Annotated in this window: 30 protein-coding genes, 1 tRNA gene and 1 pseudogene (2 of these 32 cut by a window edge); 23 read left to right on the forward strand and 9 right to left on the reverse strand. The window is 36.8% G+C overall.

The window, feature by feature from the left end:
* The 4 genes from spoVAD to spoVIF all read left to right on the forward strand — a co-directional run.
* Positions 1-460, forward strand: the 3' portion of a protein-coding gene (gene spoVAD, locus ABC374_RS04960; protein ID WP_413016283.1) for a stage V sporulation protein AD. It extends 566 nt beyond the left edge of the window; 460 of the gene's 1,026 nt are visible here — the last part of the coding sequence; its start codon lies beyond the left edge, outside the window; it ends in the stop codon at positions 458-460.
* Positions 461-476: 16 nt separating this feature from the next.
* On the forward strand, positions 477-833 hold the full coding sequence (gene spoVAE / locus ABC374_RS04965; RefSeq protein ID WP_350301756.1) for a stage V sporulation protein AE: 357 nt from the start codon (positions 477-479) through the stop codon (positions 831-833).
* 102 nt (positions 834-935) lie between these two features.
* Entirely contained in the window at positions 936-1,088 is a 153-nt protein-coding gene (locus ABC374_RS04970) for a YjcZ family sporulation protein (RefSeq protein ID WP_072272578.1), read from the forward strand.
* 112 nt (positions 1,089-1,200) lie between these two features.
* A complete protein-coding gene (gene spoVIF / locus ABC374_RS04975) occupies positions 1,201-1,455 on the forward strand; it encodes a sporulation-specific transcription regulator SpoVIF (protein WP_034314458.1) in 255 nt (84 codons plus the stop codon).
* Between the two features lie 194 nt (positions 1,456-1,649).
* On the opposite strand, the gene ABC374_RS04980 is transcribed toward spoVIF, so the two are convergent.
* Positions 1,650-3,923 (reverse strand): ATP-dependent helicase, encoded by a 2,274-nt coding sequence (locus tag ABC374_RS04980; protein ID WP_413016285.1) that lies wholly within the window; start codon positions 3,921-3,923, stop codon positions 1,650-1,652.
* Between the two features lie 151 nt (positions 3,924-4,074).
* On the opposite strand from ABC374_RS04980, the gene ABC374_RS04985 reads away from it, so the two are divergent.
* The gene (locus ABC374_RS04985; RefSeq protein ID WP_413016287.1) at positions 4,075-4,371 is read left to right on the forward strand and encodes a hypothetical protein; all 297 of its coding nucleotides are present in this window, start codon (positions 4,075-4,077) and stop codon (positions 4,369-4,371) included.
* Between the two features lie 55 nt (positions 4,372-4,426).
* On the opposite strand, the gene ABC374_RS04990 is transcribed toward ABC374_RS04985, so the two are convergent.
* The 5 genes from ABC374_RS04990 to ABC374_RS05010 all read right to left on the reverse strand — a co-directional run bounded on the left by ABC374_RS04990 (position 4,427) and on the right by ABC374_RS05010 (position 7,322).
* On the reverse strand, positions 4,427-4,915 hold the full coding sequence (locus ABC374_RS04990; protein ID WP_350301759.1) for a spore coat protein: 489 nt from the start codon (positions 4,913-4,915) through the stop codon (positions 4,427-4,429).
* A gap of 233 nt (positions 4,916-5,148) precedes the next feature.
* Entirely contained in the window at positions 5,149-5,412 is a 264-nt protein-coding gene (locus ABC374_RS04995) for a hypothetical protein (protein WP_350301760.1), read from the reverse strand.
* Between the two features lie 159 nt (positions 5,413-5,571).
* On the reverse strand, positions 5,572-6,000 hold the full coding sequence (locus tag ABC374_RS05000) for a GNAT family N-acetyltransferase (protein ID WP_350301761.1): 429 nt from the start codon (positions 5,998-6,000) through the stop codon (positions 5,572-5,574).
* Positions 6,001-6,004: 4 nt separating this feature from the next.
* Positions 6,005-6,520 (reverse strand): YjcG family protein, encoded by a 516-nt coding sequence (locus ABC374_RS05005; protein ID WP_350301762.1) that lies wholly within the window; start codon positions 6,518-6,520, stop codon positions 6,005-6,007.
* A 79-nt stretch (positions 6,521-6,599) separates the two neighbouring features.
* On the reverse strand, positions 6,600-7,322 hold the full coding sequence (locus ABC374_RS05010; protein ID WP_101224090.1) for an alpha/beta hydrolase: 723 nt from the start codon (positions 7,320-7,322) through the stop codon (positions 6,600-6,602).
* Between the two features lie 192 nt (positions 7,323-7,514).
* Here ABC374_RS05010 and ABC374_RS05015 point away from each other — a divergent pair, with 192 nt between their 5' ends.
* The gene (locus tag ABC374_RS05015; RefSeq protein ID WP_101224089.1) at positions 7,515-8,072 is read left to right on the forward strand and encodes a phosphatidylglycerophosphatase A family protein; all 558 of its coding nucleotides are present in this window, start codon (positions 7,515-7,517) and stop codon (positions 8,070-8,072) included.
* An 18-nt stretch (positions 8,073-8,090) separates the two neighbouring features.
* Here ABC374_RS05015 and ABC374_RS05020 read toward each other — a convergent pair whose 3' ends face one another.
* A complete protein-coding gene (locus ABC374_RS05020; RefSeq protein WP_101224088.1) occupies positions 8,091-8,312 on the reverse strand; it encodes a hypothetical protein in 222 nt (73 codons plus the stop codon).
* Positions 8,313-8,523: 211 nt separating this feature from the next.
* On the opposite strand from ABC374_RS05020, the gene ABC374_RS05025 reads away from it, so the two are divergent.
* Positions 8,524-8,595: transfer RNA gene (locus tag ABC374_RS05025), tRNA-Val, on the forward strand.
* Between the two features lie 52 nt (positions 8,596-8,647).
* On the opposite strand, the pseudogene ABC374_RS05030 reads toward ABC374_RS05025, so the two are convergent.
* Positions 8,648-8,860 (reverse strand): annotated as a pseudogene (locus tag ABC374_RS05030) (tyrosine-type recombinase/integrase); the annotation flags it as partial.
* A gap of 321 nt (positions 8,861-9,181) precedes the next feature.
* On the opposite strand from ABC374_RS05030, the gene ABC374_RS05035 reads away from it, so the two are divergent.
* The 9 genes from ABC374_RS05035 (at position 9,182) to ABC374_RS05075 (ending at position 17,882) form a co-directional block, all read left to right on the forward strand.
* A complete protein-coding gene (locus ABC374_RS05035; RefSeq protein ID WP_268572502.1) occupies positions 9,182-9,484 on the forward strand; it encodes a WXG100 family type VII secretion target in 303 nt (100 codons plus the stop codon).
* A 35-nt stretch (positions 9,485-9,519) separates the two neighbouring features.
* On the forward strand, positions 9,520-9,687 hold the full coding sequence (locus ABC374_RS05040) for a hypothetical protein (protein ID WP_413016291.1): 168 nt from the start codon (positions 9,520-9,522) through the stop codon (positions 9,685-9,687).
* A gap of 255 nt (positions 9,688-9,942) precedes the next feature.
* Positions 9,943-11,190 (forward strand): glycine zipper domain-containing protein, encoded by a 1,248-nt coding sequence (locus ABC374_RS05045; protein WP_413016293.1) that lies wholly within the window; start codon positions 9,943-9,945, stop codon positions 11,188-11,190.
* A gap of 9 nt (positions 11,191-11,199) precedes the next feature.
* Positions 11,200-11,994: a hypothetical protein gene (locus tag ABC374_RS05050; RefSeq protein ID WP_413016295.1), complete on the forward strand. Its 795-nt coding sequence runs from the start codon at positions 11,200-11,202 to the stop codon at positions 11,992-11,994.
* Between the two features lie 13 nt (positions 11,995-12,007).
* Positions 12,008-12,565: a DUF5381 family protein gene (locus ABC374_RS05055; RefSeq protein WP_413016297.1), complete on the forward strand. Its 558-nt coding sequence runs from the start codon at positions 12,008-12,010 to the stop codon at positions 12,563-12,565.
* Positions 12,566-13,150: 585 nt separating this feature from the next.
* A complete protein-coding gene (locus ABC374_RS05060) occupies positions 13,151-13,567 on the forward strand; it encodes a hypothetical protein (protein WP_350301780.1) in 417 nt (138 codons plus the stop codon).
* Between the two features lie 358 nt (positions 13,568-13,925).
* A complete protein-coding gene (locus ABC374_RS05065; RefSeq protein WP_413016299.1) occupies positions 13,926-15,560 on the forward strand; it encodes an ATP-binding protein in 1,635 nt (544 codons plus the stop codon).
* A 211-nt stretch (positions 15,561-15,771) separates the two neighbouring features.
* Complete coding sequence (locus ABC374_RS05070) at positions 15,772-16,644, forward strand: HNH endonuclease (protein ID WP_350301782.1); 873 nt, start codon at positions 15,772-15,774, stop codon at positions 16,642-16,644.
* 410 nt (positions 16,645-17,054) lie between these two features.
* On the forward strand, positions 17,055-17,882 hold the full coding sequence (locus tag ABC374_RS05075; RefSeq protein WP_413016302.1) for a hypothetical protein: 828 nt from the start codon (positions 17,055-17,057) through the stop codon (positions 17,880-17,882).
* Between the two features lie 426 nt (positions 17,883-18,308).
* Here the strand turns inward: ABC374_RS05075 and ABC374_RS05080 are convergent, their stop codons facing one another.
* The gene (locus ABC374_RS05080) at positions 18,309-19,445 is read right to left on the reverse strand and encodes a site-2 protease family protein (protein WP_413016304.1); all 1,137 of its coding nucleotides are present in this window, start codon (positions 19,443-19,445) and stop codon (positions 18,309-18,311) included.
* A 636-nt stretch (positions 19,446-20,081) separates the two neighbouring features.
* On the opposite strand from ABC374_RS05080, the gene fabD reads away from it, so the two are divergent.
* The 7 genes from fabD to ABC374_RS05115 form a co-directional block, all read left to right on the forward strand.
* The gene (gene fabD, locus ABC374_RS05085) at positions 20,082-22,331 is read left to right on the forward strand and encodes an ACP S-malonyltransferase (protein WP_413016306.1); all 2,250 of its coding nucleotides are present in this window, start codon (positions 20,082-20,084) and stop codon (positions 22,329-22,331) included.
* 5 nt (positions 22,332-22,336) lie between these two features.
* Entirely contained in the window at positions 22,337-23,002 is a 666-nt protein-coding gene (locus tag ABC374_RS05090) for a class I SAM-dependent methyltransferase (RefSeq protein WP_413016308.1), read from the forward strand.
* Positions 23,003-23,028: 26 nt separating this feature from the next.
* Complete coding sequence (locus tag ABC374_RS05095; RefSeq protein ID WP_413016310.1) at positions 23,029-23,451, forward strand: cupin domain-containing protein; 423 nt, start codon at positions 23,029-23,031, stop codon at positions 23,449-23,451.
* 28 nt (positions 23,452-23,479) lie between these two features.
* Positions 23,480-33,631 carry an SDR family NAD(P)-dependent oxidoreductase gene (locus ABC374_RS05100; protein WP_413016312.1) on the forward strand — a complete coding sequence of 3,384 codons (10,152 nt, stop codon included), beginning with the start codon at positions 23,480-23,482 and terminating at the stop codon, positions 33,629-33,631.
* A 22-nt stretch (positions 33,632-33,653) separates the two neighbouring features.
* Positions 33,654-46,865, forward strand: a complete 13,212-nt coding sequence (locus ABC374_RS05105) for an amino acid adenylation domain-containing protein (RefSeq protein ID WP_413016314.1) — start codon at positions 33,654-33,656, stop codon at positions 46,863-46,865.
* 61 nt (positions 46,866-46,926) lie between these two features.
* A complete protein-coding gene (locus tag ABC374_RS05110; RefSeq protein WP_413016316.1) occupies positions 46,927-55,287 on the forward strand; it encodes an amino acid adenylation domain-containing protein in 8,361 nt (2,786 codons plus the stop codon).
* Positions 55,217-57,671 carry the start of an amino acid adenylation domain-containing protein gene (locus tag ABC374_RS05115; RefSeq protein ID WP_413016318.1) on the forward strand. The gene runs 11,390 nt beyond the window's last position, so 2,455 of the gene's 13,845 nt are visible here — the first part of the coding sequence; the start codon lies at positions 55,217-55,219; its stop codon lies beyond the right edge, outside the window. The genes ABC374_RS05110 and ABC374_RS05115 overlap by 71 nt, the downstream gene beginning before the upstream one ends.

The raw sequence follows: 57,671 nt of genomic DNA on the forward strand, positions 1-57,671 counted from the left end.
TATTGGAAAGGTCATTGACATGGGATTGAAAGATCCTTTCAATATGGGGGGAGCGATGGCCCCGGCGGCCGCCGATACGATTCTTTCCCATTTTAAAGATACTGGTTTGACCCCGGATGATTACGATTTCATCATTACCGGTGATTTAGGTCAAATAGGGAGGGAGACAGCTCTTGACTTATTAAAGCAAAAGGGCTGTGATATCAATCAGGAAAAATTCAAGGATTGCGGATTGATGATTTTTAAAAAGGACCAGCCTGTTTTGGCTGGTGGGAGCGGTGCGGGATGTTCGGCAGTCGTTTTATACGGTCATATATTAAATGAAATGATTTCCGGTAAATATAATAAAATCCTGCTTGTCGCAACAGGTGCATTATTGTCGCCACTTTCCGTTCAGCAAAAAGATACGATTCCGTGCATTGCCCATGCGGTGGCCATTGAGTATGGGATGAATTCATGAAAAAGGAGAGATTTCGATGTTAGCAATGTTTTTTTGGGCCTTTGTCATCGGTGGCTTGATTTGTGTTGTCGGCCAGCTTCTTTTCGATGTTGCTAAGCTGACACCAGCACATACGTTAAGCTTGTTCGTTGTAATAGGAGCTGTTCTTGCCGGATTTGATTTATATGAGCCGCTAGTTGACTTTGCCGGTGCTGGAGCAACCATTCCAATCGTTTCGTTTGGGAACTCGCTGGTGAACGGGGCGATGATGGAATCGGAAAAACATGGTCTCGTCGGCGTACTGACAGGCATGTTTGAAATTACGAGTTCCGGTATCTCTGCAGCAATCATCTTTGGATTCATCGGAGCTTTGGTTTTCAGACCAAAAGGATGAAACAAGCGGAAATAGGCAGCCTGGACTAGGACATGGCCTATACATATTTGTCCAGACCTACATATGTTATCAGTAAGCTTTAGCGAGAGCGAGGTGATATGTATGTTTGGTTTTGGTGGCTACGGTTGTTGTGGCGGCAGCGGTTATGGATACGGCGGCGGTTATGGCGGAGGATACGGTGGCGGCGGTTCCACTTTCGCGATAATCGTTGTATTGTTTATCCTATTGATCATTGTAGGGGCTTCTTTCTGCTAAGGAAAATGGAATAGGCAGAAGAAGCCTATTCCATTTTTTTTATTTGCATGGGCCTAGCACCATTTTTCTGATAATGCCATAGGATAGGTACAGAAAAGGGAGGGGCTTAGGTATGGATAATAACTTTTTTAAAAACATAGAAGGTAAAACCGGCGTAAATATGAAAGATGTATTAGAATTGGCAAACTCGCTCCAAGGAGCCAATTTCAAAGATGAAACGACTGTTAGAAATGTCATTAAGCGCGTTTCAAAAATCGCAAATAAACCGGTCAATAAAGAAACGGAAGATAAAATCGTTCATTCCATCGTAGCTGAAGGGAATAAACTCGATTTCGGGACGATATCCAATATGATAAATAAAAAGTGAAAAAAGGCCTGCTATATGCAGGCCTTCAGACTGCAGACAAACTCGAAGGAAGCGGGTTTGCCTGCAGTTTTTTTATTAAAAAAAGTTGGAGCTTCAGTTCATTCCATAAAATTGTAAGTAATTCGGGATGAGACCATTCCGAACACTATTTTGTTTTATTCATATTTCCATATATGGTTAGCATCAGCTTTTGGTCAAAGCTTCAAGAAACGTGATGGATGGGCGGTCCGTCCGCGTCTAGTTTGCAGGATGGAAAGGTAAAGATCCTTTTTGGCCCTGGTTGCCGCTACATAGAGCAATCGTCTTTCCTCTTCAAGAGGGGATAGTTCCCCTTTTCGGTAAGATTCAAGTGCGAAATCATGAGGGATGCTGCCATCGACAGCAGCAAGGACATAAACGGTTTTGTATTCAAGCCCTTTGGAACGGTGTATCGTGGTAAGCTGTATGGCATCCTTAAAATGTTTCGATAGCTGTTTAATCTCTTGGACCATTGCAGTCATATGATCGACATGTTCAAGGAAAGCGGCGACCGTGGGAAAACGATTTGCCGCCACCTTTAAGTCACGGATGTCATCGGACCCTTTTTCCTGGTTCGCATCATTGCCGCGTTTTTTTACATATTCCTGGTATCCTAAATCTTTTTCGATGATTTCTAAAGCTACGAGTGGCGACATAATTTTTAAAGAGCGGATCTGTCCTGGAATCGTTTTTAATTTTCGTTCCTGAAAAGCATGTCCTGTCTTAATAAAAGCAAATGCATCGATAAAATCACAATCCTGCAATATTGTCATTGCTTTTAATTCCTGTAAAATACTTTGCTTTAAGAATAAGGAGGAAAGGACATCAGCTGCTGCCTTGCTGTCATGCGGGAACAAACTCAAACGCATAAAGGCAAGCATGCCGCGAATGACCTTGCGCTGATAAAACGAATCCGCATCCTTTTCAATGACGAATGGCAGGTTGGAAGAGGCCAGTCGTTCGAAAATGGCCCTGGACATCGTGTGTGTCCTGTACAATATCGCAAAATCCCCAGGATTTGCTCCCTTGGATATTTTCTCTTGGATATCAGATACGATCATCGTTGCTTCCAATTCCTCATCATAAGGATAAAATAAAACAGGGGGATTTCCTGAATCATGCTGTGCGCTCATCTTTTTCTCCATCCGGTTCTGGTTGCGCTTGATCAATCGGTTCGCTGTAGCGACAATTTCATGGGAAGAGCGGTAGTTCTCCGTCAGCTTCACAACTTGGGAACGAGGGAAATCATGATTGAAATTCAAAATATACTTCGGATCGCTTCCCCGGAATGAATAGATCGATTGATCATCATCTCCAACTGCACATACATTTTTTGATTCAGCAGAGAGGAGTTTTATCAATTCATATTGAACTTTATTGATATCCTGAAACTCATCTACCAAAAAATAATTAAACCTTTGCTGATATTTCTTTAAAAAATCCGGGTTGTTTTTTAAAAATACATAACAGCCTACAAGCATATCATCAAAATCATACTTCCCTGTTTGCTGTTTATATTCTTCATATTTCTTATATAAAAATAAACACGATTTCTCCCAATCGTCCTTAGGTTGGATATCTTCTGGAAAAGCCAATGAGTTTTTCCAAAGCCCGATTTGTTGAAGGGCTTGATCATATGCAAACTCCTTATCATCAAGTTCCAATTCCCTGCCAGCCTGTTTCAATACCTTTTCTTTTTCCCACTCCCACTTCAATAGGAAATCACGCTGCCATTTGGCTGGTTCATGGAAAATCAGGATTTTGTAAAAGATGCTATGAAAGGTCCCGCTAACGATTTGAGAAACAAGGGAAGGAGTCATATAGGGATAACCGAGCAGACGCTGCTGCATTTCCTTAGCGGATTTCGCCGTAAATGTTACAAGCATGATACTTTTAGGATCAATCTTTTTCACTGTAAGCATGTAGGCTGTGCGTACCGTCAACACGCGGGTTTTCCCGCTGCCTGCTCCTGAAAGTACGAGAATTGGTCCATCGATCGTCGTTACCGCCTTTAGTTGCTCTGCATCGAGAACAACCCCTGATGAGGATAATTCTTGAAAGTATGGTTCCTCTGATTGTGCCAGGCAGGATGGTTTATCTGAATATTTCGGATTGCCGGTTATGGGCCGGCTTTTAAGGAAAGGTTCTGTAATGGTTTTCGTTTCCGTAATGGTCCGTGATGTAGGAATCCTAAATCCATTCTGTTCCATATATTCTAATGGCTTTTCCTCATTTATTGGTTTTGAAATTGGCATGTCACAGGGTAACTGCGATGGATCACTATGATAAAAATAAGGCGTTTCATGGATTCCAATAAATAATTTCACTGGTTTATGACAAATGATACAAGAAAGCTGATCACGTTTTCCTTTTTCAAAAAGTGTCTGCAGCTCACCAGCTGAAACGGTATGTAAATGTACGATTTCATTGCCAGATTTTGCTTGATTCATATAAATGGATACCTCTAATCTATTAAAAATATCGGCAATACTCATCATACCAGAAGATTAGGAAAAAAGAATGCGGAAATCGTGTTTATATATTGTTTCGGACGGGTAATTAAATGACAACACAACTATGTAAATATAAGGAGGGAAAACTATGGGGTACATAGCACCTGTCACACAATTTGATTATATTCAATATGCCAACCGGACGGTCGAAGCTGCAGAGAAAGTAAGAATTGTTAAAGGGACGACACCCATTCAACCTATCCGTTTTGATCAGGTGCTGGAAAGGGAAAGGGGAAGCTTTGAAGGATTACATCAAATGAAAGATAATAATCGGGAAAGTACATATGGGGCAGGCACATATAAATATCAAATGGGCATGAGGGTCAGTGAAGATTTAACGGCTGAAATGACTGGAAAAGGCAGGTTTTTCAACGAAGTTGTCTAGTTCTGCCATCAAAAACAAAAGAGGACACGCGAAGTGTCCTTTTTGTGTTGATTCCTTAGAGAATGTCAATTTCTACGATTAGAGCTAACAATAGTTGAAGTAATAATTGGATGTTTAGAGCGATTTGAGCATCCGTTGTTGTAATTTCGATATCACGGCTGTTTTCAACAATTGTTTTTTGGCGCGTGATTTGTTTAACATTAGAAGATTGGATTAATTCTTGAGTGATCTTCTCAGCATTATCAGAATCTGCGATGGAAATGCTTACGATGACCGCAATTGCAGCTTGTAGAGCAGCTTGAAGAGAAAGGGCCGCTTTAACATCCGTTGAAGTGATATTTACATTACAAGAATCTTTAATGTAAATAAGTTCTTCAGAAAGCTGAAGTTGATTATTATCCTGTATTGCCTCTTGGTTAATGCGTGTGTCATCGTCGTTACAGAATCCTGACAGGGGATGTCTGGAAGCGGAATCTAGAGCCGACCATGATCTTTCAGAGTCTTCATGTGTGTTACAGTTGCTACGATATACATTTTGGTTCATGTTGTTTTTTCCTCCTTAGGTTTTATTCCCTATTAAAATATGCTTTGATGGGTAATCGGGTTGGACGAATAAATCAGTTAATTCGTCTATTTTTTAATACTTAGAGAAAGTATTGGTGTGTGGGGATGAATAATAAAGAAGCTGGAGCTTTAGGAATGAAATGTAAGTGCTGCTATGTCTCGGTTTACTTATTTCTCGCCAGCAAGTAAGGTTTGATTAGGTGATATGGTGTGTCATTTATTTTTGGAATCCGTGAATTTGTTGTGAATGGAATTTGTAACTGGATTAACATCATGTTCAGTGATGTTCTTTTCTTGGTTTATGATTTTTAGTGATTGCTCTTGTAAATGGCGAATGGTTTCTTTAAGGTTGTTTTTCTCTCTTTCAGTCAGATCGACTTTTTCCTTTTTGAAACCATGTTTTCTCATAGTCCTCGAAACCAGCAGTTCCATCAGTCTTTTTTGAGACTCCTCCAGGTTAAAATCATTGTTACCCATAAAATTTTCCCTCCTTCTTGCTTTCTATATATAGACTATGTATTTTTGCGGAGATTGCCATTGAACGGAAATGGTTTTTTTTATAAAACGATAATTTAAGTTCATGAACGAACAAAAAAAGCTGTCCAATCAGAGAACTGAAAGGACAGCTTTTTTATATTATAAAATGGTTTTCTTCATTGTTTTATGAGGAATGCCGGCATCCATGAATTCGTCGGAAACGATCTCATACCCTAATTTCGAATAAAAAGGGATGGCATGGACCTGGGAATCAAGCTTCAATTGAGGTACTTCCTGCTGGATGGCGTATTCCTCAATAGCATTCATGATCATGGCACCGGCACCATTCTTACGGCCCGATGATAGTACACAAATGCGCTGGACTTTACCAATGTTGTCGATGACCCTGAAACGGCCGGCACCGATTGGCTGATGCTGATCATCATATAAAACGAAATGTGTAGACTCTTGTTCATATTCATCGATCTCTTCTTCAAGAGGGACGTTTTGTTCTTGGACGAACACTTTTTTTCTGATCATATAAGCATTTTCAAGCTCTTGGCTGTTCTCTGCGATTTTTACAAACACGAAATCATTCAGCTCCTAATCTAAATGTTTCATAAACGGTCCATGCCCCATCTTCAAGTTGATACAGCAAGTGAACTCGTTTCACCTCTTCTTCATGGCTGATGTCAAGCATGCTTAATTGGCCTAAAACATCAGAATGCTCATTATCGGATAAATCTTGAGCGATGGTAATATGCGGGACAAATGCATGTTCACTTTCACTTTTTATGAAATCCTCATTGTTAAGTGCATCATGCAGTTCTTGAAGCCCTTCGGATAATTCCACTTTGAAATAAATAGTATTGCTTACAGGTTGGAAAGACTTCGTTTTCGTAACGCTAATCGTAAAAGGCCTGCACTTACGAGCAATGTCTTTTAATTGATCCGCGATTGTTGAAATTTCCATATCCGTCGCTTCGAACGTTGGTTTAAGCGTCAGATGCGGTGGAATGAAAGCATATTTCGTATCATACCGTTTGCGATAGGAGTTAGCTAAATCTTGAAGTTTTTTTGAAGGGAAAATTGCAACACCATATTTCATAAATAAAACCTCCTGATATTTTTTTAGTTGTATTATAGTTGGCCATGCTTTTTCTTGAAACCATCTCAAAAAGAGAGGATTAGAACATTTCCAATAGTGCTCGTTTTAAATCTGCCTGCCAGTATTTCCAGGTATGATTACCTTCAAATTCTTCATAGAAGTAAGGAAATCCTTTTTGATTTATTAATTTATGCAATTCCCTGTTGGGCTCTATGAAGTTTGCCTTCTTGCCATCCGTCGTTGGAACATCTGTTTCCCCAGTCCCGATCACATGGTAAAGTTCGAGGAGATGCGGATCCTCAAAATTACGTACAGCATCCATTACTGCTTCATTGGCAAGTGGCGACTGCATGATGCATTTCCCGAATGTATGCGGATACTTTAGGGCGGCCAATAAAGAAACTGTACCGCCAAGAGAGTCACCGATCAAAGTTCGACCATGTCCCATTTGATAGGTTGGGAATTCATCATCTAAAAACGGGACAAGTTCATGGGCAAGAAAACGTATGTATGCAATGTGCTGTTCCCCGTCCGGATGATATTTGCGCCTACGGTCAAAGCGGTCTTTATAGGGAATGCCGACAATGATGATATTCTCAATCTCATCGTTCCCTAACAGTTCATCTGCTACCCGACCAATTCGACCCATTTGAAAATAATCACGGCCATCCTGAGCAATCACAAGCGAATATTTATACAGTGGCGAAAAATTAGCAGGCAAGTAAACAAGCAGTTCCAATTCTTCTGCTAAAGCTTCGCTTTTAAACATGTACTCTTTAATTGTGCCTTTGCGTAAACTCATTCTCCCGCACCTCAATGATAATTAATAATTAAAAACAACTTACTTGATTATTTTAGCATAGCCTTGCGACTTTTTCCCGTGACAAGATTTTAGAATAGAAAATTTTCATTGTATTTTCTAAAAATTTGAATAATAAGGTGCTATAATAAAAGGATATAGAAAAATAATACAATAAAAAAGGTGGCGAATAAAATGGCAGATGTACAGGTACACAGCAGGGAAGTAACGAAGGCGGCTAAACGAACATTATTAGAGCGGGGTGTCAGTGTGGAGGCAATTGCAAAAATCGTTTATGAATTGCAGTTCCCGTACAAAGCTGATCTTAAGCTGGAGGAATGCATCCACAGCGTTGAGCGTGTCCTGTTGAAAAGGGAAATTCAACATGCCATTTTAGTCGGTGTGGAGCTGGATAAACTGGCCGAGCAAAAAAAGCTATCAGAACCCCTGCAATCTATTGTTGAGTCTGATGAAGGGCTATTCGGAGTGGATGAAACGATTGCCTTTGGTGCAGTACTCGGTTACGGAAGCATTGCTGTAACGACCTTTGGCCATTTGGATAAAAATAAAATAGGCGTCATACACGAACTTGATAAGAAGCAAGAAGGAATCGTGCATACCTTCCTGGATGATATCGTTGCAAGCATTGCCGCGAGTGCCGCCTCAAGGTTAGCTCACCGTCTGAGAGATGAAGAAGAATCGTTAACCGAACAGGAAAAGGACATCCAGGAAGAAGAAGAGTTAATCGGTTGAACCTTGATTAACTCTTCTTCAGCCAGACCTATCAAACCTGGCCTTAATGAGGCGGGCAGAAAGGATATTGGCCACTTTAAATGTCCGTTTTGTCTGCCTTAGGAAACAGAATGCGTGAATATGTCCTGGATAAATTTCAAGCACCTGAATTTTCCGCTGCGTGATCTTACCTTGTTCGGAGAGATAAATTATCTCCAATGGAGCATTTCCTTCCATATGTTTACGAAGTATATATTTCATTCCCTGTCACTCCTTTGCTGACTTGCTTGCTATCATTATATGCGAACGTACGTTTTATATGCAAGTGAAAAGGGAATGTTCGTTCGTGTTTTGCGGAGCGGGGAAATAAAATAAGAAAAAATTAAAACTTTTTTAATATAATGCGTTGACTTTTTAACAAAAAAACTTATAATAAATTATGTACTTAAGTAACCAGTCAGTCATTACATACGACTTGTTAGCTCAGTGGGAGAGCACTTCCTTGACAGGGAAGGGGTCGTGGGTTCGAATCCCTCACAGGTCATCAACTAACAAAGGCTCAAATCCTTGATATAACAAGGATTTGGGTCTTTTTTTTATTTTGTCTTACTGGACTTCTGAAGGGCGTTGTGTAAAATATCAGCCACTTCATCATCTTGGTTGGGCATCATATGGGCGTAATGCTCTAACGTGATGCTAAGTTTCGAATGTCCTAAACGAGCCGCTACTTTGACGATAACTACCCCTTCAGAGATCAAGATGGAGGCGTGGGTGTGCCGGATATCGTGAAACCGAATGGATGTCACGTTAGCATCCTCAACCGAATACTTCTATAGCTTTCCAACGACCTCCATTTTTAACGGCAGAAATGGATAAACCTTCTTTCTCTGCATGAGGAAAATTCCAGTTTCCCTCGTTATATCATGGCATATTTGCCAACTACACTCGTTATGTTAATAAAATAAAACATTCTTCCTATATCTATTTCTTATTTCAATACTGGGGGCCTATGGAAGTGACTTAGTAATTATAGTAACATTTACTTATCTAAAATAGGGAATTGTTGTATTAAAATGGTATTTGAGAATAAATAGAGAAAAAGTACGTTGACTCAATAATGAGGTGAAAAGATGAATTCGGATAAAGTCAGAGCGTTAACAAAAGTGTTTCAGGAATCTTCTGAGGAGTTAAAATTAGATGAATCAAAATTAATGCAGAGTATACATACGAATACGGAGACATGGGCTGGCGAAGCCCGGAAAAAATTTGATTCAATACTAGATGAAGCAGCTGTCCTATTTCAAAGACATTCAGACAATCTTTATCAAATAAGTAGAGAATTAGAAAGCGCAGCAAATGATGTTGACAGAGTGAGAGAAGAGATTGAAAGACAAAGAGAATTAGAGCGGCTTGCTTGTATGAAGGATGAGTAGAAACAAAATGAATAAAGGATATAAAGAGGTGTCATATGAAACCGAAGAATAGGGATCGTAAAAGTTTGGAAGAGGAAGGCTGGATCCTCCCGGATAAGAATAAGCAAAATAAAGATGGTAGTTTACTCCCCGGCTGCGGTCGTTTTTTTATTTTGTTCATTCAATTTGGTGTTTTGGCACATCAAATAATCACTCTTTTTTAAGTCTACCTTATGTCCGCTAAAGTTTTACAACTGTACTTGCCAATAATGATAATTGTTTTGAGAGGTTTAAAATGGCTTGTAATAAGTAGAGACAGAAAAAAGAAGATGACGGTAAGCAAGGAATGGATGAAAATTGGGTACCGGGTTGTGTCGACCTATTTATCCTGCCTTTATAGATTATTCTATTAGGACATCACTTTTTTCATAGTATATAGATGAAATAGTTCATAAAGGAAAAGAAAAGAGGATGATACAGTGGGGAATAAAATTTCAGTAGACCCAGATCGTTTAGAAGATTTAGCAAATGAGTTTGTCTCGCACTTGTCAAAAATTGAAGAAGAATACAAGAGTCTTCATTTGGAACTAGTGAACCTAATTAGCAGTGCTCCAGCAGAGTATAGTCATTGTTTTTATCAAGTAGGAGATCCGTGGGGAACAGGAAATCAATTAGTTGACCTTCTGAGTGAAGTGGAGATCGACCTTCGAATGACCGCCAATAAATTTTCCGATGCTGATAACTTAGTCGGTCAACTTTATAAACTGCATGAGAAATATGGAGCGCTCACTGCGATGGGTGCTTTAGTATCAAAACAGCTGGCATTTTATGGGCTAGGTTTTACGCAATTTATCAAAAATAGTGATGATGTCTATATGTATAAACATATGAATGCCCTAAATAAACTAACAGATGTAGTCGATAATTCCAAATTTCGTAATGTAGCAAGAGCCTATTTAAATCCAACCTTTTTATTGAAAAAATATAGAGATGTTCCATTTGCTGATTTAGTTCACAAAAAGGTTGCTAAATATCTTCCTGGTGATGTTGTTAAGTATACAGATAGTTCAAAGGCATTATTTGAAGGGATTAATCATCGAGCATTGGACTCTACAACGTTTAAATCATTTCTACAGACGGGAGCGAAATTTGCCAAAACCAACGCTGTTAGTGCAGGACTAGTAACAGGAGTAATGGAAGCAGGCGGAATGGGACTGAAAATTTCCGAAAACTATGCGAAATATGGAAATAATCCAGAGGTCTTAAAGCGAGAAAATGCAAAAGCGGTAGGAAATGCAGTGAATAATACCGTAGCGATTTCTGGAGGTTCCATTGCGGGAGCATTCGTAGGAGGTGCTCTAGGAAGTTTAGTAGGCCCAGTCGGTACAGTTGTAGGAGCCGCTGCAGGTTCATTTGTAGGAGGACTTGTTGGAGAGCAAGCGGCTAAACTTACGGCAGGTATAGCAGAGAAAGCAGCGATTGTCATTAAAGAACCTATACATGATGGGCTTGAACTGATTAAAGGTGGTTTGGAGAAAGCTGGGAAAGTTGTTGAAGGTGTTAATAAAGGTGCTGATTTCGTAAATGATCAAATTAAGGATACTATTGCTGACCCAATAGGGAAGGTGGGGGAAATCGGTAAGGGATTATCGAAAGCGAAAGAAACAGCGAGTTCCCTTGCCGATGGAGCAAAAGATTTTTTTGAGGATAAATTTTCATTTTTTTAAGGAGGATATATGAATACCATTCAATTAAGTATTGAAGAGTTACTTTTTTCATTTTATAGTGAAGGTTTATTTGAACAAGGAATGTCGATTAAGGGAGCCTATTTTCAAACGCTTCAAGATGCCGAGTTGAAATTAATGCTAGAAATTGCCTCTCGCTCTTTGTTAGCAAAAGATATGTTAAAGGAAGTAAATAATCAATATAAGTTAAAAGATGAATTTGCTGCCTATATTCATACATTGAATAATGCAGAAAGTACCGTAAAAGCTTCTAAACATCAGCCAGACTTAAATGGAGAAGATAGTATTGCCTTTCATTTTAAAAATGGAGAGGTTTATTTACATAAAGTATTGTACGATCATCAAGTTCACTCTATTTCTAAGCTGCCGAAAGAAGAAATCCTTTCAGTTATAAGCGGTTTTTTCCACTTCCATACGTTAGAAAAGCAAGGTGAAGTTATTCTTCAGTTAAAAAGTGAAGAATTTGAAGAACTTTTAGAAGATGTAAGTCAATCTCATTCTTTACCGGAGTCAATTGTTCAGAAATGGGTAAGTAAAAAGGGAGAGTCTACTAGTATCTTAGAGTTTTTAAATGATATTTCGAATAGAAACGGTAAAATGGATAGTTTAGTAAGCTTAACGTATGACTCAGAGAATAACCCTGACCTAAAAGATCTTTATTTTGTGATTCCAGGAAAGAATGAATGTTGGCTAGCTACAAGGGACAACCTTGACCTGAGTATTCAGAGAGCGAATGAGGAATCTATTAATCAACTATTATTAACCAACAAGATTCTTCCAGCTTAAGGAGGTGCATTATTTGGTAAACGTTAAGAAAGAAAATGACGCCATTCAGATAAAAGGGTCAAAGTTCATGTACGGGTGGATGTTTCTTGCGACTGTAGGTTTTTTAATTGCTTGTTTTTTCTTAATCATACACGGTTTGAAATTTGAGTCCAAGTATTCTTTATTTTACCTTGGCGGTGGTCTCATCTTTACTCCTTTTTACCTTTACCTAACGCTTTGGTCACTTCCAGGTTTTATTCCAGGAAAGGTCCTGTTAACGATTGTCCAAGGTGAAAATGGTACGATTAAGTCGAAGAAAGGTACAGTTTATATTAAGAATATCCGGAATATCGACTTAGTAAGAAATCCACTGAATTTAATCAATGATATAGTCATTGACACCCTTGATAACAAAACCATAAAAATTCGTACGTATAATTTACTTGATGACCTGGATTATCAGGTGGTCGTTGATCAATATCTTTATCCCTATATTACAGAAAATGCAAAAAAAGTATGGGATCGTAAGGTGGATTTAGATAAATTGCAAAGAGTAGCCAAATACGAGCGGCAAGAGCAGAAAATTGATTAACGATCATTCAAATTAAAAGATCTCAGTCCAAAGCTGGTGATTCGCGTCCAATTCTCTTTTTCATTATAAATCTGTTATAATCCCATTACTTTCACTTCCTTGACAGGGAAGGGGGCGTGGGTTCGAATCCTTCACAGGTCATCAACTGCCAAAGGCTCAAATCCTTGATATCACAAGGGCTTGGGTCTTTTTATGTTAATAAAGATAATTTACTCAATTGGTGAATGTAGCACTTCATTACGTTTCTTGGCTTGAAAAGTATTATACAATGCCTTCACTTGAAATGATGGTAGAACAATATCAAGAAGAGTTACAACCAATGATAGAAAGTTTTAAAGTGAAATAAATAGAAGGAGGAAAGTATGGAAGAGTAATTAAAAGTAAAATTCCTTTCCAATTAGGGGTTCTATTAGGGGATTAATCACACTTCTCGTATGACTTACCCTCCACTTCAGTATTATATAGTAAATATTACCTTAATTTTAACTGTGTGATTTTAATATCTCAACAGTTTATCATATAGGAAGAATAACTTAAATCTACTACTATAATGAAGTAAGTCTTTAAAAGGGAAGTGATAGTTAAATGATTTATATAAGCGATATCGAAAAGATAATTAATAACACATTAAATGAGCACAATTTGGATATTACTTATGAATTTGACAATAATTTAAGTGCACCTATGAGTTATAACGTATCGACCAATACTATAAAATTCAATTACCTTCAAGTTAACGGTTATAAAGGGAAAATTAGAATTAAAGAGACAGACGAAGACTTTGTTAAAATTATTCTTTATCGTATGATTGGTTATTATTTAGATTTTAAGAAAAACAAACATGATTTAAGGATTTTAATGTATGGTCACGAAGAAGAAAAAGAAAAGCTAAAATCCGAAATAGAAACTAATGCTTGGGATTATGGGAAAACATTAATACCTGAACAACTATTGGAGTCATATGTTAAAGTTCGTGAATTAGATAAAATGCTAATAAATTAATGTACTCTAAGAAAATGGTGACCTGACTTTAAACTAAAACAAGAAAAGATAAAGAAGCCACCTTGGAGAATCTCTCTGGAGCTGAATTTTGAGTGAGAAATTAAACTGATATCCAATAAGACAAGACCCAGAGAAAGAGAAGTTGTCTTAGAAAGCTTAGGTTTAAACTTGATTTCTAACTTTAATCACGCACCTTCTTTAGAGTAATAGTATCGCCATGTCCAAAACTTGGAAATTAATTGCAAGTCTCTAGAAATTTCTGCAACAGAACCAATTCATTTTATATCTTTATTTATATTTGCCAGCTAAAATTTAGTAAACTAATATATAAAGAGGAGAACTATAGGAGGATTTACTAATGAGCACTCATGAATTTGAAATGAACATAGATGGAGAAATAATCAGATGGGCGGAAAAATCACACGCACAAATCTTCCGCAACTTCTGGCAGTTCTTCATGGAAAAAGATTTACAAAAAACAATTGAAACAATAGAGTTCACAGGAATCCGTACTTACGATTCAGAATACTTCGTAGCCAAAAATGGAAGTAAAAAGAAAAATATCTTTGTAAAAGACAATTACTACGTTTACACCCATTTAACACCATCCGCAATGCAAAAAGCATATGAGAAATTCAAAAAAGGCTGGGAGGATATATATAAACAACCGAAGGGCGAAATGCTTAACATGGAACAGGAGGAAATGCCTGAGGAACTGCAAACGGAAGAAAAGCCAAATTTGAAAAATATTTATGAAAAAAGCCATGCAATTGCTTCGGTTACGGCGAATCATGACTCACATAATAGTTCTCTAGTTATAGAACCTTCCGTTACAAAATTGCCTGACGAAACAGAACCATTAAGAATTCTTTTTGGTCATTCACCCAACAGCAATGAACCATTGTATTGGTATCCAACTACGACCAGTAAAATCATGCATACGAATACAGGTATTATTGGTACGATGGGGACGGGTAAAACTCAGTTTACTAAATCGTTCATTAAACAGATACATGATGGTTCTCTATCTAATGTAAATGGAACACCTATTGATGTTCTCATCTTTGACTATAAAGGTGACTATATCAAAGATGACTTTAGAGAGGCGACAAACGCTACAGTGTATCATCCATATCACCTTCCGTATAATCCGTTATCTTTATATAGGGGAAAACAACTAAAGCCGTTATTGCCTTTGCATACAGCTAGTACCATTAAAGAAACAATTGCCAATGCTTTTAATTTAGGTATAAAGCAACAGCAGTTATTGAATGATTTAATCATTGAAGCTTATTCACAAGCTGGTATTTATAAGGCTGATATGGCTACATGGGGTCTGGTACCACCTACATTAAATAATGTATTTGAACGATTAATGGATAGGGAGGATGTAAAAGAAGATAGTCTTTATGCAGCACTAAAACAAATTTATGATTTTGAGATCTTTTCTCCAAATAGTGAGAATACAAAGTCCTTATATGACATGATACAAGGCGTAACGGTTGTAAATCTGGCTGGTTATGATCCAAGTGTTCAGAACTTGATAGTAGGAATCACTTTGGACACCTTCTATTCCCAGATGTCTACAAAAGGGCACAGTACAATTCAAGGAGATTATCGTGAATTAACGAAAATGATACTTGTTGATGAGGCAGATAACTTCTTGAGTCAAGACTTCTCTTCTTTAAAGAAAATTATGAAAGAAGGAAGAGAATATGGCGTTGGTGTAATCCTATCAACCCAATTTTTAGACCACTTTGCAACTACAAATAATGACTATGCTCAGTATATATTGACTTGGATTATACATAGAGTACCTACCATTAAAAAGAAGGAAGTACAAGCTATCTTCAGTCCAGAAAATCAGGCTGAGGGTGAGCAGATAGTTAAAAAGATAGCACAACTTCAAAAACACAAAAGCTTAGTCACGTCTGTTACCAATAATAGATACGAAATTATGGAGGATATGGCGTTCTGGAAGCTTCTAAATTAAACATGGATTTCTGATAAAAAACCCTTTGAATTTAATCATAATTAAATTCAAAGGGTTTCTCAAGTCATCTAAAATTATTGCATCAGAACAACGTAGTGGGTTGCATAACCGAGATTAAATTCTGCAAAACTAAAAATCTACCCAATAATAACGTTAATAGAATGATACAATATTTTACAGGCATTATTAGTTAGTTGCAGGAGGTTTAAACATGAATGGCTATATTGGCATTACTTCTAGGGAATGGTTTACGAATTTATCTTCGCATAATGAAGCAGATGAATTTAACTTTTGGCGTAAGGACACTAAAAACTTTAAATCGATAACCATGGGGGAACCGTTCTTTTTTCTTGTTAAAAATGATAAGAGAGTTAAAGGAGAAAGAGCGGTATTGGGTATGGCTACGTACATACGTTTCGAGGTATTAACGGCAGGTGAAGCATGGGACAGATACCGTAATGCTAACGGTGATGAAGATAAGGAAAGTTTTATAGGTAGAATGAAAACCATGTTTGGAACTGATGCATATACGGGTCAAATAGGATGTATAATTCTTACCGACTTCAAAGTGTTTGATAACCCCGTATATCTAAGCAATATTAATATTAAATTTGCAAAAACCACTATGTCTGGACAGGGTATTACTGATACAGAAAGAAACGCAATTTTAGAGTACGGTTTTAGTTCCGTAGGTAATGTACTACGTAAACTTAACGAAATTGATCGTATAGGGTTTACGGAAGATGACGAAGGTTTTCCAGAAGGAAAGGTTAAATTAAAACAGCATCTAGTACGTGAAAGAAACCCCCTTGTTATTAAACTTGCAAAGGAACGATTCTTACAACAGCACGGTAAGTTATTTTGCGAAGTATGCGAGTTTGATTTCCAACAATATTACGGTGAACTAGGACATGGTTATATAGAAGGTCATCATACGAAACCTGTATCGGAAATGGACGATAACCAAGAAACAAAGGTAGAGGATATCGCCCTGGTATGCGCTAACTGCCACCGTATGCTACACCGTAAACGACCGTGTTTATCAAAAAGTGAACTAAAGCAACTACTACATATGCAACGGTAAACAAAAGTCCATGGATTTCATAGGGTCCATGGCTTTAAACACTTTAAAATCAAGGGTTTCATAAATATAAATATGGTGGCAGCCTGGTGGCAAAACCAACATGCCACCAATTAAATTTGTTTAAATCCTACATAGAAAAAATATTAGCCTATTAAATCAACGTTTTCCAACTAAATCTGTTATAATTCGATTCACTCTTCTTCCTTGACAGGGAAGGGATCGTGGGTTCGAATCCCTCACAGGTCATCAACTGCCAAAGGCTCAAATCCTTGATATCACAAGGATTTGGGTCTTTTTTTGTTTAGCCGAATTGGGGTCGACAATACTTACGATGGTTTAATATTGTAATAATTTAACACACAAGTTATTCTTAAATCACCTAATAAGGCACAATATTAAAGGAGAAAATAGTGAGTTATCTCGGAAAGTATTTGAAAATGCCACCAACAATTGAAAAGCTCCATAAATTAGAGAAGGAAATTGAAAAAGAAGGCTACTCCTTAAGTGAATTATCCCTTTATTTAGAATTTGACTTCTCCCCTTATGAAAATACTCCCTATGATGTCATTACATTTGCTAGTACAGGCGTTGACGGCATACATTTCGGATTTCTAACTGACTTCGGAACAGTATCTGATTTAGAGAATGCTTTTATTGTATGTATTAGTCCAATGGATTTTGATTCACATATAATGATTGTAGCAAGGAATATAAGGGAGTTTCTTAACTTGGTTTGTACGATGAAAGATGCCTTAACTATTTCTAACTTTAATATCCTGGAAGATGAGGGACAGTACATTCGTTTGCTCAAAGAACTAAAACAAGTAGAACCTGAAGATGAGGAATTTGAAGAGAACGCAAACTATGTAGTGGAAAAGATAATAGCTACATTCGATAGCGAACGAATAGAAGATGTCTATCATTATGTGGAAAGAAAAGTAAGGACAGAAAGAGAGCAACAAACTATTTTATCAACTCTTGATGGGTTAGGCATAATACCTGTAGAGAACATTACAAGCAATTTTCTCCCATACAAACTTGAAAAAGATATGACGATTGACTTGGAAGAAGTGAAGGCCTTTTTTAATTCTGCAACAACAGAAAGTAAAATGGCTTTCTTCAGAGATGTCCAATTTACTTACTTAATTGCAAATGAGATAGCGTTAAAAGAATTGGTCATACATGAAATGATAAAATTAGGTTTACAGGATGAAGTCGGTAGATTATACGTGTTTTAGGTCCTTTTTTTTTTGCCTAATTAACACCATTAACCTTAACAGAACCAAAAATTATTAAAAGGTTACTTGTAGGGGTATTTACTTAATTATAAATGATCCAAACGAGGTTTTTTTGGAACAATAATTAAGGAGGCTTTCACCAATCACCTCAAGTTTTAATAGATCTATTTTAAAACAAAAAAGACTGTAGGCAAAAGGAGTTCTATCTAAATTTTAAAACATAGTTGATTGGAGCGGGCAAGGGAGACCCCACAGGCGCAGGTGCGCCGAGGAGGCTCCCGGACCGCCCGTGGAAAGCGAGTGCCCTACGTTCCAATCAACGTCCAAATTTGTACAAGCAAAAAAACTTTAGACAAACTCGATGAAAATCAAGTTTGTCTAAAGTCTGAGGGGACACTTATAAATGAGGTCCCCTTTCATAATGTATTACGGTAATAAAGTTTTATATTGATCCATTAAATCACCTGCATATAAGCTTGTTATCATTAAGAAAATGGCAAGCCCAATGTATAATGAGAACCAGATGACTTTTGTTTTGAGACTCGATGAGTAATAGGATTTCTCTTTATCCCTAATTTCAGTTTGTTCTTGCACTTCTTTAAAGAACGTTGCAACTATTCGTTCATAGGTGCCTATATTTTCAAAATCGGTCGGTCCGTTCTGGTATTCATTTGAATTAGCAGCATCCATTAAGGATCTATAAATATTTAATTTTACCTCGGTCAGCTGTTTTTCTTTTAGCTTATTATCATCAAATAGCGGGATATGCCAACTCTTCATGTTGGTAAACTTTTCATGTAGTTGGCTGAATTCCATATTCCAAATATTAACCAGGCGAATTTTTTCTTCATCTGTTGCACTTGCATATTGTTCTAGTTGCCTTAATCCAAATTGATTCAATTCAATGATGATGTCTCTTTGATTTCTGGATGTCTCACTACGGAATTCTTTCCACCACTTAGAAATACCCAATAATAAGAAAAGAATTAAAAATGGATTTGGATGGAGAAACAAATATACAACCATTCCGATAATCCCTAATACCCAAAGCTTTGTGGAGATGACTCCCACTATACGTCCTCCATCAAGTGGATGCACAGGCATTAGATTAAATAGATTAATCATGGCTCCAAGTGTAATAACTAAAAGCCAAAATGGATTTTCTGTCATCATAAATAGGGGGATGGCTGGTAGAAATGCTAATGTACCTAATAAAGGACCTCCGAAGGCAAGATAAGCTTCTTGGTTAGCATTCTTGGGTTCTTCTTTAAGGGCAATTAACGCTCCGACAAAAGGTATGAAAATGGCATTGGATGTTTTGATGCCTTTTCTCTTAGCAGCAAGTAAATGCCCCATTTCATGGATGTAAATTAGATAGACTAGGGCTACGGCAAATTTCCAACCGTAAACCAAGGCATACGCTCCTAATGAAACGAAAATAGAAATCAGGGAACCTACTTTTGCTATTTTCAATAGCGCAAACAACCATTTCATTTTCCCTAGGAAAAATAACCCGATTGCCGCCAAACTTAACCATCCTTTATTCGATTTAGATTCTTTCAAAATGTACCTCCTAGAGTAAATGGGAAAACAGATGACCCCAGTGACACTATGTCTATCTGAGCTCCTTCTTGATTTATCAACTTGCTAATATCCTTATTATATCGTATTTTTTCTTTCCCTTTTAGGAATAATTTTCTAGAATATTAACTTTCAAGTATTACATTTTTTTGCTAACATTTTGCTAACATGAATTCTGAACAGCATTGTGAAAAATACCTGCTAGGTCAGTCTCAACCTTAGGTCCTAGATGCGTGTAAGTTTCTAAAGGGATTTTTGGATTAGCGTGACCTAAACGAGCAGCTACTTTTACAAAATCTACACCGTCGGTGAACATATTTTGTAGATGTATTAAATTTAATCATTTCCAAAGAAAAGTTAAAACTTATGGTATCGAGAATCATTTTGATAGTACGTGCTCCAGTAATAAGGTCGTGATTAATTCTTCTTTTTTGATATTAGTTTAGGAGGAACCGGAGAAGGTTCAAGATATAGTGGAGTATTTACAGGACTTTATTACTATTTTTACTATATTCGTAGGAAAAATAGTGGAAAAAGTCCTGTTTTGTTATAATATAGAAATGTGTAATAATTTATGGTAAATTTAGAAATTATTTCTACAACGAAAAGGGTGATCAAATGAAAGTTTACATGTTTCCAGGACAAGGTTCTCAGAAAAAAGGTATGGGAGAAGAATTATTTGGGGAGTTTGATGGTTACGTTCAAGCAGCTGATGAGATTCTTGGTTATTCAATTAAAGACCTTTGCTTGAAAAATGAGGATAATAAATTAAATTACACACAATATACTCAACCGGCCTTATATGTTGTAAATGCCCTTAGTTATTTTAAATATCGAAAAGAAAATGGAGAGCCTGATTATGTAATAGGTCACAGTTTAGGGGAGTATAATGCTCTTTTAGCAGCAGATGTTTACAACTTTGAGACGGGTTTAAAATTAGTAAAAAAACGCGGAGAACTAATGTCTAGTATAACAGGCGGAGGAATGGCAGCGGTTATAGGTTTATCAAAGACAACTATTGAAAATTTACTTAGTGACTATAATCTATTGACGATCGACATTGCCAATTTAAATACTCCTAATCAAACGGTTCTTGCTGGCCCAAAAGAAGATATCCTACGTGCTCAACCGATATTTCAAAATTCAGGTGCTAAATTATTCATGCCTTTAAATGTTAGTGGTCCTTTTCATTCTAGATATATGGCTGAAGTTCAAGGTGATTATAAAAAATATGTTGATCAATTCTTATTCAATGAGGCTAAAATACCAATTGTTTCAAATGTAGATGCATTTCCTTACGAAGATAGTAACATCAAGAGTAATATTGTGAAGCAGTTAACAAGTTCAGTGCAATGGGATCAAACCATCCAATACTTATTGGATAAAGGGGTATCAGACTTTTATGAAATAGGACCGGGAAACGTCTTAACGGGGTTAGTTACAAAAATTAAATCAGAGAGAACTGAAAAAAAACATCAACAAGAGGAAGTAACTTATATAGTTGACCATACTCCTGCAAAAATAAGGAATGTTAAAAGAATAGTTACTATAGGGGATCAGGAATTTTGTGAAGACTATAATGTAATTTACCCCTATGTTATAGGTTCCATGCACAAAGGTATTTCTTCTCCTAATCTGGTAGCAAAGATGGCTCAAAATGGATTTTTATCTTTCCTAGGAACAGGATCTTTGGAGATAAACGAAGTAGAAAAAATTATTTTAGAAACAAAAAAAATAGTTCGAGAAGGACAGAATTTTGGATGTAATTTAGTAGCTAATATACATAACTCTTTTAAAGAAGACGAAATCATTAATTTATTTCTTAAACACAATATCAGCTCTATAGAAGCTTCTGGATTTTGGACTATTAGTCCGTCATTACTAAAGTTTAGAGCCAAGGGCTTAAGGCTTTCTGAGAATGGGGAAATTCTTATTAAGAATAAAATTCTCATTAAATTATCTAGAGTTGAAACTGCTATGGAGTTTCTCAGTGTTCCTCCTCAACCATTAATTGACCAGCTAATTAAGAAAGGACAAATTACATTCGATGAAGCAAGAATGCTTCAACAAGTCCCTCTTGTCGATGATATTTGTGTGATGGGGGATAGTGGTGGAGAAACGAGTCAAGCTAACTTAAACCTGCTTCTTCCGACTATTATTCGATTAAGAGACGAGTCCACAAGAGAAAAATCATTAAATAAGCGAGTAAGAATAGGGGCAGGAGGCGGGATAGGAACCCCTGAAGCAGCTGCGATTGCATTCTTGCTTGGAGCGGATTTTGTGTTAACAGGCTCTATAAACCAATGTACAGTGGAAGCAGAAACGAGCAATCTAGTAAAAGATATGCTACAGAAAGTAGATTTACATGATACAAGTTATGTTCCAAGCGCTAATGATCTCGAAGTAAGAGGACAAACACAAGTGGTAAAAAAAGGAGTCTTTTTCCCGGCCAGAGCTAATAAGCTATACGATTTGTTGAAGCAATATAAAAACATTTCGGATATGGATTCAAAAACTAAGGAAATGATTGAAAAAAAGTATCTGAATGAAGGGATCCAAACTATCTTACGATATGAGGAACAAGTATCTACTGATAATAGACCAACTTCTAATAATACTATGCAGACTATATTGAAATTTTATTTGAATAATACTGTCCAGTTAGCAATTAATGGTGAATCTTCGCAAAAGGTTAACTTCAATATATATTGTGGTCCTGCTCTTGGCGCATTCAATAGATGGGTCAAAGGTACAGAATTGGAAGAATGGAACAATAGGCACATAGATGTTATCTCTAGAAAAATAATGACCGAAACAGAAAAGCTGTTGGAAAGCAGTGGTGCATTATTAATGTTGAATCAAGGGTGATACCAATGACAAAAATGACTATTAATTTAACAGATACTTTATATAATTATGTACTGGACCATTCTCTCCAGGAACCCCCACTTGTGAAACAGTTAAGAGAGGAGACAGCAAAATTGCCTATGTCGGCTATGCAAACTCCTCCAGAGGAAACACAATTTCTAACATTACTTATTAAATTAATGAATGCCTCGAAGATATTAGAGATAGGAACTTTTACAGGGTATAGTACTTTATGGTTCGCTATGACTATTCCAGAACATGGAGTTGTTACAGCCTGCGATGTAGATGAAGAATGGACTACTATAGGAAAAAGATATTGGGAGAAAGCTGGAGTTTCTCACAAGATTAACCTTGAAATCGCCCCTGCGTTAGATACCATGAATGATCTTTTAAATAATCATAAAGCTAATTATTATGATTTGATTTTCATCGATGCAGATAAAGAAAATTACATGAACTATTACGAAAAAGCACTTCTTCTGATAAGGCCTGGTGGGGTTATTGTTATTGATAACGTTTTATGGGGAGGAAGTGTTGTAAACTCTTTAAACCAGTCTCGTGATGTTCAAGCTATTAGAGCATTAAATAAAATGTTAATAAACGATGATAGAGTTACAGTCAGCCTTCTCCCTATTGGTGATGGGGTAACTTTTGTGTTGCCAAAAAAATAAAAACAATATAGCTGAAGGAGAATTATATGAACTTTCCATACGAAAAATTAATTTTTAAGAACGAAAACAGCCCACTATCTTCGATTCCATTTCATAAAGATGTACAATGCATTGAACGTTTTTTTTCAAATGAATTTCCTTTTCATTTAGCAATTCACAAAGTCACAAATGCGAATGGTTTAGATGAAGACTACACTATTCCTCATGTACATAATGAAGAAGATGAAATAAATATTATTGTGGGTGAAGAATGCGGACTAGAATATAGGATTCAGTTAGGTGAAAAAGAATTTGTTGTTTCCTCTAACTCTACAATATGGATCCCGGCAGGTGTTAAACATTCAGCTAATGTATTAAAAGGTAACGGTTATTTCATAGCTATCAGAATGGAACCAACACGATTCGATAAAGAATATATGCGTAAACAATTTGAACTGAATCTTGTATAAATCTAGTCTAAGGAAATGAGGATGAAAAATGAATACTAGACAACTCATTTTTCAGTTGAAAGAAAAGGGTTGTGGGTTATTTGTAAACGGGGAGAACCTTACAATCCATGGGGAAATAACGGCTGAGGAAGAGCAATGGTTAGAAGATTTCTCTAAAGAAATAGTTACAGAACTAACTAATCAAGGGGAAGAATTTTGGTTATCGGAGTTTGCTGAACTAACTTTAAGATGTGACTTTCCTATCCTTATTGGTGAAGGGAAGGGTGAAAGTAGTGTTTCTGCTTATAGTCTTGACTTTAGTGATAATGAATTGAAAAATCTTTGCAAATTAGCGAAGAAAGTTGATAGAAATTACTCAACTCTTATATTAACAGCCTGGATAGTGTTACTTCATCGTTATACTTCTCAAGAGAAGATACCAGTTGTAACAAATATTTTCTCTAAACATAGGCCAGAAGGAAGTCCTGAAACACCTATCTATGCAGAAGTTAATGAAGATACTTCTTTCTTGAATGTAATTGAGAAGATAGATCATTTTGAGGAACATTATGAAGAAATGTATTTTCCAGGTATTCAATGGCTGGAGGATCATATGAAAGATGAGTACGCTTCTAAATTTAATATTTCATTTTTATATTTGGAAGCTGGTAAAGATAATAATTACTTTCCTGAATTTTTGGAGCAGCCTTTTGATTTATCTCTCAGAGTCAATCAAAATTCTGAAGGCTTAAAATTAGAGTTTTTATCTAATTCTAATTGTTTTGACAAAAAAGCTCTTGAAAATATGGGTAGTCATTTAAAAAACATTTTTCATAACATAGTACAAGATAAAGAAATGATCGTCGGTACTTGCTCTATGGTATCTAATAAGGAAAAAAAAACCTTAGAGCTTTACCACGGAGAAAAAAGAGATTATTTATTTGAGAAAGACTTAGCAACTTTATTTGAAGAACAAGTGAAGAAAAAACCAAGCCAGATAGCTTTAATTACAGAAGAAGAAAAAGTTGATTATATTACGTTAAATAGAATGTCTAACTATATAGGACAACGGCTTATTGAATGGGGTGTTACAAAGGGCACGCCTGTAGGTGTTTATGTTGACAGGTCAATACATACTTATATTGCACTGTTAGGGATTTTGAAAGTAGGCGGCATTTACGTACCGCTAGATGCTTCGTACCCTTCGGATTATATTTCTCAAATTACTACTGATCTAAAATTGGAACACTTTATTAGTAAAAGATCTCTTTCTGTAAATCTCCCTAATCAAAATGTAAAGGTCATACTTGCAGATGATTTTAAGCTTGAAACATTATCTCAGTACGATAAAAATCTAGGGATAAAAGTAGACAGTCAAGATCCTGCTGTAATTATGTATACTTCTGGGTCCACAGGTGTTCCAAAGGGTGTAAAACATAAACAAATACAACTGATCAACCGCTTTAATTGGACATGGGAACACTATCCTTTTGAGAACGGGGATTTAATGTGTCAGCGTACAGCCCTGAACTTCATGCCTTCTATGTGGGAATTGCTGGGAGGGCTGCTTCAAGGAATACCCACCATTATTATTCCTGATAAAGTGATAGCTGATCCTAATAAACTATTGGAGTTTATTAACCAATATCAAATTACTTTCATGATGGCTGTTCCATCTTTATTGAAAATGATGTTCCAATCTAGCTTAGATGCTAAACGGTATTTATCATCTATACGCCTTTGTATTACAGCTGGTGAGCCTTTAACGCTAGATACATTCAATCAATTTCAAGACATATTTTCCAATGCGATATTACTAAATGATTTAGGATCTACAGAAACAAATGGAGTTCTATATTTTGATTCAAAAGAAAAACAAAATGAATCTAAATTGCCTAATTTTAAAACGGTTGCAAATACAGAAATTTATTTGTTAGATAAATATTTAAATCAGGTTCCTGTAGGAGTCATAGGGGATATATACATTAGCGGTGCCCCTTTAGCATTAGAGTATGTAAATAAGCCGGATCTGAATAGTCAGAGCTTTCGCACTATTCCTCAAATTTCAACAGAGAAGATACTCTATCGTTTAGGAGATAGGGCAAGGTTTTTATCTGACGGAACCATTCAATTGTTTGGAAGAATTGATCACCAGGTTAAAATCAGAGGCAAGCGAGTGGAAGTAGGTCATATCGAATCAGTAATTAATAAGCATACTGATGTAAAAGAAAGTGTAATAGTCGCTAAAAAGACGAAAAATAATAGTAACCAATTATACGCATATGTAGTTGGTAAAAGAAAAGTAAATGAAGGATATTTAAAAGAATATTTAAATAAAATGCTACCGGATTATATGGTTCCTTTCCGAATTGAAATTATAGACTCTATACCAAAGAGGCCAAACGGTAAGATAGACCTGAAAGAGTTAATTGATCGTAAAGATTTTTTAACAAGCCCTAAAATCAATCTAGATATGATATTAGAGAGTTTAAAGAAAATCGTCTCAGAAATTTTAGAGGTAGAGCCAGACTCTGTTGACTTTACTAAAAAGTTTTATGCTGTAGGGTTTGATTCAGTTTCCATAGTTGAGTTTTCCCATCAAATCACTAAAAAAATTAATGCAAAAATAGAGGTAACTGAGTTATATGATTGCAATAATTTGGTTGAGCTGGCTCAGCTAATTATGCAGAAGGTACAGTACAGTCTCTTACCAAATAAAGATAGTGAAACATTATCACCTCTATACGAAGAAGTACAGGAGAGAGTGATTAAAAAAGAAAGTGATGAAAAGCTGGTAATTGAATCACAAGTTGAGAATGATAGGTTAATTGGCCATCATCAGTCCATATCTCAGGACAAGAATACCCTTACTGTAATTATTAATTGTGCTGCTTCAATTTTAGAAGTTGACATCCAAAGTATAAATATAAACAAAAAGTTATATGAAGTTGGGTTCGATTCAGTTTCTATTGTATCCTTTGCGACATTACTTAGTGAAATGTTAAATGCCGAAATTACAACAACAGATCTCTTTAATTGTCCTACACTACAGGACGTTATTCGACTAGTAGATCAAGAAACTCCAACAAATCTTTTAGAAGTGCAAGAAAGAAACATAAAAGAAGAAAATAAAAAAAATAGAGATGTCATCAATAATACTAAGTATAAAAAAGTTCTTTCGGTATTAAAGAAAAATGCAGCTGAGATATTACAAGTAGAAACAATTGAGCTAGATGGGGAGCAAACTTTCGAAGATTTAGAATTTACCTCTGTAGATTTTGCTAAGTATATTAAAGTTTTGAATGAAAATTATAAATGTTCTATAACTCTTGCTCACTTCATTGAATATGGCTCACTTGATGCTCTTGCTACTTATATAGCGGGTATGCAAACGAATGAAACTGATTTATTTCAAGAGCTAAACAAAGATACCCTGACGTTTTCTAAAAGCGAAGAAGAAGATAAGATATCATACTTTTGTGACAAAGAAGGAAAAGTAAAGTTAAACCAAAAAGATATTGCGATTATTGGTTTTTCAGGGAGGTTTCCTGGAGCAACAGATATCAATATGTATTGGTCAAATATTTCAGAAGGCATAAGTTCAATTCTTGAAGTTCCAGCGCAGAGGTGGAAAGTAGAAGAATATTATGATTCAAATCCTCAAATTCCTAACAAGAGTTACAGTAAGTGGGGTGGATTTATTCCTGATGTTGATAAATTTGATGCGCCGTTCTTTAATATTTCCAAGCATGAAGCGAAACTAATGGATCCACAGCAGCGACTCTGTTTAGAAGAGGCATATCGCTCATTAGAACATGCTGGTTATTCAAATCGATCTCTTTATTCTCGAAATGTAGGTACCTATGTAGGAATTAGAAATGGAGATTATACTACTCGATTACTGAGGAGTGGTATAAACAATAGTTCATTTACCTTAATGGGTAATGATTCAGCTATCTTGTCTGCGCGGTTAGCATATCTTTTAAATCTTAAAGGACCGACACTAGCGATTGATACTGCATGTTCCTCATCACTTGTTGCTATTCACCTAGCTTGTCAAAGTATCTTAAATGGAGAAATAGAAATGGCGATTGCTGGTGGAGCACATGTGATAAGCACTTCAGATTTACATGTAACATCAAGCAAAATGGGTATGCTTTCTCCAAATGGACAATGTAAAACGTTTGATAATGAAGCTGATGGCTTTGTTCCGGGAGAAGCTGTGGGATTCATTGTTGTTAAAGAACTACAAAAAGCTATCCAAGACGGAGACTTTATTCATGCAGTTATTAAAGGTTCTGGAATTAACCAGGATGGGACTACTAATGGTATAACAGCACCAAGTGTAGATTCACAGACAGATCTAATTGAAACAACTCTTAGAAAGTATGAGATTAATCCAGAAACTATTACCATGGTAGAAGCGCATGGGACGGGGACCAAATTAGGAGATCCAATAGAAGTAAAAGCTCTAACAAATGCTTTTCGAAAATCTACTAAAAGCGTTCAATATAGCGCTATTGGCTCTGTTAAAACTAATATTGGACATGCGGTTGCAGGTGCAGGGATAGCTAGTTTAACAAAAGTTTTACTATCACTTAAACATAAGAAGATCCCTAAAACTTTAAATTATACAACAAAAAATGCGCACATTGCCTTTGAGGAAAGTCCGTTTTATGTAAACACGAACACTAAAGAATGGAAGACTGATGGATGTCCTAGAAGAGCAAGTATTAGTTCATTTGGCTTCAGTGGCACTAATTGCTACATGATAGTTGAGGAGGCTCCACAGCTAAAAAATAGGGATAAATATCTAGATCCGTTTTATTTAGTTACCCTTTCTGCCGAGAATGAAACTTCTCTAAAACAAAAAGTAGAAGATCTTTATCAATGGACTAGAAAAGAGGGACACTTATATGAGATGGGAGATATCTCCTATACTTTGCTTAGAGGAAGAAGTTTTCATGCGCATCGACTGTCCTTTATAGTATCTAGCCAATATGGTTTAGCAAATGTTCTACTTCGTATTCTAGATGGTAATTATCAAGACGTGAATTATGGGGTGCTAAACCAAACTAATTATGGTTCGTTTAAAGATAAAGAACACTCAGTTAGTTTTTTTGAAAATGTGAAAAACAATCTTTATTCTTCTTCTGAAGATTTTAGACAATATCTCTCTGAGTTAGCGGAACAATTTGTTCAAGAAAATGATTTAGAATGGGATAGTTTATTTGTAAATAGAGAGTGGAGGACAGTGCCTTTACCGGTTTATCCATTTTTACAAGAATCGTTTTGGATAGAGGAACCGGTACAAGAAAAAAGTGGCTGTAAAGAAGCTTCTAATAAGGAGATAGGAAAGTCTTCACTCGTTACAACTATAAATAAAAATGATGTATGGGTAGAAGAACATCAAATTTCTAATAAAAAAATTGTCCCAGCAGCAATGTATATTGAGCTTGTTAGGAAATCCATAAATGAGTTTTACAAACAGGAGACCTTTAAAGTAGAGAATTTTGTCTGGATGAAGCCTATAGAAGTTAAGGATAAGGTTGAAATTGAAGTAGAACTGTTGGAAAGAGATCAATTGTCCACTTCCTTTAATATTAAGGTGGATGATGACATTCATGCTACAGGGAGTTTCTATATAGGTGCTGTTGATCGACCGTATAAAACTATACCAAATGTTTTAAGTCAAAGTATATTAACGGTAGATAAGGCTAGTTGCTACAGTAAATTTAATTCACGAGGAATTAAATATGGTGACTCGTTCCGGCTAATCGATTCTTTACTTATTAGTGAGGAATATGTCCTTGGAAGCTTAGACACTAGTCTCAGTGACCCTGATGCAACATGTCTTATTGACGCAGTATTCCAGACAGCAGTAGGTTTCAGTTTTGATAAAAATGATCCGCATCCTTATATGCCTTTTACTATTGAGGAAATTAAAATTTATGAAGATTTTCAATCTGGTTTAAGAGTTCTAGTAAGCAAAGATAGTAGTAATGAAAAGATGGGGATGAGAAAGTATCATCTATCCTTATTAAATGCTGAGAATTTAGTTGTTATGGAAATTAAGGGGTTAACCCAAAGAGAATATAAATCAGAAACCCAGCCATCTTCACAGCAACCAGTTATGTTATACAAGCCAAATTGGAAAGTTTCCGACCTGAATTCTACTCAATTAATTTCAGGAACTACCCTTTTGATTGATGTAGATAGCACATTATCAGAATATCAAATTAAATCATTTAGCCACTACTCAAGCTTTAATAGATTGATTTTAGTTAAGCCAGGTATAGCTTATAGACAAATTAATCGGAATGAGTTCACCTTAGATATAACCAATAAAGAGGACTTTAGACGATTTTTAATGGACACAGACCTTGAAAAAATAGAAAACGTAGTCTATCTAAGTAAAGCGACTGTTCATTCTGAATATAACCCACTTTCTGTTCTTAACCTGTTTAAAGGTGTTCAGGGACTACTGGAAGTAGGATATCAAAAAGAGATCAACTTTATATATACCTATATAAACACTTCATCACTTTCACAGCCTCAACATGAAGCCGTTTCCGGATTCTTACGAGTGTTGGAGAAGGAATTCAGTGGATTTAGCGGAAAAATTGTAGAAATTCAACACGAAGTTAACCAGGAAACTGAATATGGATTGTTAGGTATTCTTCATCAAGAAATATCTGAAAATAATTCATTTCACGAGGTATCATACAAAAAAAATAATAGATTGGTTAAACAATACGAACAGGTAAATTTAGAAAGATACACTTCTCCTTTAAACAGTGTATTAATGAAAAATGGAGTCTATATTATTGCTGGGGGAATTGGTGGTTTAGGACAGATCTTTGCAGAATACTTAGCAAAGACCTTGCAAGCAAAGATTGTACTAACTGGCCGAAGATCATATGGTAACGAAGTAGAACTAGTAATAAAACAGATTCAGTTATGTGGTGGAGAAGCTTTATATTTCCAATGCGATATTTCTAATCGATTACATGTTGAAAATCTAATTCAGTTTACTAAAGGTAACTTCAAAAAAATTAATGGTATTATCCAATCTGCTGGAATTATAGCAGACAGTCTTTTTAGAAATAAATCGATAAATGAAGTCGATCAAGTCTTTAAGCCTAAAATTAATGGCACTCTTTATCTAGATGAGCTAACCAAAGATGAAGACATGCAGTGTTTTGTCCTCTTTTCTTCAATATCACCAATTATGGGGAATATTGGTCAAAGCGACTATGCTTATGCAAATAGTTTTGTAGATGCTTTTGCACAAAAACGAGAAGCATTAAGAAAACAAGGGAAACGTTTTGGAAAGACATTATCAATAAATTGGCCCTTTTGGACAGAGGGTGGTATGAAAATAGATGAGTCTAAAAGGTATGCTATACAAAAAGAGTTAGGGCTATATGATTTGGAAAAAGAAGAAGGTCTTAAAGCATTTGAGATAGCTATGAACCTAGAATACCCACAATTAGCTGTAATAAAAGGCGAAAGGGGCAAGGTGCATCAACTATTTAAGAATAAAGATGTACAAAAATCTATCGTGAATATTCAAGTAGATCAAAAGTCAGTAACAGAGTTTGTAGAGGAAGACTTGATTATTTTAGCTCAACAAATTCTTTCTAACAATGAAGTGATAGATGTGAAAAAAGATTTAACCGAGTATGGGTTAAATTCTATTTCCATAACTGAATTCAGTGGTTTAGTTGGCAACTTTTATGACATTCAAATTCCACCTTCAGTATTTTTTGAATACTCGACGTTAAGTGCTATTTCTGAATACCTCTTTGAACAATACTATCAGGTGATGGAAAGTCATTATGACAACAAGATTAATCGAAATGATTCTCTGATAGAGGTTGCTGCTTCAAATGAAAATGAACTTGATTCAGTAAGCCATTCAGAGAAGTTGAGTAATAACATTTTGGAAATTGAAAATGAAACGGACATTGCGATAGTAGGACTAAGTGCAAAGTTTCCGGGCGCTAATTCTGTAGAGGAATTCTGGGGAAATTTAATGGCTGGTAAGTCTTCTATATCTATGGTACCTCCTGAAAGATGGTATTGGCAAAAATATCATGGGGATCTAAATCAGAATGGTAAGTCTTCAGTAAATATGGGAGGGTTTATATCAAATATTGATAAGTTCGACCCCGCTTTTTTCGGTATTTCGCCAGCAGAGGCTAAACTAATGGATCCTCAGCAACGTATTTTATTGCAACAAGTCTGGAAAGCTCTAGAAAATTCTGGTCATAAGCCTTCGTTACTTTCTGGAGAAGAAGTTGGCGTATTTATTGGTTCTTTTACTAATGATTATAATAACTTGCTTATTAAAGAAGGCATCAATGAGGGACATAGTGTTGCAGGAAACGATCACTCTATTTTAGCGAATCGAATTTCCTATACGTTTAACTTTAAAGGCCCTAGTGAGGCTATTGATACTGCTTGTTCAAGTTCATTGGTAGGTCTACATCGTGCGGTGCAATCGTTAAAACTAGGAGAGTGTAAGTTAGCTATAGTAGGTGGAGTTAACGCGTTACTTTCACCTGATGGATTTATTAGAGCAACTAAAGCAGGGATGTTGACAAAAAATGGACAAATTAGAAGTTTTGATCAACAAGCTGATGGCTATTTAAGGGGAGAAGGTTGCGGTGTTATTGTATTAAAGCCTTTGAGAGCCGCCTTAAAAGATACTGACAATATCTATGCAGTTATAAAAGGTAGCGCAATTAACCATAGTGGTAAAGGCTATGGACTCACTACACCAAGTATTAATGGACAAGCTGAAGTTGTTATTAAAGCGTTAAAGGATGCCAATATTTCACCTGAGTCACTAAGCTATATCGAGGCACATGGAACAGCTTCTAAATTGGGTGATTCCATAGAAATTGATGCCTTTAAGAAAGCATTTAAACAGCTTTCTGATACTTCAAATAATCTACATTATTGTGGAATAGGCAGTATAAAACCTAATATTGGTCATTTAGAGGCTGCCTCTGGTATCGCATCTTTAATGAAAGCGATATTAGCTCTTAAGCATAAACAAGTCCCACCTACTATTAATTTTGAAAACTTAAATGAAAACATTCATTTAGAAGATTCTCCCTTTTATATTGTTAATCAACCACAAGAATTACGACCAATAGATAAAAGTGTAGGTGATGAGGATTTAACCATAAAAGTGGGAGTGCATTCATTTGGTTTTGGTGGTACTAATGCACACATTATTTTAGAAGAGCATATAACTAACGCTAAATCCTATCCCTTAAATAAAATGAAACATTTAATACCTTTCTCTGCAAAAACGAAAAAATCGTTGTTAACCTATCTTTCCTCATTTAGAAACTGGTTGAAAGATAATAGGGATGTATCTATAGAAGAAATAGCACATTCCCTGCAGACAGGTAGAGAAGATATGGCGGAAAGGATCATATTGATTGTTACTAACATAGAAGATCTAATTAATCAGTGTGACGATTATATAGATGGAAAAGAACACTATTGCATTGAAGGGAATGCGAATGAACATAAAACGGATTTAACATGGATATTAGATAAAGACATTATTGAAGCAGTTACTTTTAAGGCCATTATGGAAGAAGACTTTACAAAAATTGCAAAGCTATGGGCAGCAGGATTTTCCATCCAATGGGAAAGATTATATGAGTTGGGAACTGTCAAAAGAATTTCACTACCGACCTATGAGTTTGATAGCCAAAGTCTATGGTTTAAAGAATTCACAACTCTAAGTGAGCCCGAGGAGAATTCTCAGGTGCATGTAGGGGCTTTTAAGGATCTTAATTTATACGACTCCAAACAAAGCCTAGATTTTTCAAATTACAATAGTCTGGTGACAGATCAAATTAAGCAATTGATAGGAATAGAGAGTATAGATCTTAATGTGAAGCTATTTGATTATGGATTTGACTCCATTATGGCTATAAAACTTAAGTACTTGCTAGAAGAGGAATTGTCTCTAGATATTCCTTTAGAGGTATTAGGTAAATCAACAACTATTGAAGCTATCCATTCTTATTTAGAGGGAAAAATAGACCTTAGCAGTATGGTATTAAATTTACCTTCTAAACAAGAGGAGGGTTCGCCAAATAGTCAAGACGATTTAACAAACGCTGACGAGGAGACCTTGATAGCGCTATTTGAAAGAATGACTACCAAGTAAAAATGTGTTGTAAGGAGAGGTCATGTTGCATAAAGAAGACTTTTTACAGTTATCACAAGACCAAAAAAGGCAGTACCTTTTAGAAATGCGAGAGAAGCTATCTATAAACACTCAATCTAGTTACAAGGATATAAAAAAACTTAAATATCCAAGACTGAGAAAGAATGATAACGATAGATTTAATTGTTTTCCTTTAACTGATATTCAAGAGTCTTTTCTAATAGGGAAATTTTACGGAATGAGTCAGGATACAATAGGTTGTCACATTTACTGTGAATTTGAGAAAAAGGATCTCAATGTCCAAAAGCTAAAACAGTCTTGGATGGAATTAGTTCACCATCATGAAATGCTTCATACCATAATTAATTCATCAGGTGAACAAAGCATTTTGCACGAAGTACCAGCTTTTGATATGCCAGTTCATGATTTGAGGATGGTCGATAATGACACCATTGAAACCCATAAACAAAAGGTTCGTAATGAACTTTCTCATAAACTATATGAAGCAGGTCAATGGCCTTTGTTTGATCTTCAGTTCTCGCTACTCCCTGATGAGAATGTTCTCATTCACTTAAGTATTGATGAATGGATTGTAGATGCAGCGAGCGTGGATTTACTGCTAGATCAATGGTATCAGTTATATCATGATTCCAGCTATGAGTTACCAGACCTAGATGTGTCATTTAGAGATATGGTCATGGCTTGGAAAGAATTTGAACAATCCGATGTGTTTAAACGCGATCTAAATTATTGGATGAATAAGTTAGAGGCGGCTCCAGGGGGGCCGTCCCTCCCTCAGGGGAAGCCACAATTAAAGAAGGGATTTTCTTATGTTCCACGGTATCGTTTGACAGGAGAGCTAGAGGAAGAAAAATGGAAAAAAATTAAACAAAAAGCTAGGGAACTAGAAGTCTCCCCAACCGTTCTTTTATTAACCTTATTTTCTCAAGTATTAGAGGAGTATAGTGATTTGCCTTCTTTTTCACTCATACAAACCTATTTTAACCGACTACCTCTTCATCCAAAGTTGGATCAAGTAGTTGGACCTTTCATCTCCACGAACATTTTTGTGGCGGATCAACGTTACAAGGATTGGAAGCAACAGGCTCAGGCCAATCAAAAACAGGTTTGGGAAGACTTAGATCATAGTTCGGTCAGTGGTATTCGTGCTATGCGTGATTTACGAGCCAAGCACAAAGATAAATCAATCCCCAATTTTCCAGTCGTCTTTACAAGTATGTTAAATAACGTAGGAAAAGTAGGTCAAGGGCGACCAAGTTGGTTCCATTATATGACGTATAACATTACGCAAACACCGCAGGTGTACCTGGATCATCAAATATCAGAACGCAATGGTGTGCTTCACTTTAATTGGGATGTAGCGGAAGGATATCTTCCTCGACCGTTAGTGGAGGAGATGTTTGGGAGATATGAACGTCGCTTACGGGAAATCATCTTGGAAGACCAAATGGTCGTATCATCCACAACGTCTTCTTCATTTGGACTTACGGATCTCCAACAAACTTATGTGGTAGGGCGTCTGCAGGGAGAAAACAAACAGAGTTGTCAAATGTATCAAGAATTTCAGGTTAGACAGTTAGATGTTTCTCGTCTTCAACAGGCCTTGCAACAACTCATTGAGCATCATGGGATGCTGCGAGCTATTGTACATGACGATGGAACGCAAGAAATTTTGACCCAAGTACCTGCCTATAAGATTCCAGTAAACCTAGCTCAAAATGCTCATCAACTGGATGCACATATTCTACAGGTTCGTAAGGAATTGCAGAATCAAGTATTTCCATTAGGAAAGTGGCCGCTTTTTGACCTTCGGGTCACTCAAGGTGTAGAGCTCTCATATGTCCATTTATGTACCGATGCATTGATTGCGGACGGGGCAAGTTTGTTCTTACTGTATCAACAGCTTATAGCTCTCTATGAGAATCCAGAAACCAAGCTCTCTCCGTTGGAAGTTTCTTACCGGGACTACTGTCAGTACATAAACGAGCAACGTCAATCAGCAGAAGGACAAAAGGCACGGGCGTATTGGGAGGAGAAGATGGCAACCATCGTTCCAGGTCCCATCCCTTCCTTAACAAGCGAATCGTCTCGTTCAACCATGCAAGGAGTAATATCGGACTGGAGAGCCTTGAAGGAAAAGGCAGCCCGTTGGGGCGTAAAACCTGGGACGGTCCTACTAACAGCTTTTCAAGAGGTATTAGCCACCCACTTTGACCATGCTTTCACCACGGTAGTGGTGAATTGGGATCGTCCATTTATTCATAAGCAAGTGAACGAATTGATAGGGGATTTTACTTCTCTCAGCTATATTGAGTCCCTTCCAACTGAACAATCTTTCTTACATAGAGCCCGAGTCAATCAAAAGGAATTGGAGGAGGATCTCTCTCATCACCTAGTGAGTGGGATGCATGGACTCCGGAAGCGTGCGATGGGCCGTAAAGATGAAGGATATCTTTCCTTCCCTATTGTGTTTACGAATCTTGTGGAAGATCAGGAAATAAGCCTCCCTTCGGGATGGGAGATGGGGTATAGTAGCTCCAAAACGCCAGGTATTTACTTAGATATGATTCCAGTCGAAAAGAATGGTGTTCTTCATTTTCATTGGGACATGATGGAAGGGCTGTTTTCGCCGGCTGTTAAACAGACACTGTTTACCCATTTCAGTGAACGATTAGCTGAGCTTGCTTCTGATGAAGAGAACTGGAAGGAAAAACCATTGAGAAGACATTCAGATACCTTTTCTACGATTCATGAGTGGTTTGAACGCCAAGTGGAGCTTTATCCGCAAAACCTTGCGCTCAAATGGAATCATGAAGTAATGACGTACCAAACTCTCAACGAGCGATCTAACCAATTGGCACGGTACCTGCAGTCGAGGGGGGTAGGACCTGAAGTGATGGTGGGTATTTGTGTGGAACGCTCACTAGATATGATGGTCGGAATATTGGGAATTTTAAAAGCGGGAGGTGCTTATGTACCGCTAGATCCGGCCCATCCAAAGGATCGCCTTGCGTATATCTTGGAGGACTCGGATGTTTCCTTGGTAATAACCCAAGAAACCGTGCTTTCCTCGCTTAAAGAAACGAAAGCCGCACTCATTTGTTTAGATCGTGATCAACACTTTTGGTCTTCGAAAGCTGTCACGAATTTCCATGTACCTGTGGCCACAGATGGCTTAGCTTATGTCATTTATACATCTGGCTCAACTGGGAGACCGAAAGGAGTGTTGGTGACCCATCAAAACGTTATCCGTTTGATGCACGAAACGGAAGAGTGGTACGACTTTAATGAGCGGGATACTTGGACACTTTATCATTCTTACGCCTTTGATTTTTCCGTTTGGGAAATTTGGGGAGCCCTTTTATATGGAGGGAAATTGATAATTGTTCCTTATAAGACAACTCGAACCTTTGAATCATTCTATGAGTTACTCGTGCAAGAAAGGGTCACAGTCTTAAACCAAACGCCGACGGCGTTTCGCCAGCTAATGAGGGTAGATGAGCAGAACGAACGCTCTACATCTCTTGCTTTACGTTATGTCATATTTGGAGGAGAAGCACTCGATCCACGCATGCTTCAAGGCTGGTTTGACCGTCATGGTCATCAAAAACCGCAGTTGGTGAATATGTATGGGATCACAGAAACTACCGTGCATGTGACCTATCGTCCCATTACTAAGAAGGATATCTATTCGTCAAATAGTATAATAGGGACTCCTATTCGAGATCTTCAGGTCTATATATTGGATGAGCACCTTCAAACTGTGCCGAGAGGGACTGTAGGTGAAATGTATGTAGGAGGATTAGGTGTAGCAAGAGGCTATCTAAATCAGGACCAACTGACAAAAGAACGGTTCATTCCAAGTCCATTTCACCCTATGGAACGTCTCTACAAGACGGGGGACCTAGCCCACTATATGGAGAGTGGGGAGCTAGCATTTGTGGGTAGAAATGATAATCAGGTTAAAGTACGAGGCTTCCGAATTGAATTAGGGGAGATCGAAGCAGCATTAAAAACCAATGAACTTATAGAGGATGCAGTAGTTACAGTAAAAGATGACTTGGATGATCAACAGATTATTGCCTATATTGTCGGTGATTATTCAGCATCCACACCTTCTATACGTCAGTATTTACGGAACTTGCTTCCAATTTATATGATTCCTAATTTAATTATTCCAATAACTGAAATTCCGCTTACCGTAAATGGGAAGCTAGACTATAAAAAGTTACCAGAGGTTATAGTAGATAAAAGAATGGATAACCAGCCTTCTGATTTAGAAGATAAATCGGTAATTAATAGTTTTATAGAAGTTATGAAAAGAGATGTGAAACTCTCTGATAACCTTTTTGATTTGGGTATTACTTCCATTACCATTGTTAAAATTGCTCAAGCTATTCAAGGTAATTGTGGAGTATCTGTACCTGTTGAAGTGTTTCTTGAAAGTAAGGATATTAATGAAATTATAAGATATGTCCATAACAATCAAACTGTAGTTTTAACTGAACCATCTTCGGATATTTCATATACTCAATATTTAATACAAATAATTGAGGAAATTACTTGCACAAGGATCACTGATGAGAACGATGATATTTTTAATTTAGGTGTTACTTCACTAACTATTATGAAGCTATCACAAAGGTTTAAAGAGGAAAAAGGTATTCACTTACCCGTAGAAGCTTTCTTAGAAAACCCTACTATAACAGGGATATCTACATATATTACCCAGAATACATCTGTACACCCTGAGAATAATCAATTGGATATTGGTAATCAAGGACAAGCTTCTATTATTGAGTTGGAGAATATAGAATTTCAAGATCGTCACTATATTTCAAGACGAAACTTGTTACATGACGGTGAAAGTCATTCTTTCTCAATAGACAAACTTAGTGAGCTAATGAGCCTCCTTCGAATAAAAAATTTAGAGGGGCAAGATCGTTACTTATACCCATCAGCAGGAGGTAAATATGCTGTACAAACCTATGTGTTAATTAAAGATCGTATAGTGGAAGAATTAGAGCCAGGTATTTACTATTATCATCCTGAGAAGCATGGGTTGGTATTGATACAGAGAATAAAAGGTATTGAGAAAGATATCTTCGCGAAGAACGATCAAATTACTTTTGAAAACTCCAATGTATGCTTATTCTTTATAGCGCAGTTGGAAGCATTCATTCCTTTTTATGGTGAGGAGTTCAGTAAAGGTCTGGCGATTCTGGATGGCGGCTATATTAATCAGCTGTTATTAAGCCGTATGCCGTCACTTGATTTAAACGCAAAGGTAATCAATGCAATGAACTTCACACGTATAAGGAATCTCTTCCAATTAGATGATAATCACATGTACATCCATAGTATATGTATCAGTACTCCTGTAAAAAATAAGTCTGAGGATAAACATAATGTATCTGATATGCAGGATAGCTTAAGAAACTACCTTCTTAGTAAGCAACATGAAGTCGTACCTGTTGCAGATATGTCTAAGACAATTAAGTATACAATGAATGATCCTCAAACATTAGAGGAACTAATGGAGAAAAGGATTCATATTAGACGTGTGAAAACTAGGGAAGATATTTTCTTGCTGAAGGAAATTCCTATTAATGAGACAGACTATTATGTACGTGCTTCTCAAAGAACTTACGATAAGAGTCTAATAACGTTTTATAATTTCAGTAAGTTCTTATCGTTGATAAAGCCAAACACATCCTTTAAAAATCAATATCTATCCTATAATTTGCTGCCTGCTGGTTCCATTAAATTCTATTTATATATTAAAAAGGGAGTAATAAGTGGTATAGATGAAGGGCTTTATCGATATGATCCACTCAATCATAAGCTGTTACTTATCAGGCAAGAACTCTCTTTTGACATGGAGTATACTCATTCTCCATTTAATAGGAAACATTATAGAAATTCTGGTTTTTGTCTATTTGCCACTACAGATGTAAATGAAGTTGCTTATTTGTATGGTGATTATGCTAAACAACTTGCTCTCTTTGAAGTTGGAAATATTGGACAGTTATTAATGGATCGCCAAGCTGAATTTGATATTGGATTAGTTCCAATTGGAGGACATAATTTTGATAAAGTAAGAGCAGATTTTTCATTAGCTGACAATGAGATATTACTTCATAGCTTTCTTGGAGGTTCCTTGAAACATTCCCATTCAAGAAACAAAGAAGATCTCTTATCGTTAAAGGATTCAAGTCAGGTAGATTCCACTAAAAAACAAGAAGAAGTTTTAAATATCAAAGAAGGCAGCGGCGAGCAACGACCAGTTCTAGAGGATATCGCCATTATTGGTTTAAGCGGCCAATATCCAGATGCTATTAATATGGATGAGTATTGGAGAAATCTAAGAAGTGGTAAGCATAGCATCACTCATCTACCCAAAGAAAGATCTAAGCTGTATAACCTTCAAGTAACGAGCGATGGGTATAGAAAAGACCAATGGGCAGGTTATATTCAGGATATTGATCAATTCGATAGCATGTTATTCAATATTACCCCTTCTGAGGCAAGAAACATGGATCCTCAAGAGAGGCTGGCCTTACAAACTGTCTGGGAGTGCTTTGAGGATGCTGGTTATACTGCTGATTCTTTAAAGAACAAAGCACCAGAAATTGGAGTTTTTGTAGGTGCCATGTGGAATGACTATCAGAATTATGGAGAGAGTGAATGGGAGAAAAATCAGCAAGCCAAAGTAGCAGCCATACATTCTTCTATTGCTAATCGAATTAGTCATTACTTTGGTTTAATTGGTCCTAGTATTTCTATAAATACCTCTTGTGCTTCTTCTCTAACAGCCATTCATTTAGCTTATGAGAGTGTAAAAAGAGGAGAGTGTGATGCAGCCATTATAGTAGGAGTGAATCTGATATCGCACCCTTATCACTATGATTCATTACTTCAACAAGGTTTACTTTCTACCAATGATAGAAGTGCTGCTTTCTCTGCTGAAGGAACAGGATTAGTACCTGGGGAAGGAATAGGTGCCGTCTTAATTAAGCATGTGAAAGAAGCGGTTGATCATAAAGATCATATCTATGGAGTTATAAAAGGAAGCGTCATTAATCACTATGGAGAAGCTTCTCGATATGGATCACCAAATAAGAAAATGCAAGTAAACTCCATTCAAAGGCTATTGAATAAAACCGCAACACCTATAGATGCAATTGATTATATAGAATGTGCAGCAACAGGATCCAGTATGGCAGATGCCTCCGAGCTTAATGCTATAAAAGAGGTTTTTACAAATAAACATCTTAAAGTCGGTTCAGTTAAGCCTAACATTGGCCATTTGGAGTCAGCATCAGCCATGTCTCAATTATCAAAGGTATTATTACAATTTAAACATGGAGAAATTGCTCCCACTATTCATACGAAACCGGTTAATCCTTTTTTAATGTTAGAGGATGGACAGATAGAAATAATAGATCAGTTAACATCTTGGAAAACCAGTAAGCCAAAACATACAATAATAAGTTCCTATGGGGCCATGGGATCAATTGGACATCTGTTAATTAAGGAATATAGAAAAAATCATGCTGATACAGTACCATCTTCTCGTTCGGAGGTATGCTTATTTTCTGCAGAATCTAAAGATCAAATGAAAAGATATGCTGAGCGATTTATTTCTTTCTTAGATCATTCAGAGAAGGATGAGAACCTTCAAGATATTGCCTTTACTCTTCATGTTGGTAGAAGAGAAATGAAGGAAAGAATGGCTATCATCGCAGAGGATATAGCTGACCTTAAAAACAAACTAGAAGCCTATGTATCTCATCACAACAATATAAAAAATGTGTATGTAGGGACTGTTGATGGTAGCACGGAAAGAGGTCTATGGAATAAAGATAATTATGTCGTAGAGGATATCGCAAGTAGTTGGATTAAGGGATCAAAGGTAAATATCGAGAAATTTTTCGAGGATGGATACCGATTATCTTTACCGACTTATCCTTTTGAGCAGGTATCTCACTGGTACCAAAAGGAGACGATTCTACCACCTAAAGTAGCTGAGAAATCAGTTTTTGACCACGGAGAGATCAAGGAGTCGAACCTTCCCCCTGAAGGAGGGGATGGGGATGAAAAGTTACAGTACTACCTTCTAGAAGCTTTTTCAGAGATCACGGAAATTCCGTTGGATCGACTAAATAAGAGAACGTCCTTTGAGAGCTATGGAATTAATTCACTTTTAATTACACGCTTAAACGAAAAATTAGAAGTAGATATGGGCATTACATCAAAGACGTTGTTTTTCGAAAACCAAAATATTGAAGAGTTAGCTAACAGCATAAATAGAACTTATCATCAAAAGGTTTCTGAAAATGAGAAACCATCTGATAGAAAAAAAGATTCTAAAGAGCAGAAAAGTTCTTCCTCAGTAGGGGAGAATCTTAATGATCAAATTAGTAATTACTCTGATAGTGATCTAGCTATTATCGGGGTGAGTGGTAAGTATGCACAAGCAGATAACCATATGGAGTTCTGGGAGAACTTGAAGCTAGGAAAAGATTGTATTACGGAAATTCCAAAAGAACGTTGGAATAATGATTACTACTTTAATGAAGATAAACGTATTAAAGGTACTGTTTATGGAAAATGGGGAGGCTTTATAAAGGACGTTAAAAAGTTCGATTCATTATTCTTCAATATCTCCCCTAAAGAGGCAGAAAGAACAGATCCGCAAGAACGGCTATTCTTGCAAACTACTTGGGAATGTATTGAAGATGCAGGCTATACACGAAATTCACTGCAAAGAAAACATCAGGGGAATATAGGCGTTTTTGTAGGGGCTATGTATCAGGAATATCCTTTATATGGTTATTTAGATAAATACAGCAATAGTGAAAATGTGGCATTAGGATCTTCCGCAGGTTCTATTGCTAATCGTATTTCTTATTTCTTTAACTTCCACGGACCAAGTCTCGCAATCGACACAATGTGTTCTTCTGCATTGACTAGTCTACATTATGCAGCTCAGAGTATAAAGCAAAACGAGTGTGAAGTGGCTGTTGTAGGGGGAGTGAATTTACTATTACACCCTAACAAATACCTTATGCATTCTCAGATGAAAATGCTCTCTTCAGATGGACGTTGCAGAAGCTTTGGAAAAGGTGGAGATGGGTTTGTACCTGGAGAAGGGATAGGATCCGTTCTCATAAAACCACTCAAAAAAGCAATCCAAGATGGAGATAATATTTATGCCGTTATCAAAGGAACAGCTATTAATAATGATGGTAAAACTAACGGTTATACTGTACCAAACCCTAAACAGCAAGAGGATGTAATTAAAAGAGCGCTAGAGAAAGCTCAAATCAATCCTAGAACTATCACATATTTAGAAGCGCATGGTACAGGAACAGAGCTAGGGGACCCTATTGAAATTACTGGCCTAACTAATGCTTACAGAACTTACACTCAAGATAAACAATACTGTGCTATTGGTTCTGTAAAATCTAATATCGGTCATTGTGAGTCGGCAGCTGGCATAGCAGGTTTGACTAAAGTGGTTCTTCAATTAAAGAACAAACAGTTGCTACCATCTATTCATGCAGATGAATTAAACCCAAATATTAATTTTGAGGAAACTCCATTTGTTCTTCAAAGAGAATTCGAAGATTGGAAGCAACCAAAGGCAGTTATAGATGGAGTAGAACAGCAATTCCCAAGAAGAGCTGGCATTAGCTCCTTTGGTGCAGGAGGAGTAAATGCACATGTAATTCTAGAAGAGTATATACCAATTGAGCAAAAGCAGACGAAAGCAGAGGAAGAACAGCAGGAACAATTAATCTTATTGTCAGCCAGTAATGATAAAGAATTGAAACAGTATGCACTCAACCTTTTAAGCGTGTTAGGAAAACCTTTAGAACGTGCTTCTAAAGTAAAGGAAAAAGAAATTATACAATGCGTTGCTGGATGTCTCTCTACTCTAATAGATGTAGAAGTAAATAGTTTAGATATTAATGAAGAAGTTGGGCAAGTCCTTGATCCGTTGTCTTATAAAGAGTTAGAAGAGCAGCTAAAGCGATTATACGGTGAAAATATAGAGATACCATCTATTCTTGAAGAAATAAGCATTACTTCTATTGCTAAAAGTATCATGGAGTCTATGCAGTTAAGTCCTTCAGAAAATGAAGGTATAACATGTTCTCAAAGGTTGTCGTTTCGTTTAAAGGATATCTCCCATACGTTAAAGGTGGGAAGAGAACCAATGCATCATCGCTTAGCTCTAATAGTAGCTAATACAGATGAATTAGTCCACCAGCTGAGTACCTATCTGCAAGAGCCATCAAAGGTAAATAGATCTTCATCTATTATGATTGGAATTCAGCCGGATAAGGTTGACTCCATATGGGAAGAAAGCGAACTCAAGCGAGTAATAGCAAACTGGATTAAGGATAATAAGTTAAGAAAGTTAGCTGATCTATGGGTTAAAGGTGTGGACATCGAATGGCCAGATTCATTAGAAGGTTATTGTCGAGTAACTCTACCGACGTATCCGTTTAAAGGTCAAATTCATTGGCCATCCATTTCGGAAGATGTACGAGAAGAAAGAGCATCCAAGCCTGTAGGTAAATACAAAACTTTTGAAGAACCCTTAAGCAAAAATAAAAATTCATTAGGGTTAACTAAAGAATCTCCCCAAATCGAACATAATGTAAAGGAGTGTATAGAAATAATCAGTAAGGTTATAAAGTTGCCTAAAGAAAATTTAGATTTATCTAAGTCCTTTAGTGATTATGGGGTAGATTCTATAGCCATAACCGAAATATCAGAGGAAATAAAAGAACGTATTGCTCCAGATATAAGTGCAGTAGATTTCTTTGAAGCTACTACAATCGATGAATTTTTAAATTCCTTACCTTTAGAAAAAGCTTCTCCTCAAGCTGTTAATCAAGAAGTAACAACTATAGACAGGGAAGTGATAGAGGAAGAGGATAGGAAGAATCAGGCTTACAATGTTAAGCAGTTTAAGAATGATCAGAGAATAGATACACCTGTAAATGAACCTATCGCCATCATTGGAATGAATGGAAAGTTACCGGGGGCGGATACAATTAATGAGTTTTGGGAGTCTATTCGTCAAGGAGAGTCTCATATTAGCCTCATCCCTAAAGAACGTTGGGATTGGGAGCAGTACTATGGAGATCCCCTAAAGGATGGAGATTATACTGACGTAAAGTATGGCGGTTTTATCAAAGACATTGATAAATTTGATAGTAACTTTTTTGGTATATCGCCTAAAGAAGCTACATTAATGGATCCACAGCAAAGATTATTCTTAGAAACTACTTGGAAGACTATAGAGGATGCTGGTTATAAACCTTCTGATATTAACGGAAGCAGGACGGGTGTTTTTGTTGGAGTATCTAATAAGGATTATGAACATTTCCTAGCAGAACACAATGTGTCAGTAGAAGCTCACTTAGCTACAGGTAATTCGCATGCTATTTTAGCAAACAGAATTTCATATTTTTATAACCTTAGAGGACCAAGTGAAGCAGTTGATACGGCTTGCTCGAGTTCAATTGTTGCTATACACCGTGCTATAAAAGCTATTCAGTCAAATGAATGTGACATGGCATTAGCTGGAGGAGTAAATATCCTATTATCTCCTAAGAACTTTATAGCCTATAGAAAAGCTGGAATGCTTTCTCCAACTAATATAGTAAAAACATTTAACGAAGATGCTGATGGTTATATTCGCGGTGAAGGAGTAGGGGCAATATTACTGAAGCCACTAAGTATGGCGAAGGAAGATGGAGATCATATATATGCCGTAATTCGAGGAAGCTCAGTTAATCATAATGGTAAAGGCTTTGCCTTAACTGTTCCAAGTGCTAGTGCCCAAGCGGATGTTATCAAAGATGCTTGGCATAAAGCAGGTATTAATCCTTCTACAATCAGTTATATTGAAGCTCAAGGTACTGGAACGAAAATGGGCGATGCAATTGAAATTCGTGCAATTAAAAAAGCTTTTGAAGACATTTCTAGTTCTCCGCAGAAAAAATGCGGAATTGGAAGTGTGAAGCCCAATATAGGTCATCTGGAAGCGGCCTCAGGAATGGCATCCTTGTTTAAAGTAATTAAATCATTTGAAAACAAAATTATTCCTATGACAGCTAATGTTACAGAACTAAATAAAGAAATAGATTTAGTTGACACTCCATTTTATATTGTCGATAAAACTATTTCGTGGGATCAAAAGAATTCTAACAATGATGAACAGTTGCCAAGAAGAGCATCTATCCATTCGTTTGGAGTAGGGGGGACTAACGCTCACTTAGTCATTGAAGAATATGTTCATGATGATGTAAAAGTAGAGAGTGCTAATAATAAGGAACCCTTTCTCTTTCTTTGCTCTGCAAAAACTGAAGATCAATTGTTGAGCTATGTACATCAAATAAAAGAACATGTTAATCAAGATGAAAAAATTAACTTTGAGGATTTTATCTATACTTTGCATGTCGGGAGAGAATACATGGAAGAGAGAATTGCAATGATTGTAAAGGGAAGAGAAGATTTCCTTCATAAATGCAATGAATTCTTAAGATTACCCAATACTGTCTCTAGTTATATTTATAGAAGTTCCTTAGGTAAATCAGTAAACTCATTAAATTCTTCTGAGACTATAACCGTTAGTCCGGAAACTAAATCTCATAATGATTTAATGGATCTAGCTGATGCTTGGATTAACTTCGCCCATATAAATTGGAAAGAGTTTTACAAGGTAAGAGGGGTAAAACGAGTACCTGTACCTACCTATCCATTTAAAAAGGTAAAAAGATGGATAGAGCTACCAGCTATTACTAATAAGCTAAAAGACGAGGATAAAGTACAAGAGGTCAAGGTAGTTAGTATAGAAAAGCAGGTAGGAAACAAGCAAAACGATACTCCTAATGTTAGCTCTAAAATAGCAGTAGCTGTAGCAGATTTGTTGGGGTATGAGACGGAGGAGATACCACTTGATGTTTCTTTAATTGTAATAGGCATGGACTCCGTTACGGTTATGAAACTGCAATATATTCTTGAAAGAGACTTAAATCTATCTATACCACTTACGATGTTAAATAATAATCTATCAATCAATGAAATTTGTAATAATATCTTGGAATTAAAAAACCACCAAAATCCTTTGGATATAGAGAATTTAACTAGTGAACAATTGGATGATTTATTTTTAAGAATAAAATCTTAACTAGTATACAGAGGGGGTATTCTCCTCTGTATATATGATTATATTTAAAAGGAGGGATAAAATGGATTTCAAAGTTTTTAAAGATCTCTCTGAGCAAGATAAGAGAGAGTATTTATCTAAACTGTTAGTAGATAATGGAAGCCGAATAGATAAAAGCTTCCCCATTCTTAAAAATATGCCAAAGGATTTATATGTACCATTTCCTTTAACCGATATACAAGAAGCTTTTGTAGTAGGGAGATTATTAGGAAGTGAAGATAAAGTGGGCTGTCATTTTTACTGCGAGTTTGAGAAAAAAGGTCTTGATATCGAGAAGTTAAAACACACTTGGAATAAATTGGTTCAACATCATGAAATGCTTCATACCATAATTAACCCCACGGGTACTCAGAGTGTTCTAGATAAAATTCCGAATTTTGGTATGGCAATTCATAATTTAAAAAATGCTGATCATGAAGTGCTTAAAGCACATAGACAGAAAATCCGAAATGAACTTTCTCATAAAGTATATAAGGCGGGGCAATGGCCATTATTTGACCTTCAGTTTTCGTTACTTCCAAACGATAATGTTCTCATTCACTTGAGTATTGATGAGTGGATTGTTGATGCAGCCAGTGTGGATTTACTGTTAGATCAATGGTATCAGTTATATCATGATTCAAGCTATGAGTTACCAGACCTAGATGTGTCATTTAGAGATATGGTCATGGCTTGGAAAGAATTTGAGGGATCTTCAGTTTTCCAGCACGACCTTATTTATTGGGTGAATAAACTTAAAAATGCACCAGGTGGGCCTTCCCTACCTATTAATAGAAATCCGAAATTGAGTGATGGATATTCATATATTCCTCGCTACCGTTTGGAAGGGGAACTAGAGGAAGACTTATGGAAACAGCTTAAACAAAAAGCTAGGGAACTAGAAGTCTCCCCAACCGTTCTTTTATTAACCTTATTTTCTCAAGTATTAGAGGAGTATAGTGATTTGCCTTCTTTTTCACTCATACAAACCTATTTTAACCGACTACCTCTTCATCCAAAGTTGGATCAAGTAGTTGGACCTTTCATCTCCACGAACATTTTTGTGGCGGATCAACGTTACAAGGATTGGAAGCAACAGGCTCAGGCCAATCAAAAACAGGTTTGGGAAGACTTAGATCATAGTTCGGTCAGTGGTATTCGCGCTATGCGTGATTTACGAGCCAAGCAAAAAGATAAATCAATCCCCAATTTTCCAGTCGTTTTTACAAGTATGTTAAATAATGTAGGAAAAGTAGGTCAAGGGCGACCAAGTTGGTTCCATTATATGACGTATAACATTACGCAAACACCGCAGGTGTACCTGGATCATCAAATATCAGAACGCAATGGTGTGCTTCACTTTAATTGGGATGTAGCGGAAGGATATCTTCCTCGGCCGTTAGTGGAGGAGATGTTTGGGAGATATGAACGTCGCTTACGGGAAATCATCTTGGAAGACCAATTGGTCGTATCATCCACGACGTCTTCTTCATTTGGACTTACGGATCTCCAACAAACTTATGTGGTAGGGCGTCTGCGGGGAGAAAACAAACAGAGTTGTCAAATGTATCAAGAATTTCAGGTTGGACAGTTAGATGTTTCTCGTCTTCAACAGGCCTTGCAACAACTCATTGAGCATCATGGGATGCTGCGAGCTATTGTACATGACGATGGAACGCAAGAAATTTTGACCCAAGTACCTGCCTATAAGATTCCAGTAAACCTAGCTCAAAATGCTCATCAACTGGATGCACATATTCTACAGGTTCGTAAGGAATTGCAGAATCAAGTATTTCCATTAGGAAAGTGGCCGCTTTTTGACCTTCGGGTCACTCAAGGTGTAGAGCTCTCATATGTCCATTTATGTACCGATGCATTGATTGCGGACGGGGCAAGTTTGTTCTTACTGTATCAACAGCTTATAGCTCTCTATGAGAATCCAGAAACCAAGCTCTCTCCGTTGGAAGTTTCTTACCGGGACTACTGTCAGTACATAAACGAGCAACGTCAATCAGCAGAAGGACAAAAGGCACGGGCGTATTGGGAGAAGAAGATGGCAACCATCGTTCCAGGTCCCATCCCTTCCTTAACAAGCGAATCGTCTCGTTCAACCATGCAAGGAGTAATATCGGACTGGAGAGCCTTGAAGGAAAAGGCAGCCCGTTGGGGCGTAAAACCTGGAACGGTCCTACTAACAGCTTTTCAAGAGGTATTAGCCACCCACTTTGACCATGCTTTCACCACGGTAGTGGTGAATTGGGATCGTCCATTTATTCATAAGCAAGTGAACGAATTGATAGGGGATTTTACTTCTCTCAGCTATATTGAGTCCCTTCCAACTGAACAAACTTTCTTACATAGAGCCCGAGTCAATCAAAAGGAATTGGAGGAGGATCTCTCTCAACACCTAGTGAGTGGGATGCATGGACTCCGGAAGCGTGCGATGGGCCGTAAAGATGAAGGATATCTTTCCTTCCCTATTGTGTTTACGAATCTTGTGGAAGATCAGGAAATAAGCCTCCCTTCGGGATGGGAGATGGGGTATAGTAGCTCCAAAACGTCAGGTATTTACTTAGATATGATTCCAGTCGAAAAGAATGGTGTTCTTCATTTTCATTGGGACATGATGGAAGGGCTGTTTTCGCCGGCTGTTAAACAGACACTGTTTACCCATTTCAGTGAACGATTAGCTGAGCTTGCTTCTGATGAAGAGAACTGGAAGGAAAAACCATTGAGAAGACATTCAGACACCTTTTCTACGATTCATGAGTGGTTTGAACGCCAAGTGGAGCTTTATCCGCAAAACCTTGCGCTCAAATGGAATCATGAAGTAATGACGTACCAAACTCTCAACGAGCGATCTAACCAATTGGCACGGTACCTGCAGTCGAGGGGAGTAGGACCTGAAGTGATGGTGGGTATTTGTGTGGAACGCTCACTAGATATGATGGTCGGAATATTGGGAATTTTAAAAGCGGGAGGTGCTTATGTACCGCTAGATCCGGCCCATCCAAAGGATCGCCTTGCGTATATCTTGGAGGACTCGGATGTTTCCTTGGTAATAACCCAAGAAACCGTGCTTTCCTCGCTTAAAGAAACGAAAGCCGCACTCATTTGTTTAGATCGTGATCAACACTTTTGGTCTTCGAAAGCTGTCACGAATCTCCATGTACCTGTGGCCACAGATGGCTTAGCTTATGTCATTTATACATCTGGCTCAACTGGGAGACCGAAAGGAGTGTTGGTGACCCATCAAAACGTTATCCGTTTGATGCACGAAACGGAAGAGTGGTACGACTTTAATGAGCGGGATACTTGGACACTTTATCATTCTTACGCCTTTGATTTTTCCGTTTGGGAAATTTGGGGAGCCCTTTTATATGGAGGGAAATTGATTATTGTTCCTTATAAGACAACTCGAACCTTTGAATCATTCTATGAGTTACTCGTGCAAGAAAGGGTCACAGTCTTAAACCAAACGCCGACGGCGTTTCGCCAGCTAATGAGGGTAGATGAGCAGAACGAACGCTCTACATCTCTTGCTTTACGTTATGTCATATTTGGAGGAGAAGCACTCGATCCACGCATGCTTCAAGGCTGGTTTGACCGTCATGGTCATCAAAAACCGCAGTTGGTGAATATGTATGGGATCACAGAAACTACCGTGCATGTGACCTATCGTCCCATTACTAAGAAGGATATCTATTCGTCAAATAGTATAATAGGGACTCCTATTCGAGATCTTCAGGTCTATATATTGGATGAGCACCTTCAAACTGTGCCGAGAGGGACTGTAGGTGAAATGTATGTAGGAGGATTAGGTGTAGCAAGAGGCTATCTAAATCAGGACCAACTGACAAAAGAACGGTTCATTCCAAGTCCATTTGACCCTATGGAACGTCTCTACAAGACGGGGGACCTAGCCCACTATATGGAGAGTGGGGAGCTAGCATTTGTGGGTAGAAATGATAATCAGGTTAAAGTACGAGGCTTCCGAATTGAATTAGGAGAAATTGAAGCAGCATTAAAAGCTCATAAATCTATCCAAGACGTAATTGTGACTGTTATAAATAATGACACGCAGGAGGATAGCATTGTTGCTTATGTAGTACTTAATGAACCATTTTCTTCTACTGAAATTAGAAAATTCATGAGGAGTAAAGTTCCTCAATACATGGTACCTAATATCATTACAGAGGTTCCGGAGCTCCCGTTAACTGTTAATGGAAAACTTGATTATGAAGCGTTATCCAAAAAAATGAGAGCAAGTGAAGGGAAAGAGAATGATGAACAGATGATTATCAATAGCATCCTTGAAAAAATTGCTGACTGTGTTAAAGAAATCTTAAATATTCCTGATATTGATATTAACGACGATATTTTTAATCTAGGAGCTACTTCACTAACGCTCGTAAATATTGCCCAAATCTTAAAAGAAAGAAACAATATTTCATTGCCTATCGAAGTTCTAATAGAAAACTCAACTATAAATGAAATAGCAACTTACTATTTAATGCAAGAGAATAAAGAAAGTTCAGTTTCTCTACAAGAGACGAACAACAGTAATTTACCTACAGAAAACACTGTTAGAACAGTATCTACTTTCTCAAATATAAGATTGGAGACTGCTGATATTGACCCTATGTACCTTTCCGCTTATTCGTCAAAACAAGAATTTACAGGATCCTCAGTGAGTCTTGAAGAACTTAATGGGCTTCTGAGTCTGCTTCAAGCGCAGAAAATAAGTGGAAATGATAAATATTTATACCCTTCGGCTGGTGGAAAATATTCGGTTCAAACATATGTATATGTCAAGGGAAATGGAGTAACAGGTTTAGAGACAGGTATTTACTATTACAATCCAAAACTACACGAACTTCACATGATGTCAGGCGGAGATCATGTGACGGAAAGTATTTTTTCTAACTATCATCAAGAGATTTATAAAAAATCTAAATTTTCCATTTTCTTCATTGCTGAAATGGCTGCAATTCAACCTTTTTATAAACAATTTAGTGACAGTTTAGTTACCTTGGACACAGGATATATGAGTCAATTACTAATGAGCAATCAATTTCACTTTAATCTAGGACTTTGCTCAGCTTTCGGTGTGAACTTTGATCCAATATCAGCGCTATTTAATCTGAAAGAAAGCCATAAATTTATTCACTGCTTGTTAGGTGGCCAAGTAAATTACGAAGAGCCTAAAGATACAACACCTTTTAAAATAAATGAATCAACATTGCTTAAACATAATAATTCTTCTTTTATAAGCCAAAGTGATATCGAGAAATTGTATGGGCAAATGGAATACCACGGATTATCAGAAGAAGAAATTCAAGTTATTACTAAAGATAAATTGCATATTAGAAAGGACGCGTTTATCAGAAAGAGTGTTAAGTTAAGACAGAACCATTATAGTACAGCTGATTATTATGCGCGTTCTTGCCAAAGAGTATATGAGAATGAAAAGTTATCTACCGGTCAAATTGGTGGCTTCCTTTCTCTATTAAAGAACTATGGCGATCAGGGACAAAGGCTATATTCAACTCTAGATCAGGACTCTCTCCTACAAATATATGTATATGTAAAGGCAAATAAGATAGAGGGGCTTGGCGAAGGAGTTTATAAGTATGATAAAGATACACATAGCTTAACCTTAGTAAGTAGGCATCACAATATTCAAATTAATAAGAGCTATACCCCATTTAACAGACCACATCTTAAGGATGCAGCATTTTGTTTGTATCTCACAATGGATTTAAGCCATAACCACCTACCAAGAATGTCTATACATGCTTCACTTATGGAAGCAGGACATGTGGGGCAATTGCTGATGGATAGACAAGCCGACTTTAATATAGGTCTTGTGCCTGTAGGGGGTGTAAACTTTGCGGCGTTACAGAACTACTTTGGAATTTCAGAATCAACCTTTTTAGTTCATAGTTTTATAGGTGGATATTTTACCCCAACACATAAGAAAACAGTCTCTCTTAAGAGGTTTGAAAAAGGTATTAGTACAACGAATCAATTACAAGCAGAACCAGAGTCTAGTAAAAATCAGGATGTTGCTGTAATTGGTATTAGCGGGAAATATCCTCATGCCTCTAATTTAGAATCACTATGGGTTAATCTAATTTCATCAAAAGATTGTATTGAAGAAGTTCCAGAAGAACGATGGAAGGCAAGTCAATATTATCAGAGCGGTGAAGAAAATAGGAGTTCTAAGAGTAAGTGGGGAGGATTTCTAACTGATATTGATAAATTTGACTCCCTGTTTTTTGGAATTCCACCGAGTGAGGCTAAATATATGGATCCCCAGGTGCGCTTAGCCTTAGAAATGGTTTGGCACACATTGGAAGATTCAGGATACACGATTAGTAGGCTAAGAGAATTACAAGAAAAAGGTGAGAGAGTTGGAGTGTTTATAGGAAGCATGTATCAACACTACCACCTACTTGCAGATTCTAATGATCTTAAAGCCGTGTTGGCGATTCAATCCTATTCCGCAATAGCTAACAGAATCTCACATTTTTACAATTTCCAAGGGCCAAGCATGGCTGTAGATACAGCATGTTCTTCTTCATTAATGGCCCTTCACTTAGCGACGGAAAGCATCAAACGTGGTGAGTGTAGCACAGCTATTGTTCTAGGAGTAAATTTAAGTCTTCATGCTGGGAAATACACAGCGCTATCTGACTTAGGCTTACTCGGAAGTAGTTCAAAAAGTATGAGTTTCCACAATAGTGATGGATTTGTCCCAAGCGAGGGAATTGGAGCCGTTCTTCTAAAATCTTTACCTAAAGCGGAAATTGGGAGAGATCGTATATATGGTGTTATTAAAGCATCTGGAACAAATCACAGTGGTAATGCAGGTGCCTACTCTTCACCTAGCGTTAGTGCTCAACAAGAGTTAATTAGAGAAACACTCGTTAAAAATAATATATCACCCGATAGTATTAGCTATATTGAATCCGCTGCTAATGGTTCTCCTATAGCAGATGCCGTGGAAATAAATGCTCTTACAAAAGCATTTAAAGAATTTACAGAAGAAAAACAATTCTGCCCAATAGGAACCATTAAATCTAACATTGGTCATTTAGAAGCGGCTTCAGGGATTTCACAATTAACAAAAGTAATCTTGCAGTTACAGCATAAAAAACTTGTACCTACTCTACAGTTTGAGAAACTTAATCCATTTATTGATCTGCAAAATACTCCTTTTTATTTACAGTCTACCGTTGATGATTGGAAGAGACCGATTGTAGGCAAAGAGGATGGTATAAATGAATACCCTTTACGAGCAGGTATCTGTTCATTTGCTGCAGGGGGTACAAACGTTTTTGTAGTTTTAGAAGAATATCAGTCCGTGCAAATACAAGGTTCCTTAAGCAAGGGAGAAGAACCTAGATTGTTTGTTCTCTCCGCTAAGAGTGAGGAACAGCTTTTAGTGGTCGCGATGCAACTTCACAGCCATATAGTATCTAATTCGCATTTGCAGTTAGAAAACCTGGCACATACTCTTTTAAATGGTCGTGAACATATGGAGTGTCGTTTGGCCCTTATAGCAGGTTCAATTACTAGCCTTATTGAAAAATTAGAGAATTTCCTTTCAGGTGCTGAGGAGCAATTAAACATATTCAAAGGAGACATAAGAACTCAGGAGAGCGATTTAAACTTATTTAAAGATGATCCTGATTATCAGTCCCTCTTGAATATATGGCTTAAAAAAGGTTCTCTCGAAAAAGTAGCTCAAATATGGGTGAAAGGAGTCTCCCTAAATTGGGATATCTATTGTTACGGTGAGGAAGGTACCACAATTTCTCTTCCTGGTTATCCATTCTTAAAAGAATCTCATTGGATTACTAGTGATAACCATGCTATTAAATCTCCAGGAACAGATTTATCTGAATCGATTGAAAGCATCGAAGAAATTAGAGAAGTAGAGGAGGTTGAAGAAGTGGCAGATGTTACGGTTAAAGATATGGTAATGGATGCGGTATGTAACCTATTGCAAATAACTAAAGACAAATTAGATGTTCATAAACCTTTAATGCAGTACGGCTTCAATTCTATATACGCTATGAAGTTAATTAACATACTTAAAAAGTCTAACATCGATATAACAGCGAAGGTGATTTTTGAAAAAGCTACTTTAGAAAGAATTATTCAATTTTTAAATGACCAAAATACAGAATTTGAAAATGATATGGTCACTACCTATATGGAATCAGCAATAGGTCTAGAAGCACCTTCATTAGAGGATAAAATCATTCATCTACTTACGACTGAGGTTGCAAAAGGAACGTTTACTGCAGAAGAGGCAGCCTCCATTGACCAAAAAATCTTTAGTAGTGATTGGGGAGAAGAGCATGAAAAATCTAACCCGAAAAGGGATATATAGGAAAGTTGAAAGCAATGAAATAGATACTAAAGCTGCTATTGAACAATTAAGCTTTAAATCGACCCATATATCTAACAGTAAGGAAGTTGACGAAACAGCAGGGTTTAAACTATCCAAAGGGCAAGAAGCCCTTTGGACAGTATATAAGTTATTTCCTGACGTTACAGCTTATAATGTTCCGATGGCATATAGAGTGAATTCAAGTTTTGACCCAGAAGCATTTTATCAAGCTCTTCAAGCGGTAATAAAAAAGCATCCTTCCTTAAGAACAGTATTTAGGGATGATAAGGAGCAAGGAGTTATACAATTTATTCTCGATTCACTAGAAGTTCCAGTTTTCCAAATAGATCTAAATGAAGATTCCGAGCAAACCTTAGTAAGTAGTATGCGAGGAGAGGCTTATAAACCTTTTTCTTTAGAAGAGGGTCCGTTAATTACAGCTTATCTATACTGCTTAGAGAAAAGACCAGTTTCACTCTTGATCAATATTCATCACATTATTTTTGATGGATTATCTATGCAAATCTTTATGAAGGATTTACAAGACTATTATTCTCAGTGGAAAAATAATAAGAGTATAACACTATCTAAAACAGGTATGACAACATTTAAGGACTTTGTGATTTGGGAAGAGGACATACTACAAAGTCATAAAGGAATATCCTCCAAGGAATTCTGGTTAGATGCAGTGAAGGATAATGTTTCACCTATTAAGCTACCTTACTCGACAAGTGAAAAAGAAGGAGAAAAATTTAAAGGATCTAATTATTCCATTAAACTGGAAAAGGGTATTTTGGATAAGTTAAAGAAGTTTTCTATTAAGCACTATCATTCCTTATATACCATAATGTTGTCTGCGTACTCTTTATTATTAAAAAAATATACAGAAGAGAATGTAGTAATGGGTATTCCAATGGCAAACAGAGGTGAAGTCGATTTTGAAGAGGTAATTGGATTTTTCATGAATATGACGTTATTTGACAACATGGTAGAAGATGAGGATACATTTCTTTCGCTAGTAAAAAGAAATGAGAACAAATTATTTGATGCCATGGAGCATAGTTATTATCCTTTGCATCAACTATCAATGGATACAAAAAAATCGAAGCTATTTAATACAGCTTTTTATTATCAAAACTGGGTTGAAGAGGTAGAAAAAATCAACAGTGAGAACGAATCTTTCTTAGGTGAACCAATCTTAGAAGTTCATCAGCAAGGTGAATTCGATCTGACCCTAGAGATAATAGAAATGAAAGAAAATGTAGACATTTATTTCAAATATAATCCTACGCTTTACGAGCAGTCGATTATTGAGAGGATGGCTGAGCATTATGTGCATTTGCTTAATAGCGTTCTTGATAACCCGGAGCATAAGTTGACATCCCTACATGTTTTAAAGCAAGAAGAACTTATCAATTCGTTATTAAACCGGAATAATACGAAATTTGATTATGATTTTACTCCAACACATGAGCTTTTTGAACAAGCAGCGCTTATGTACTCTGATTCAATGGCTGTGTCTGTTGGGGGAAATTCTATGACATATCAAGATCTAAATAGTTATTCCAATCGATTAGCTAATCTTCTGAAGAAACGTGGAGTTAATCATGGTGACCTAGTAGGAGTTTATTTGACAAGAACACCCAAATTACTTGCATCCCTACTTGCCATTCATAAAGCAGGAGCGGCATATGTACCTCTAGATCCTATTTATCCAAATGACCGGGTACACTATATGATTGAACATAGTGAATTGGAATACATCATTACGGAGTCGCAATTATCAAAAGATGTAGCTATAGACGGTATAACGCCATTCCTATTGGACTTGGATCATAAAGATATCGAAAAGGAAAATACCTCAGTTCTGAATATACAGCCAACTTTAATGGAAGATACGGCTTATGTTATTTATACTTCTGGATCAACAGGGAAACCAAAAGGAGTAGAAGTTTTACATAAGGGTTTGACGAATTTTCTTTGCTATATGAAGCAAGCATTAGATATTCAACCAAGTGAAAAATTCTTTTCATTAACGACAATATGCTTTGATATCGCAGGGTTGGAATTATTTCTACCTTTAATAAGCGGTGCTTCTGTTGAAATAGGTACTGATGAAGATATTAGAGACGGTTTAGCCATTAAAAAAGTCCTTGAAGAGAGAAGCATCAACGTTGTGCAAGGGACACCATCTAATTGGCGGATGATTAGGGAAGCAGGCTGGTTACCAGATGCACAAATGAAGTTACTAGTTGGTGGTGAAAGAGTAGACCAAGATATTAAGCAATTTTTAACCCAACAAGCATCAAAAGTATGGAACGTATATGGCCCTACAGAGACAACGATTTGGTCAACTATTAGTTCGCTTACTTTTAATGGACCTA

The organism is Peribacillus phoenicis, assembly GCF_047238085.1.
Lineage (GTDB): Bacteria > Bacillota > Bacilli > Bacillales > DSM-1321 > Peribacillus.

Excerpts from the sequence above, each read along its gene's own strand:
- ABC374_RS05090 (WP_413016308.1), top strand. The coding sequence starts at position 22,337 with ATGACAAAAATGACTATTAATTTAACAGATACTTTATATAATTATGTA.
- ABC374_RS04990 (WP_350301759.1), bottom strand. The coding sequence starts at position 4,915 with ATGAACCAAAATGTATATCGTAGCAACTGTAACACACATGAAGACTCT.
- ABC374_RS05110 (WP_413016316.1), top strand. The coding sequence starts at position 46,927 with ATGGATTTCAAAGTTTTTAAAGATCTCTCTGAGCAAGATAAGAGAGAG.
- ABC374_RS04970 (WP_072272578.1), top strand. The coding sequence starts at position 936 with ATGTTTGGTTTTGGTGGCTACGGTTGTTGTGGCGGCAGCGGTTATGGA.
- ABC374_RS04995 (WP_350301760.1), bottom strand. The coding sequence starts at position 5,412 with ATGGGTAACAATGATTTTAACCTGGAGGAGTCTCAAAAAAGACTGATG.
- spoVIF (WP_034314458.1), top strand. The coding sequence starts at position 1,201 with ATGGATAATAACTTTTTTAAAAACATAGAAGGTAAAACCGGCGTAAAT.
- ABC374_RS05105 (WP_413016314.1), top strand. The coding sequence starts at position 33,654 with ATGTTGCATAAAGAAGACTTTTTACAGTTATCACAAGACCAAAAAAGG.
- ABC374_RS05095 (WP_413016310.1), top strand. The coding sequence starts at position 23,029 with ATGAACTTTCCATACGAAAAATTAATTTTTAAGAACGAAAACAGCCCA.
- ABC374_RS05035 (WP_268572502.1), top strand. The coding sequence starts at position 9,182 with ATGAATTCGGATAAAGTCAGAGCGTTAACAAAAGTGTTTCAGGAATCT.
- ABC374_RS05100 (WP_413016312.1), top strand. The coding sequence starts at position 23,480 with ATGAATACTAGACAACTCATTTTTCAGTTGAAAGAAAAGGGTTGTGGG.
- ABC374_RS04985 (WP_413016287.1), top strand. The coding sequence starts at position 4,075 with ATGGGGTACATAGCACCTGTCACACAATTTGATTATATTCAATATGCC.
- ABC374_RS05020 (WP_101224088.1), bottom strand. The coding sequence starts at position 8,312 with ATGAAATATATACTTCGTAAACATATGGAAGGAAATGCTCCATTGGAG.
- ABC374_RS05005 (WP_350301762.1), bottom strand. The coding sequence starts at position 6,520 with ATGAAATATGGTGTTGCAATTTTCCCTTCAAAAAAACTTCAAGATTTA.
- ABC374_RS05015 (WP_101224089.1), top strand. The coding sequence starts at position 7,515 with ATGGCAGATGTACAGGTACACAGCAGGGAAGTAACGAAGGCGGCTAAA.
- ABC374_RS05050 (WP_413016295.1), top strand. The coding sequence starts at position 11,200 with ATGAATACCATTCAATTAAGTATTGAAGAGTTACTTTTTTCATTTTAT.
- ABC374_RS05040 (WP_413016291.1), top strand. The coding sequence starts at position 9,520 with ATGAAACCGAAGAATAGGGATCGTAAAAGTTTGGAAGAGGAAGGCTGG.
- ABC374_RS05065 (WP_413016299.1), top strand. The coding sequence starts at position 13,926 with ATGAGCACTCATGAATTTGAAATGAACATAGATGGAGAAATAATCAGA.
- ABC374_RS04980 (WP_413016285.1), bottom strand. The coding sequence starts at position 3,923 with ATGAATCAAGCAAAATCTGGCAATGAAATCGTACATTTACATACCGTT.
- spoVAE (WP_350301756.1), top strand. The coding sequence starts at position 477 with ATGTTAGCAATGTTTTTTTGGGCCTTTGTCATCGGTGGCTTGATTTGT.
- ABC374_RS05010 (WP_101224090.1), bottom strand. The coding sequence starts at position 7,322 with ATGAGTTTACGCAAAGGCACAATTAAAGAGTACATGTTTAAAAGCGAA.
- fabD (WP_413016306.1), top strand. The coding sequence starts at position 20,082 with ATGAAAGTTTACATGTTTCCAGGACAAGGTTCTCAGAAAAAAGGTATG.
- ABC374_RS05060 (WP_350301780.1), top strand. The coding sequence starts at position 13,151 with ATGATTTATATAAGCGATATCGAAAAGATAATTAATAACACATTAAAT.
- ABC374_RS05070 (WP_350301782.1), top strand. The coding sequence starts at position 15,772 with ATGAATGGCTATATTGGCATTACTTCTAGGGAATGGTTTACGAATTTA.